General features: G+C 73.8%; 48 protein-coding genes (1 of these 48 only partly in view). 19 read left to right on the forward strand and 29 right to left on the reverse strand.

Going from position 1 to position 56775, the window contains the following annotated elements; genetic code table 11:
* Both C3486_RS18055 and C3486_RS18060 read right to left on the reverse strand, forming a co-directional pair.
* A partial coding sequence (locus tag C3486_RS18055; RefSeq protein ID WP_103833749.1) for a hypothetical protein occupies positions 1 to 2033 on the reverse strand: 2033 nt, incomplete at its 3' end.
* 369 nt (positions 2034 to 2402) lie between these two features.
* Positions 2403 to 3791: a transcriptional regulator gene (locus C3486_RS18060; protein WP_103833750.1), complete on the reverse strand. Its 1389-nt coding sequence runs from the start codon at positions 3789 to 3791 to the stop codon at positions 2403 to 2405.
* Positions 3792 to 4249: 458 nt separating this feature from the next.
* Between C3486_RS18060 and C3486_RS18065 the strand changes: the two genes are divergently transcribed.
* The 3 genes from C3486_RS18065 (at position 4250) to C3486_RS18075 (ending at position 7756) form a co-directional block, all read left to right on the forward strand.
* Complete coding sequence (locus C3486_RS18065) at positions 4250 to 4924, forward strand: bifunctional DNA primase/polymerase (protein WP_103833796.1); 675 nt, start codon at positions 4250 to 4252, stop codon at positions 4922 to 4924.
* 367 nt (positions 4925 to 5291) lie between these two features.
* Complete coding sequence (locus tag C3486_RS18070) at positions 5292 to 6113, forward strand: ABC transporter ATP-binding protein (RefSeq protein ID WP_103833751.1); 822 nt, start codon at positions 5292 to 5294, stop codon at positions 6111 to 6113.
* Positions 6110 to 7756, forward strand: coding sequence for a transporter (locus C3486_RS18075; protein WP_103833752.1), 1647 nt, complete (start codon positions 6110 to 6112; stop codon positions 7754 to 7756). The genes C3486_RS18070 and C3486_RS18075 overlap by 4 nt, the downstream gene beginning before the upstream one ends.
* A gap of 409 nt (positions 7757 to 8165) precedes the next feature.
* Here the strand turns inward: C3486_RS18075 and C3486_RS18080 are convergent, their stop codons facing one another.
* Both C3486_RS18080 and C3486_RS18085 read right to left on the reverse strand, forming a co-directional pair.
* Positions 8166 to 9047, reverse strand: coding sequence for an alpha/beta fold hydrolase (locus tag C3486_RS18080; protein WP_103833753.1), 882 nt, complete (start codon positions 9045 to 9047; stop codon positions 8166 to 8168).
* A gap of 735 nt (positions 9048 to 9782) precedes the next feature.
* Positions 9783 to 10475 (reverse strand): metal-dependent transcriptional regulator, encoded by a 693-nt coding sequence (locus tag C3486_RS18085; RefSeq protein ID WP_103833754.1) that lies wholly within the window; start codon positions 10473 to 10475, stop codon positions 9783 to 9785.
* 366 nt (positions 10476 to 10841) lie between these two features.
* On the opposite strand from C3486_RS18085, the gene C3486_RS18090 reads away from it, so the two are divergent.
* Entirely contained in the window at positions 10842 to 11600 is a 759-nt protein-coding gene (locus tag C3486_RS18090; RefSeq protein WP_103833755.1) for an SIS domain-containing protein, read from the forward strand.
* A gap of 143 nt (positions 11601 to 11743) precedes the next feature.
* Here C3486_RS18090 and C3486_RS18095 read toward each other — a convergent pair whose 3' ends face one another.
* Both C3486_RS18095 and pdxH read right to left on the reverse strand, forming a co-directional pair.
* On the reverse strand, positions 11744 to 13150 hold the full coding sequence (locus C3486_RS18095; protein WP_103833756.1) for a PAS domain-containing protein: 1407 nt from the start codon (positions 13148 to 13150) through the stop codon (positions 11744 to 11746).
* A gap of 471 nt (positions 13151 to 13621) precedes the next feature.
* Positions 13622 to 14305, reverse strand: a complete 684-nt coding sequence (gene pdxH, locus C3486_RS18100; protein ID WP_258052846.1) for a pyridoxamine 5'-phosphate oxidase — start codon at positions 14303 to 14305, stop codon at positions 13622 to 13624.
* Positions 14306 to 14697: 392 nt separating this feature from the next.
* Here pdxH and C3486_RS18105 point away from each other — a divergent pair, with 392 nt between their 5' ends.
* Positions 14698 to 15801 carry a citrate synthase 2 gene (locus C3486_RS18105; protein ID WP_103833757.1) on the forward strand — a complete coding sequence of 368 codons (1104 nt, stop codon included), beginning with the start codon at positions 14698 to 14700 and terminating at the stop codon, positions 15799 to 15801.
* Between the two features lie 57 nt (positions 15802 to 15858).
* On the opposite strand, the gene C3486_RS18110 is transcribed toward C3486_RS18105, so the two are convergent.
* From C3486_RS18110 to C3486_RS18145, 8 genes are all read right to left on the reverse strand, one after another.
* Entirely contained in the window at positions 15859 to 16464 is a 606-nt protein-coding gene (locus C3486_RS18110) for a TetR/AcrR family transcriptional regulator (RefSeq protein WP_103833758.1), read from the reverse strand.
* Positions 16452 to 17222, reverse strand: coding sequence for an enoyl-CoA hydratase family protein (locus C3486_RS18115; protein ID WP_103833759.1), 771 nt, complete (start codon positions 17220 to 17222; stop codon positions 16452 to 16454). The genes C3486_RS18110 and C3486_RS18115 overlap by 13 nt, the downstream gene beginning before the upstream one ends.
* Entirely contained in the window at positions 17219 to 18802 is a 1584-nt protein-coding gene (locus C3486_RS18120; protein ID WP_103833760.1) for an AMP-binding protein, read from the reverse strand. Before C3486_RS18120 ends, C3486_RS18115 begins: the two co-directional genes overlap by 4 nt.
* 90 nt (positions 18803 to 18892) lie before the next feature.
* On the reverse strand, positions 18893 to 20056 hold the full coding sequence (locus C3486_RS18125) for an acyl-CoA dehydrogenase family protein (protein ID WP_103833761.1): 1164 nt from the start codon (positions 20054 to 20056) through the stop codon (positions 18893 to 18895).
* Positions 20057 to 20080: 24 nt separating this feature from the next.
* On the reverse strand, positions 20081 to 21931 hold the full coding sequence (locus C3486_RS18130; RefSeq protein ID WP_103833762.1) for a biotin carboxylase N-terminal domain-containing protein: 1851 nt from the start codon (positions 21929 to 21931) through the stop codon (positions 20081 to 20083).
* Between the two features lie 35 nt (positions 21932 to 21966).
* Positions 21967 to 23565 carry an acyl-CoA carboxylase subunit beta gene (locus tag C3486_RS18135; protein WP_103833763.1) on the reverse strand — a complete coding sequence of 533 codons (1599 nt, stop codon included), beginning with the start codon at positions 23563 to 23565 and terminating at the stop codon, positions 21967 to 21969.
* Positions 23562 to 25283 (reverse strand): acyclic terpene utilization AtuA family protein, encoded by a 1722-nt coding sequence (locus C3486_RS18140; RefSeq protein WP_103833764.1) that lies wholly within the window; start codon positions 25281 to 25283, stop codon positions 23562 to 23564. Before C3486_RS18140 ends, C3486_RS18135 begins: the two co-directional genes overlap by 4 nt.
* On the reverse strand, positions 25280 to 26122 hold the full coding sequence (locus tag C3486_RS18145) for a TIGR03084 family metal-binding protein (protein ID WP_103833765.1): 843 nt from the start codon (positions 26120 to 26122) through the stop codon (positions 25280 to 25282). The genes C3486_RS18140 and C3486_RS18145 overlap by 4 nt, the downstream gene beginning before the upstream one ends.
* Before the next feature lie 316 nt (positions 26123 to 26438).
* Between C3486_RS18145 and C3486_RS18150 the strand changes: the two genes are divergently transcribed.
* The gene (locus C3486_RS18150) at positions 26439 to 26795 is read left to right on the forward strand and encodes a cupin domain-containing protein (protein WP_103833766.1); all 357 of its coding nucleotides are present in this window, start codon (positions 26439 to 26441) and stop codon (positions 26793 to 26795) included.
* An 85-nt stretch (positions 26796 to 26880) separates the two neighbouring features.
* Here C3486_RS18150 and C3486_RS18155 read toward each other — a convergent pair whose 3' ends face one another.
* The 3 genes from C3486_RS18155 to C3486_RS18165 form a co-directional block, all read right to left on the reverse strand.
* Positions 26881 to 27969 (reverse strand): teichoic acid biosynthesis protein C, encoded by a 1089-nt coding sequence (locus C3486_RS18155; RefSeq protein ID WP_103833767.1) that lies wholly within the window; start codon positions 27967 to 27969, stop codon positions 26881 to 26883.
* Positions 27970 to 28384: 415 nt separating this feature from the next.
* Positions 28385 to 29284 carry a DMT family transporter gene (locus C3486_RS18160; protein WP_258052848.1) on the reverse strand — a complete coding sequence of 300 codons (900 nt, stop codon included), beginning with the start codon at positions 29282 to 29284 and terminating at the stop codon, positions 28385 to 28387.
* A 198-nt stretch (positions 29285 to 29482) separates the two neighbouring features.
* Positions 29483 to 32347: an FAD-binding and (Fe-S)-binding domain-containing protein gene (locus C3486_RS18165; protein WP_103833768.1), complete on the reverse strand. Its 2865-nt coding sequence runs from the start codon at positions 32345 to 32347 to the stop codon at positions 29483 to 29485.
* A 141-nt stretch (positions 32348 to 32488) separates the two neighbouring features.
* Here C3486_RS18165 and serC point away from each other — a divergent pair, with 141 nt between their 5' ends.
* Entirely contained in the window at positions 32489 to 33607 is a 1119-nt protein-coding gene (gene serC / locus C3486_RS18170; protein WP_103833769.1) for a phosphoserine transaminase, read from the forward strand.
* A gap of 125 nt (positions 33608 to 33732) precedes the next feature.
* On the opposite strand, the gene C3486_RS18175 is transcribed toward serC, so the two are convergent.
* Positions 33733 to 34794: a hypothetical protein gene (locus C3486_RS18175; RefSeq protein WP_103833770.1), complete on the reverse strand. Its 1062-nt coding sequence runs from the start codon at positions 34792 to 34794 to the stop codon at positions 33733 to 33735.
* A 91-nt stretch (positions 34795 to 34885) separates the two neighbouring features.
* Between C3486_RS18175 and C3486_RS18180 the strand changes: the two genes are divergently transcribed.
* Positions 34886 to 35572, forward strand: coding sequence for a GDSL-type esterase/lipase family protein (locus tag C3486_RS18180; protein WP_103833771.1), 687 nt, complete (start codon positions 34886 to 34888; stop codon positions 35570 to 35572).
* Here C3486_RS18180 and C3486_RS18185 read toward each other — a convergent pair.
* Positions 35569 to 35991: a hypothetical protein gene (locus C3486_RS18185; protein WP_103833772.1), complete on the reverse strand. Its 423-nt coding sequence runs from the start codon at positions 35989 to 35991 to the stop codon at positions 35569 to 35571. The genes C3486_RS18180 and C3486_RS18185 overlap by 4 nt on opposite strands.
* Before the next feature lie 132 nt (positions 35992 to 36123).
* On the opposite strand from C3486_RS18185, the gene C3486_RS18190 reads away from it, so the two are divergent.
* The 3 genes from C3486_RS18190 to C3486_RS18200 are packed head-to-tail and all read left to right on the forward strand — an operon-like array spanning position 36124 to position 38086.
* On the forward strand, positions 36124 to 36888 hold the full coding sequence (locus C3486_RS18190; protein WP_374936890.1) for a helix-turn-helix transcriptional regulator: 765 nt from the start codon (positions 36124 to 36126) through the stop codon (positions 36886 to 36888).
* Entirely contained in the window at positions 36885 to 37106 is a 222-nt protein-coding gene (locus C3486_RS18195; protein WP_103833774.1) for a DUF397 domain-containing protein, read from the forward strand. The genes C3486_RS18190 and C3486_RS18195 overlap by 4 nt, the downstream gene beginning before the upstream one ends.
* Positions 37088 to 38086 (forward strand): aldo/keto reductase, encoded by a 999-nt coding sequence (locus C3486_RS18200; protein WP_103833775.1) that lies wholly within the window; start codon positions 37088 to 37090, stop codon positions 38084 to 38086. Before C3486_RS18195 ends, C3486_RS18200 begins: the two co-directional genes overlap by 19 nt.
* Before the next feature lies 1 nt (position 38087).
* Here the strand turns inward: C3486_RS18200 and C3486_RS18205 are convergent, their stop codons facing one another.
* The 5 genes from C3486_RS18205 to C3486_RS18225 all read right to left on the reverse strand — a co-directional run bounded on the left by C3486_RS18205 (position 38088) and on the right by C3486_RS18225 (position 42933).
* On the reverse strand, positions 38088 to 39020 hold the full coding sequence (locus tag C3486_RS18205) for a GlxA family transcriptional regulator (protein ID WP_103833776.1): 933 nt from the start codon (positions 39018 to 39020) through the stop codon (positions 38088 to 38090).
* Positions 39017 to 39592 (reverse strand): cysteine hydrolase family protein, encoded by a 576-nt coding sequence (locus tag C3486_RS18210; protein WP_103833777.1) that lies wholly within the window; start codon positions 39590 to 39592, stop codon positions 39017 to 39019. Before C3486_RS18210 ends, C3486_RS18205 begins: the two co-directional genes overlap by 4 nt.
* A 391-nt stretch (positions 39593 to 39983) precedes the next feature.
* The gene (gene thpR / locus C3486_RS18215; RefSeq protein ID WP_103833778.1) at positions 39984 to 40556 is read right to left on the reverse strand and encodes an RNA 2',3'-cyclic phosphodiesterase; all 573 of its coding nucleotides are present in this window, start codon (positions 40554 to 40556) and stop codon (positions 39984 to 39986) included.
* A gap of 261 nt (positions 40557 to 40817) precedes the next feature.
* Positions 40818 to 42218: an MFS transporter gene (locus tag C3486_RS18220; protein ID WP_103833779.1), complete on the reverse strand. Its 1401-nt coding sequence runs from the start codon at positions 42216 to 42218 to the stop codon at positions 40818 to 40820.
* A 277-nt stretch (positions 42219 to 42495) separates the two neighbouring features.
* Entirely contained in the window at positions 42496 to 42933 is a 438-nt protein-coding gene (locus C3486_RS18225) for a MarR family winged helix-turn-helix transcriptional regulator (protein ID WP_103833780.1), read from the reverse strand.
* Between the two features lie 166 nt (positions 42934 to 43099).
* Here C3486_RS18225 and C3486_RS18230 point away from each other — a divergent pair, with 166 nt between their 5' ends.
* Entirely contained in the window at positions 43100 to 43288 is a 189-nt protein-coding gene (locus C3486_RS18230; protein ID WP_030609984.1) for a hypothetical protein, read from the forward strand.
* Between the two features lie 166 nt (positions 43289 to 43454).
* Here C3486_RS18230 and C3486_RS18235 read toward each other — a convergent pair whose 3' ends face one another.
* Positions 43455 to 44927, reverse strand: a complete 1473-nt coding sequence (locus C3486_RS18235; protein ID WP_103833781.1) for an NCS2 family permease — start codon at positions 44925 to 44927, stop codon at positions 43455 to 43457.
* A 588-nt stretch (positions 44928 to 45515) separates the two neighbouring features.
* Here C3486_RS18235 and C3486_RS18240 point away from each other — a divergent pair.
* Entirely contained in the window at positions 45516 to 45833 is a 318-nt protein-coding gene (locus C3486_RS18240) for a DUF2530 domain-containing protein (protein ID WP_103833782.1), read from the forward strand.
* 78 nt (positions 45834 to 45911) lie between these two features.
* Here the strand turns inward: C3486_RS18240 and C3486_RS18245 are convergent, their stop codons facing one another.
* The gene (locus C3486_RS18245; protein ID WP_103833783.1) at positions 45912 to 49193 is read right to left on the reverse strand and encodes a sacsin N-terminal ATP-binding-like domain-containing protein; all 3282 of its coding nucleotides are present in this window, start codon (positions 49191 to 49193) and stop codon (positions 45912 to 45914) included.
* Positions 49194 to 49434: 241 nt separating this feature from the next.
* Entirely contained in the window at positions 49435 to 50490 is a 1056-nt protein-coding gene (locus tag C3486_RS18250; protein ID WP_103833784.1) for a DUF3027 domain-containing protein, read from the reverse strand.
* A gap of 405 nt (positions 50491 to 50895) precedes the next feature.
* Here C3486_RS18250 and C3486_RS18255 point away from each other — a divergent pair, with 405 nt between their 5' ends.
* The 4 genes from C3486_RS18255 to C3486_RS18270 all read left to right on the forward strand — a co-directional run bounded on the left by C3486_RS18255 (position 50896) and on the right by C3486_RS18270 (position 54476).
* Positions 50896 to 52281 carry an MFS transporter gene (locus C3486_RS18255; RefSeq protein ID WP_103833799.1) on the forward strand — a complete coding sequence of 462 codons (1386 nt, stop codon included), beginning with the start codon at positions 50896 to 50898 and terminating at the stop codon, positions 52279 to 52281.
* 73 nt (positions 52282 to 52354) lie between these two features.
* Positions 52355 to 52870 (forward strand): hypothetical protein, encoded by a 516-nt coding sequence (locus C3486_RS18260; RefSeq protein ID WP_103833785.1) that lies wholly within the window; start codon positions 52355 to 52357, stop codon positions 52868 to 52870.
* Positions 52871 to 52899: 29 nt separating this feature from the next.
* On the forward strand, positions 52900 to 53628 hold the full coding sequence (locus tag C3486_RS18265; RefSeq protein WP_103833786.1) for a futalosine hydrolase: 729 nt from the start codon (positions 52900 to 52902) through the stop codon (positions 53626 to 53628).
* The gene (locus C3486_RS18270) at positions 53625 to 54476 is read left to right on the forward strand and encodes a 1,4-dihydroxy-6-naphthoate synthase (protein ID WP_103833787.1); all 852 of its coding nucleotides are present in this window, start codon (positions 53625 to 53627) and stop codon (positions 54474 to 54476) included. The genes C3486_RS18265 and C3486_RS18270 overlap by 4 nt, the downstream gene beginning before the upstream one ends.
* A 58-nt stretch (positions 54477 to 54534) precedes the next feature.
* On the opposite strand, the gene C3486_RS38565 is transcribed toward C3486_RS18270, so the two are convergent.
* Positions 54535 to 54918, reverse strand: coding sequence for a cold-shock protein (locus C3486_RS38565; RefSeq protein ID WP_030254499.1), 384 nt, complete (start codon positions 54916 to 54918; stop codon positions 54535 to 54537).
* A gap of 180 nt (positions 54919 to 55098) precedes the next feature.
* Between C3486_RS38565 and C3486_RS18280 the strand changes: the two genes are divergently transcribed.
* Complete coding sequence (locus C3486_RS18280; RefSeq protein WP_103833788.1) at positions 55099 to 55383, forward strand: hypothetical protein; 285 nt, start codon at positions 55099 to 55101, stop codon at positions 55381 to 55383.
* Positions 55384 to 55412: 29 nt separating this feature from the next.
* On the opposite strand, the gene C3486_RS18285 is transcribed toward C3486_RS18280, so the two are convergent.
* Positions 55413 to 56042 (reverse strand): HAD family hydrolase, encoded by a 630-nt coding sequence (locus tag C3486_RS18285; protein WP_181138596.1) that lies wholly within the window; start codon positions 56040 to 56042, stop codon positions 55413 to 55415.
* Positions 56043 to 56184: 142 nt separating this feature from the next.
* Between C3486_RS18285 and C3486_RS18290 the strand changes: the two genes are divergently transcribed.
* On the forward strand, positions 56185 to 56775 hold the 5' portion of the coding sequence (locus tag C3486_RS18290) for an iron ABC transporter permease (RefSeq protein ID WP_103833790.1). 438 nt of this gene lie beyond the right edge of the window; the window shows 591 of its 1029 coding nt (coding positions 1–591); its start codon is at positions 56185 to 56187; its stop codon lies beyond the right edge, outside the window.

A 56775-nucleotide genomic window follows, 5' to 3' on the forward strand; every position in this document is an offset into this window, starting at 1 on the left:
GCCTTGCCCTTGTGGCAGCCCTTCTTGCCCGCGTGCGCGACCTGGTCGGCCCAGGTGGCGTAGTGGTTGTCGGCCGCCGCCGAGGACTTCCAGGCGTTGGTGAGCGCGGTGGTCAGCGCGAGGTGGTCGGGGATGTCGTCGACGGGGAGCTTGCCCAGCCGGGTGACCAGGTCGTTGCGCTGCTTCGCCGCGTCCCGCAGGTCCTTGGCCGCGTCCCCGAGCTTCTTGCAGGACTTGATGCTGCCGACCGCGCCGATCACCGCCGAACGGCTGTTGTTGCTGTCCTTGAGCAGCGCGTCCAGCTCCTTGGCCTGCGCCTCGGCCGGGTCCGCCGTCGGCGACGGCTTCTCCCGCTGCACCGTGCCCGCCGACGCCTTGCCGCCGTCCTTCTTCGCATCGTCGTCGCCGCTGCCGCTGAGCGCGTAGCCGACACCGAGCCCGGCGCCGACGCAGACCACCACGACGGCACCGATGACCGCGGCGGGCGCGAGCTTGCGGCGGCGCTCACCGCCGCCGTGGCCCTGGCGGCCCTCGGCGTTGAACCCGCCCTGCGGCGGGAAGCCGCCCGGCTGCGGCCCGCCCGGTGCGGGCTGCTGCGCCCCGTACGGCTGCTGCCCCGGGAAGCCCTGCGCCGGCGGCTCCTCGAAGCGCGGCATCTGCTGGGTGGACGCCGGGGAGTCGGCCTCCGCGGCGGCACCGGCGCCGGTACCGGCACCGGCGCTGCCCGGACCGTCACGGAAGAGGCCGTCGAACTCGGCGGGCGTCGGCCGGTCGCCCGGCATCCCCGGCCGGATGGCGAACGGCGCGCCCGGCGGGGGCTGCGGCGTACCGCCGCCGACCGGCGGGATGAGCTGGGTCGCCGCCTCGGTGCCGTCGGGCGAACCGGGCGCCTTCGGCATGACCGGGCGGCGCAGCATCGTGGTGGACTCGGCGTCCGACTCGGGCCGCTTGTTCTCGGGCGGCAGCGAGCCGGGCATGGGGCCGGGGCCGCCCTGTGCGGGGGGCATCGGCTGGGCACCGGGGCTTCTGTGTCTGCCGTGCGGGGCGCTCCCGTCCTGCCCCTGCTGCTGGCTCCGCTGCGGGGCCTGCTGCTGGGCGAAAGGCGGTATGAGCTGGGTCGCCTCGCTGTCCCCGGCCATGGGCGGGAGGTACTGCGTGGCCTCGGCGTCCCCGGCCGCGGGCGGCAGCGGACCGGCGCCCGGCGCACCGGCGGGCGGCATCGGGGCGCCCGCACCGCGCTCGTCGGCGGGCGGCAGGGGCGCGGCGGGCTGCCGCTCGGCACGCACGAGCGCGCCACGGGTCCCGTTTCCGGCACCTTCTGCAGCGGGCTCCTCAGGAGCCGCGGGCTGCTGCGGGTAGCCGTAACCGGCGGACTGCCCGTTCCGGCTGTGGTCGTTGTTCTGGCTGCTCTGACCGAACTGGCCGAACTGGCCGTTCTGATCGGCCGCGCCGCCGTACGAAGGCTGGGGGCCCGGCGCACCGTAGGCGTCCTGACCGCCGTACGGGGCCTGGCCGGCGTACGAGGGCTGCGCGCCGTAGGAGGGCTGAGCGCCGTACGCGGGCTGCTGGCCGTACGGAGGCTGCTGGCCCTGCGGGGGCTGCTGGCCCTGCGGGGGCTGCGCCCCGTAGGAAGGCTGGGGTGCGGCCCCGTAAGACGGTTGAGCGCCGTACGAGGGCTGGGCGCCGTACGTGTCCTGCGGCTGCGCGCCGTAGGTCTGCGGACCGCTCGGGTACGCCGTACCGCCCTGCGGCTGCTCCGCGGGCATCGGCGGCACCGGCGGCTGTCCCTGGGGCGGCGGGTAGGCGCCCGGCTGCTGCGGCGCACCGTAGGAATCCTGCTGTCCGGCCCCGTAGGAACCCTGCTGCGGGGCCTGGGACGGCCCCCAGGGCTCGCCCCACGGCTGACCGGCGGCGGGCGCGGACTGCTGGTCGGGCACGTACGGCTCGCCGCCGTTCGCGGGCAGCACCACGCCCTCGCGCGCGGGCCCGCCCGCAGCATTCTGCGAGTCGCCACCCTGTCCGCTCTGCGTCACCGGGACTCCTACTTCTGCTTCTTACGGAATCGTCGGCTCACGCTACCGGGTAGCAGTCACGTTCGACCACGTCCCCTGGTCACCGGCCACTTGACGCACACCGGCCCCGTCCGGCGATTCCGGAGGATCGACGGACAAACGGGACGGCCGGCGGGAGAGGCCGGACAAGGGGCGGGGGGCGAGCGAAAGAGGGGTGCGACGGACAGCACACCGAGGGCCCGGAGGCGCCCCGCACACCGAGGGCCCGGAGACGGTCCGCACGCCGGTGAGGCGGAGGCGGTCCGCACGCCGGTGGGCCCCGTCCCGCCCCGGGACGAGGCCCACCACCCCTCTCCTCCTCTTCTCTTGCGCGTTCGTCCTCTTACGCGGTCACGCCGCCCGCAGCTCCAGTCGTGCGGCGAACTCCCGGACCACCGCCTCCTCCCGGTACGGCTCCAGGCGCGCCTGGAAGTCCTCCAGGTACTCCGTGCCGCGCGAGGAGCGCAGTCCGCTCAGCAACTCGGCCGCCTGCGTGCCCGTATGACACGCCTGCTCGATCTCGCGCTGCTGCACCTGCGCACTCGCGAGCAGCACCAGCCCGATGGCGCGCCGCCGCGCCCGGCTGTCGGGGAGCCCGGCGAGCGCCTGCTCGGCCTGCTGGCCCGCCGCGGTCGCCTGGCCCAAGTCCCGGTGGCAGTGCGCCAGTTCATCGGCGAGGTAGGCGGGGTCGAAGTGCGCGATCCACGCCGGATCGTCGCCCGCGTCCGTGGCGGCACCGGCCCGCTCCATGGCGGCCACCGCGCGCCCGGCCACGGTCTGGAACGCGCGCTCGTCCCCCATCAGCGCGTGCCCGCGCGCCTCCGCGGCGCAGAACATCGCCTCGGCGCGCGGCGTCACGTGCCCCCGCGCACCTTCCTGCGCCGCCCGCGCGAGCTGGGCGATCTCGCGGGGGTTGCCGAGCGAGGCGGCGAGGTGGCTCATGCTCGCGGCGAGCACGTAACCGCCGTACCCGCGGTCGCCCGCCGCCTGGGCAAGCCGCAGCGCCTGGATGTAGTACCGCTGCGCCAGCCCCGGCTGCCCGGTGTCGACGGCCATGTACCCGCCGAGCTCGGTCAACCGGGCGACGGCGGCGAACAGTTCGCGGCCGACCGACTCGCGGTAGGAGCCGGCGAGCAGCCCGGAGACCACGCTGTTCAGGTAGTGCACGACGACCGGGCGGACGTGCCCGCTGCCGTACTGGTGGTCGAGCTCGCTGAGGGCGCTCGTCATCGAGCGCACCGCCTCGACGTCCGACATGCCCACCCGGGCACCGGCGTTGCGCGCGACCTGGGTGTCGGCGCCGGTGATGAGCCAGTCGCGGCTGGGCTCGACGAGCGCGGAGGCGGCGACGGTCGAGCCGCTGAGGAAGTCCCGGCGGCCGACGTCGCTCCGCCACAGCTCGCAGACCTGTTCTATTGCGCCGAGGACAGTGGGTGAGAACTGGAGGCCGACGCCGGAGGCGAGGTTCTTGCCGTCGGCCATGCCGATCTCGTCGATGGTGACCGTGCGCCCCAGCTTGCGGCCCAGCGCCTCGGCGATGATGGCGGGCGCCCGGCCGCGGGGCTGCTGGCCGCGCAGCCAGCGGGCGACGGACGTCTTGTCGTAGCGCAGATCCAGGCCGTGCTCGGCGCCGCACACGTTGACGCGGCGGGCGAGTCCGGCGTTGGAACAGGCAGCTTCCTGGATGAGCGCCTGCAGCCGTTCGTTCGGCTGCCGCGCGACGAGTGGCCTGGCGGCCATGCTGTACCCCCTGTGTACTGCGGCGCGTTCACCGTCGAACGCCGTCCCCGTCCATCATTTCCCGCCCATACCCGCGATATCCGCGATACCGCTGATATCGCCGTTAACCGGCATATCTGCGGTATCAGCGGTATCAGTGCTCTCCGTCATGCCTTCGACCTGCTGCCAATTGCCCGTTGTGCTGTTCGATATGAGCGCATACGGGAAGGCGCACGGCGTCCGCCTTCTGGTCCACGCGGCGTACCGCACCGGGGCGCGCCCTTCGGAACGCCCGCGGGGCACACGGCCCGCCGCCGGGCGGCCTCTCCGCCCTCACGCAAGTGGCTACCCAGCCTCCACCGCACGGCCTCGTACGCGCCCCCGCCCGTGCATCCATGCGCCCCACATGCAAGAACGTTGCGCCGGGCCGTGCCACGGGATGGCCGTAACCCTTGGTGACAGCGGAAGTTGTGCCGTTCGTGGAACAGAGCAGCGGAGTCACAGGAACCCCACAGGTCCCCCAGCAGCGCGGTGAGCGGCTGCTCGACATTGCGGTGCGTTACGCGGCGGAACGCCATTGGGACGTACTCCCCGGCGCATGGCTGGAAGACGACGGTGCGACGACGTACTGCTCGTGCGGCGCGCGTGACTGCCGCACGCCCGGCGCCCACCCCCTCGCGACGGACTGGACCACGGCCGCGACCGGCAGCGCCTCCGTCATCCACACCCTGTGGACGGAACACCCGCGCGCGTCGATCCTCCTCCCGACCGGGCGCACCTTCGACGCGCTGGACGTACCGGAGACCGCGGGCTGCCTGGCACTGGCCCGTCTGGAGCGGCGCGGCCTGCCGCTCGGCCCGGTCATCCGCACCCCGGACCGCCGGATGCTCTTCCTCGTTCTCCCGGGAGCCGCCACCAAGGTCCCCGACCTCGTACGGAAGCTGGGCTGGTCCTCCCCCGCCGGCATCGGCCTCCGCCTCCACGGCGAGGGCACCTACCTCCCCGCCCCGCCCACCCGCACCGGCCGCTACGCCCCCGTCCAGTGGGCCGTACCCCCCACCCCCGCCAACCGCTGGCTCCCCGACACCGAAGACCTCCTCAGCCCCCTCGCCTACGCCTGCGGCCGCGAGGCGGCGATGCTGCGGATGTCCTGAGGGACGGGGCGGGGGGCTGGGGCCGGGGGGCGGGGCTGGGAACGGGGGCGGGGTCCAGGGACGGGGGCCGGAGGCGGGGGGCCGGGGGCCGGGGGCCAGGGACGGGGGGCGCGGGCGGGGGCCGGGGGCCAGGGACGGGGGGCGCGGGCGGGGGCCGGGGGCGCGGGCGGGGGCCGAGGCGCCGCTTTCCGCAAAAGCCCCCTCCGGGGCCCCTCCCCCTCCCCCGGATTTTCCTTGGCGGCCAGTCGTCGGACGCCACCACCCTCGCCCCCAATCGGCCCGTGCCCTGCCCCCGCCCGGCGCATATCGTGGGGCGTGGCGGGGGCGTGACCAGTTCCTGCCATGACGTCTATGGACAGGGGAACCGGTGACGACCGAAGGTTCGGGTGCTGTGGAAGAGACTGGCACAGCTGCCGCTCCGGCGGCTGTGCGTATCCACAGCCTCTGGAAGAAGTATGGAGATCACACCGCCGTCGCGGGCATCGATCTGACGCTGCCCGCCGGGCGGTTCATCGGGCTCGTGGGCCCGAACGGGGCGGGCAAGACGACCACGCTGTCGATGGTCACGGGGCTGCTGCGACCGGACGCGGGACAGGTGGAGATCGGCGGGCACGACGTCTGGCAGGACCCGGTCGCCGTGAAGTCCAGGATCGGCGTACTGCCCGAAGGGCTGCGGCTCTTCGAGCGGCTCTCCGGAGCCGAACTCCTCTCGTACATCGGACGGCTGCGGGGGCTGCCCGGCGACGAGGTGGACAAGCGGGCCGGTCAGCTGCTGGAGGTCCTCGACCTCTCCGGGGCCCGCAACAAGCTGGTCGTCGACTACTCCACCGGCATGCGGAAGAAGATCGGTCTGGCGGCCGCGCTGCTGCACAACCCGGAGATCCTCTTCCTCGACGAGCCCTTCGAAGGGGTGGACCCGGTCTCCGCGCAGACCATCCGCGGCGTGCTGGAGCGTTACACCCGGTCCGGCGCGACCGTCGTCTTCTCCAGCCACGTCATGGAGCTGGTCGAGTCGCTGTGCGACTGGGTGGCCGTGATGGCGGGCGGCAAGATCCGCGCGGACGGGCCGATCGCCGAGGTACGCGGTGACGCGGCCACGCTCCAGGACGCGTTCCTCGAACTGGTCGGCGCGGGCCGCACCCGGGCCGGTCAGAACCTGGACTGGCTGGGCGGGGGCGGCGCCCGATGAGCACGCAGGTCCAGCCGGTGAGCCGGCCGTCGGCCACGAGACCGGCGCCCGCCCTCACCCCCCTCTTCGTACGGCTGAAGCTGTCGCTGCTCAAGAACGGGCTGCGACAGTCGGCCGGCCGCACCGCCGCGTATATCGCCTCCATCGTCATCACCCTGGTGATCGCGGCCGGCCTGCTGCTGGGGCTGATCCTGCTGCGCGGCGTGCCCGGAGCCCCGACGCTGGCCGTGCTGCTCACCGCGCTCCTCACCCTCGGCTGGGCGGCGATGCCGCTGTTCTTCCCCAGCGGTGACGAGACGCTGGACCCGACGCGGCTGGTCATGCTGCCGCTGCGGCCCCGGCCGATGATCGTTTCGCTGCTGGTCGCCTCGCTCATCGGCGTCGGGCCGGTCTTCACCCTCGTGCTGGCGGCCGGTTCCGTGGTCGCCGTGGCGCACGGCGCGGCGGCCGCGGTCGTCGGCGTCGTCGCGACGGTACTGGTCCTGCTGGTGTGCGCGGCGCTCGCCCGCGCCATCGCCACCGCGAACGTCCGGCTGCTCTCCAGCCGCCGCGGCCGTGACCTCGCCGTCCTCAGCGGCCTGTTCGTCGCGCTCGGCGCGCAGGGCATCAACATCGGCGCGACGAAGCTCTCCCAGGCGCACAGCCTGACGGTGCTGGAGCCGGTGTCCGACGTACTGCGCTGGATTCCGCCGGCCTCCGCCGTGGACGCCGTGGCCGCGACGAGCGAGGGGGCGTACGGGCGTGCCGCGCTCGGGCTCGCGCTCTCCGCGCTCGCGCTGGTGCTCCTCCTGTGGTGGTGGGTCCGCACCCTCACCCGGGTCATGACCGCACCCGACTCCTCCACCCTGCAGGCCGCCGAGCAGGACAGCGGCCGCCGGCGCGGTGACCGGGCGGGCGGCGGCTGGTCGCGGCTGCTGCCGGGCGGCCGTACGGGGACGGTCATGCAGCGCACGCTGCGCTACGCCTGGCGGGACCCGAAGACGAAGATGGGCTGGGCGACGGGGCTCGGCGTCGGGCTGCTCGTTCCCGTCGTGTCGGTCGTACAGGGCAACGGCAGTGTCTACACGGCGTGCTGGGCGTCGGGGCTGCTCGGGATGCAGATGTACAACCAGTTCGGCCAGGACACCTCGGCGTTCTGGATGGTGGCCTCGACGATCTCCACGCGGCGCGACGCGTACGTGGAGCTGCGCGCGCGGGCGCTGGCGCTGTGCCTGGTCGCCGTGCCGTACGTGTCGCTGGTGGTGGTCGGTGCCGCGGCGTTCCTCGGTGACTGGGAGGTGTTCCCGGAGGCGTACGGGCTCGCGCTCGCGCTGCTGGGTGCGCTGGTCGCCACCGGCGCGTTCGCGTCCGCGCGCTTCCCGTACTCGGTTCCGTCCGAGGGCAACAAGAACGTCGCGCCGGGGCAGGCCGGGCTGGCCTGGATCAGCATCTTCGGCGGGATGTTGGTGGGCGCGCTGCTCTGCGCGCCGGTGCTCGGGCTGACCATCGGGCTCCATGTGGCGGGGCTGCACGGACTGTTGTGGCTGGTCCTGCCGGTGGGTGTGGCCTACGGGGTGGGCGTGGCCCTTCTGGGGCTGCGGCTCAGCGCCCCACTTGTGCTGCGCCGGCTGCCGGAGATCCTGACGGCGGTGAGCCGGGGGTAGCCGGGGGTAGCCGGGGCGCCCATAAGCGCTGCCCGGTCACCCGCGAGCCGGGACCCGGACGCCCGCGGGCCGGGTCCCGCTCGTCCCGCCGGACGCCCATCGACGCCGCCCCGACCCCCCATCGGCACTGCCCGTTCGCCCGCGAGCCGGGACCCGGTCACCCGCGGGCCGGGGCCCGGACGCCCGCGGGCCGGGACCCGGTCGTCCCCGATGCGGGCCCGGTTATCCGTGACGCTGCCCCGCTCGTCCGCGACGCGGGCCCGGTCGGCCGCCCGCGCCCCGCGGCCCGGCCGCCGTACGGCGTGTGCCCCGGAGCCTCGGCTCCGGGGCACACGCGCGTCCGGATCGTTTCGTCCGCCCGCCGCCCTCACCGCTGACCGCTGCCGAAAGGATCCGCCTGTGCCCGCGGTCAGCTCGGCAGGGCCGCGTGGAGGAACGGCTCGAGGGAGCGGCGCCACTCGTCGGGGCGCTCCCACGGGAGGAGATGGCCGGCGTCGGCGATCTCGGCGTAGGCGCCGCGTGGCAGGACGCGGACCATCTCCTGGGCCTCGGCGCGGCCCAGTTCGCCGTCCAGGCCGCGGACGACGAGCGTCGGGCACTGGACGAGCGCCAGCTCCTCCCAGTGCGCGTCGTACACCCAGGCCTCGCGGACGGCGAGCATCTGGCGGCGGGAGAAGACCGGGCGCCAGCCGTCCGCGCGCTCGGCCATCACCTCGGCGAAGAACTCGCCGCGCACCGGGCGGGGCCGCTCCAGCGTGGGGTCGTCCTCGCCGAACCACTTGCGGACGTCGGCGAGGGTGGCGAACGGGACCGGCCAGGAGCGGAACCACGCCTCCCACTCGCGCTGCGAGGCCGCGCCCAGCGCCGAGGCGCGCATGTCGCAGATGACCAGGGCGCTGACCAGGTCGGGCCGCCGGGCGGCGAGCTGCCAGGCGGTGAGCGCTCCCATGGAGTGACCGATGAGCGCGACCGGGGCGAGCTTGAGCTGTTCGATCGTGGCGATGGCGTCGTCCACGTACGTACCGCGGTCGAACGGCCCGTCGGTGGGCTTCTCGCTGCGGCCGTGGCCGCGCTGGTCGAGACCCACGGGGCGGTAGCGCGCGCCGAGCCAGCGGGCGGTCTCCGCCCAGTGCGCCGCCCGTCCCATGAGGCCGTGCAGGAGCAGTACGCCGTGGCCGCGTCCGTTGTACTGCCGCTCCGCTCCCTCGCCGTCGGCCTTGGGAGGGTCGGTGAACTCCCAGGCCGCGAGCCGTACACCCCCGCTACCTGTCACGTCGATGCGCCGCACCATTGCTTGGCACCCCCATCCGTCCCTTGAGCAGCCCCACACTATCGAACCCGTATTCGAATGTATCGCCGTCGCGCCTCAACACCCCTCGTACGAGTGACCATGCTCAAGGATTGGCCGCCCGCCGCAGGGAAAGAGTGTGAGCGGGAGGCGGGCCCTGACGGGAAGAGGGCCCGCGGGGGAAGACCCTGAGAGCTCGGGGCTCCGGGTCTTCGCGGGGGGACATGGGGAGGCAGGGCCCCGGCTGCTCGCAGCGCCGGGGCCCCTGCTGTCCATGGGCCACCGGCCGGGCGGTTCCGTACGCGGACTCATCCGAGCCCCCTCCCCAAGGGATCGCCGGCGTGCGGCCGGATGCTCCCCGTGCACCCGCCGCCGCCCGGCCCCCGGTCCTCAACGCCTCATGTCCATGCGCCCGCGCGCATGCGACAGCGCCAGCGTGACACGGAGCCGCGGCCACCGCTCGCATTCCGCCAACTCCGTGCCGGGCAGGGCGGAACGGCGCGCCGTGGCGCAGGCCATTGCTCCAGGTCAGGGCCGCAATGACAGGCGGCGAAAAGGTGAAAAATTCCCCCGCGGGACGGCGAAGCGGAATGTGCCGCGGGGAGCGTCAGGGAGAGCGTCGTACCGGGTGGGCGCCTGCGCAGCGAGTACGGAGGCGGCACCACACCGGCGAAGCGGAGCGCCCGTGCCGGGACGCGGCGGCCGGCGGGACGGCGCCGGCGGGTGGGGCGTGCGGGGTCAGCGCTTGGCGACGAAGACGTGCTGGGCGATGTCGGTGGCCAGCTCGGCGGCCTCGCCGCTGCTGCCCACCAGCACACCGGCCGGCGACTCCGTCACGCTCACCACGGCACCCGGCTGCACCCCGGCGCGCCGGAGTGTGTACATCAGCTGGGCGTCTGTCTGGATGGGCTCGCCGATCCGCCGCACGACGACGGTCTTGCCCTCGGCACCCGGGTCGAGGTCCAGCAGGCTCAGCAGGCCGTCGTCCAGGAACGCATCGGCCTCGGCCTTCTCGCCCAGCTCGTCCAGGCCGGGGATGGGATTGCCGTACGGCGACTCGGTCGGGTGCCGCAGCAGCTCCAGGACGCGGCGCTCCACCGCCTCGCTCATCACGTGCTCCCAGCGGCAGGCCTCGGCGTGCACCTGCTCCCACTCCAGGCCGATCACGTCGACGAGCAGGCACTCGGCGAGCCGGTGCTTGCGCATCACGCGGGTCGCCAGGCGGCGGCCCTCCTCGGTCAGCTCCAGGTGGCGGTCGCCCGCGACCTGGACCAGGCCGTCCCGCTCCATCCGCGCCACGGTCTGGCTGACCGTCGGACCGCTCTGGTCGAGCCGCTCGGCAATGCGAGCGCGCATCGGGACCACACCTTCCTCTTCCAGTTCGAGGATGGTGCGGAGATACATCTCCGTGGTGTCGATCAGTCCGGACATGCGTGCCCCTCGGCTGTGTCGTGCGGTGGCCCTGGATTCAATTCTGACGCATCCCACCGACAACGGTGCCGCCCGCGGGCCGGAGGGCGGCTCCGGCGGCGGGCCGGAGCCGGGCACGGGGCCGGTGTACCGCCCGTGACCAGGGACGCACGGTGCCACATGTGCCGCCGGCCGGCACCTTTCGGCCGTACGGCACGGGCGCCGTATTGACAGGGCACTGGTCCAGACCGCAACGTGAGCCGCGCCACGACCGCGGGACCGGTACGACCGGGTACCGCCGCGGCGGCCGTGCACCACTGCGGCGGGAGGCGACCGCCCGGTTCCGACCGGCCGGGCGGGACCGTACGAGGAGAGGGGCGCTCCGCGATGGGCGAGAGCAAGGGCCTGGCCGGGCAGTACTTCGACGCCGCGATCGAGCTGCTGCGGACGGTGCGCGACACCCAGGGGGAACGGATCGCCGAGGCCGGGACGCTGATCGCCGACACCGTGGCGGCCGGCGGCCGGATCTTCGCCTTCGGCGCCGGGCACTCCTCGCTGCCCGCCCAGGACACCGTCTACCGCGCGGGCGGGCTGGCGGTGATGAACCTGCTGGCCGTGCCGGGCGTGGTGGGCGTCGACGTGATGCCGGCGACGCTGGGCAGCGCGCTGGAGCGGGTGGACGGGCTGGCCGCCGCCGTCCTGGACACCAGCCCGGCGCGGGCCGGTGACGTCCTGGTGATCATCTCGCTGTCGGGGCGGAACGCGCTGCCCGTGGAGATGGCGATGAACGCCCGTGCGCTCGGCCTGAAGGTGATCGGGCTGACCTCGGTCGCGTACGCGGACGGCACCAAGTCGCGGCACGTCTCGGGCACGTACCTCAAGGACCACTGCGACATCGTGCTGGACAGCCGCATCCCGGTCGGGGACGCGGAGCTGACGGCGCCGGGCATCGAGGCGCCGTTCGCGCCCGCCTCCACGGTCGTCACCAGCGCGGTCATGCAGGCGGTCGTGGCGACCGCGGCCGGTGCGCTCGCCGAGCGCGGCATCGACCCGCCGCTGCTGCGCTCCGGCAACGTCGACGGCGGCCACGACTGGAACGGCCGGGTCATGCGGGAGTACGCGGACCGGATCTTCTACCGGCACTGAGGCCGCTGCCGGCGCCGAGAGCACGCGGGCCCGGAGCCGGGCGCCCCGTCGGCCCAAAGCGCGGGCGCGGAGCCCGGCGCCCCGTCGGCCGGAAGCGCGGGCGCCCCGTGGGGCGCGCTCCCGGCCTCCGCGCCCCGGCCGCCTCATCTCTTCCCCAGGACGTCCGCCAGGTCCAGGGAGGCGGCGATGCGGGATGCGACGTCCTCGGCGTACGTGGCGTCCGCGCGGTCGAACGGGCGGCGGGAGGCGCCGCGCAGGAACGTGGCCACGCCCACCGTCCGGCCCCGGCTGCGCAGCACCACGCACAGGCCGTGCACCGTGCCCTCGGGCCACTTGCGTGCCGCCGCCCAGCCCTCCGGCGAGGCCGCGAGGCCCGCGCTGGCCCGGACCGAGCCCCGGCGCCGGTACGCCTGGACGGCCGGGTGGCCCGGTACGTACGCCAGCGGAATGCCGGTGACCGCGACCGGCTGCGAGGGGCCGGGCGCGCCCGTGGGCGAGGCGAGGGCCCGGACCAGCCGCGGGACGGGGTCGGCCGCGTCGTCGGACGGCTCGGGGTCCGCGTCCTCGATGGGCGTGGCGGTGTCCATGCCGGCGGGCGGCCGGCCGGCGGGCGCGGGCGGCCCCGCCAGGTCGACCAGGCCGTGGTCGGCGAAGCCGGCCAGCGCGAAGTCCAGCTGGACGGCGGCCGCCTCCATCGGGTCCTCGCACTCGGCGGCGGCACGGCCCGCGCGGTGCAGCTGGTGGGCGCGGAACCGCTGGAGCGAGCTGTCCTGTTCGCCGCGCTTGATGTCGGTGATGTCCTGGAAGAGCCAGCCGACGCCGAGCGGTACGGGCTCCTCGGCGAGCGGGGACGCCAGCCGCAGGAAGCCGCTGCGCCAGCACCGGCGCGGCTCCTCCGCCTCCTCCGAGCGCAGCGTCACCCACAGCTCGGTGGCGGCCGGGGGCGCGCCCTCGGCGAGGACGTGCTGGAGGGCGGCCTCCAGCTCCTCGACGCCCTGCGCGAGCAGGTCACCCAGCGGGCGCCCGAGGACGTGGGTGCGCCCCAGGCCCAGGGCGCGCGCCGCGTGGGTGTTGACGACGGCGGGGCGGAGGTCGGCGTCGACGAGGACCACGCCCCAGGAGGCGTCGTCGAAGAGCGCCTCGCTGAGCGCGATGGAGCGCTCCAGGTCGATCTGGGTGTGCACCTCGCTGAAGGCGCAGTACACCCCGGCGGGCGCGCCGTCGGGGCCGGTGACGGCGGAGGACTGGGTGCGCACGAGGACGCGGCCGCCCTCCTTGGTGAGCAGCGCGAACTCGTGCACCTGGCGGCCCGGTGAGGTCATGGCGGCCATCAGGGCCGTGTGCACCTCGTCGGCGTCCTCGGCGCGCACGGCCCAGCCGGCCAGCCCCGCGCGGCCGACCGCCTCGGCGGCGGTCCAGCCGAGGATGCGTTCGGCCTCACGGTTCCAGTGCGTGACGGTGCCGTCGGCGTCGAAGGCGCACAGGGCGGCGTCCATGCCGTCCAGGAGTGCCGCGAGCAGCCCGGAGTCCTCGCTGTCGGGCGGGCTCATGCCCTGGTCCGCCTCCTGGCCGTGGCTCTGGTCCGGGCGGCCCGGTTCTCCGGGCAGCGCGGCGTTGAAGTGGCGGGACGAAGCAGTCACTGGCACCCCCTGCTGGACGCGGCTGCACGTGCTGCACGTCGGATCATTCAACTGGAACGTGACACAGCCCACACCCCATTCCGGGAAATCCGTGCCCGCCGGAAATTCGGTTGTGGCGGGCCGGGCGGGTTCCTAGTGTGTGGAGCACACGAGAAGGGAGGTGGTTCGGCAGATGTATGCACACCGGACGCGTGAGGTGGCTGCGGGCTAGCGGCCCGTCGCTTCACTCAGTGCAGCGCCGGACCAGCGCACGAGAGCTGTGCGCAGCCGGCCAATCCCAAGCAGTCACCCGACCCGCGGGCCGCCGGTTCGTCCGACCGGCCCCCGGCGCTCCCGGCGCCGGGGAAATGGCCCGCGGGTCGTCTGCGTGTACGGCCCTCCTCAGGGAGCCAGGCGCTCCACGGTCCAGCCGCCGCCCGGCGTGCGGACGTACCGCAGGCGGTCGTGCAGGCGGTTCTCGCGCCCCTGCCAGAACTCCACGCTCTCGGCGGCGACCCGGTAGCCGCCCCAGTGCGGCGGCGCCGGCACCTGCTCGCCCTCGGGGTAGCGGGCCGCGAGCTCGGCATGTGCCCGCTCCAGCTCCTCCCGCGAGCCGACCACCGAGGACTGCTCGCTGGCCCAGGCGCCCAGCTGCGAGCCGTGCGGGCGGGTGCGGAAGTACGCGGCGGTCTCGTCGCGGCCGATGCGCTCCGCCATGCCCCCGACGATGACCTGGCGGGCGAGCGGGTGCCAGGGGAAGAGCAGCGAGACGGCCGGATTCCGCCCCAGTTCACGGCCCTTGCGGCTGGCGTAGTTGGTGAAGAAGACGAAGCCGCGGTCGTCGAACGCCTTCAGCAGGACGGTGCGGGAGCTGGGCCGCCCGTCCTCGCCGACGGTGGAGACGACCATGGCGTTGGGTTCGTGTATGCCGCTCGCGGCCGCTTCCTTGAACCAGCGCGCGAACTGTTCGTACGGAGTGCCCGCCAGATCTTCCTCTGCGAGGCCGTGCGCGCGGTACTGGGCACGCATCGAGGCGGGGTCGGGGTGGGCTGCGTCGGCAGGGTGCACGGGCATATCTTGCAGCATCCGGCGGGCCGCGGGGGCGGTCGGCGGAGTGCTCGTGCGCCACTCGTGGCCGGGCAGTCTGCCCGTCTTCAGCGGCGCGTAACCCTCGCGTCAGCAAATCGCACAGTGTGCCGGATGTCACGCTTCCCCGCACGTGCGGAACCCACCAAAATCATCTGCTGGGACGCTGTGGGCTCCGGACATCCGGAGATATGGTGTCCGCCCCGAAGTGCCGGAACGAACGGGTGACGCATCGTCACCGCCCGCGGTCCGACCGGAATGCGGGGACCGCCGGGCGAGCGCGAGCAGTCCAGGCAAGGAGTACCGAGACCGCATCACACGTGACCGCACGGCCCCGACCGCACGGCAGCGTGGCCACGAGCCGCCTCGCCGTCCTTAGCTTGAGGAGCAGCATGTCCGACTTCGTACCCGGGCTCGAAGGAGTCGTCGCGTTCGAGACGGAGATCGCCGAACCGGACAAGGAAGGCGGCTCGCTGCGGTACCGCGGCGTCGACATCGAAGACCTGGTCGGCCACGTGTCGTTCGGGAACGTATGGGGCCTGCTGGTCGACGGTGCCTTCAACCCCGGCCTGCCGCCCGCCGAGCCGTTCCCCATCCCGGTGCACTCCGGCGACATCCGCGTGGACGTGCAGTCCGCGCTCGCCATGCTCGCCCCGGTGTGGGGCCTGAAACCGCTGCTGGACATCGACGAGGCCGAGGCGCGCGACAACCTGGCGCGCGCCGCCGTCATGGCGCTGTCCTACGTCGCCCAGTCGGCGCGCGGCCAGGGCCTGCCGATGGTGCCGCAGAAGGAGATCGACAAGGCGGACACCATCGTCGAGCGCTTCATGAAGCGCTGGCGGGGCGAGCCCGACCCCAAGCACGTGAAGGCCGTCGACGCGTACTGGACGTCGGCCGCCGAGCACGGCATGAACGCCTCGACCTTCACCGCCCGCGTCATCGCCTCCACGGGTGCCGACGTGGCCGCCGCGCTCTCGGGTGCGGTGGGCGCGATGTCGGGTCCGCTGCACGGCGGCGCGCCGTCCCGCGTGCTGGGCATGATCGAGGAGATCGAGCGCACCGGTGACGCGACCGCGTACGTGAAGAAGGCGCTGGACCGCGGCGAGCGGCTGATGGGCTTCGGGCACCGCGTGTACCGCGCGGAGGACCCGCGCGCCCGCGTGCTGCGGCGGACGGCCAAGGAGCTGGGCGCGCCCCGCTACGAGGTCGCCGAGGCGCTGGAGAAGGCGGCGCTGGAGGAGCTGCACAACCGCCGTCCGGACCGGGTGCTGGCCACCAACGTGGAGTTCTGGGCGGCGATCACGCTGGACTTCGCCGAGGTCCCGGCGCACATGTTCACCTCGATGTTCACCTGCGCCCGCACCGCCGGGTGGAGCGCGCACATCCTGGAGCAGAAGCGCACGGGCCGGCTGGTGCGGCCGTCCGCGCGGTACGTGGGCCCGGGCGCCCGCAGCCCGCGCGACATCTCGGGCTACGAGGACATCGCGGCCCGCTGACGGGCGCGCGGCACAGCGCACGGTTCAGGGACGGGCGCCCCGGCAGGGCGCCCGTCCTCATGCGTCCAGCGCCTCGTCCAGCAGCCGCGCCCACTGCGCGACGACCCGCTCGCGGCGGGCCGTGTCGTCGCTGAGCAGGGTGGCGAGGCCGAGCCCCCGTGCCATGTCCAGCAGGCCCTGTACGGTCTCGCGGACGCCGGGAACGCTCTCGTCGGCGCCGAGCAGTTCCACGGCGATGCGGTGCGACTCGCGGCCGACCCTGGCCTCCAGCTCGGTGACCCGGCCGTGCAGCTGCTCCTCGTTGGCCGCGGCGACCCACAGGTGCAGCGCCGCGCGGAAGAGCGGGCCGGTGTAGAGGTCGACGACGGCCGTGACCACCGCCCGGCGGTCGGCGGGCGCCGAGGCGGGAAAGAGGGCGCGCAGCGCCTGCGAGCGCTCCTCCGCCACGTACTCGACGGCCGCGGTGAACAGGTCCTCGCGGGTGGGGAAGTGGTGCTGTGCCGCGCCTCGCGAGACGCCGGCGCGCTCGGCGACGACGGAGACCGTGGAGCCCGCCCAGCCCAGCTCGGCGAGGCAGGAGACGGCCGCTTCGAGGAGCCGGCGGCGGGTGGCGCGGCTGCGGTCCTGCTGGGGCTCCTTGGGCGCGCGGGTCACCGTGCCCATGACGGCTCCCGGCGCTCCAGGAAGGCGGTCATGCCCTCGCGGGCCTCCTCGGAGGAGAAGAGCCGCACGGACTGCTCGGCGAGCGCGTCGGTGTCCCGGTCGAAGGTGCGCAGCACGGCGGCCGAGGTCAGCTTCTTGGACTCGGCCAGGCCCTGCGGTGAGCCCTTGCGCAGCCCCTCCAGTACCGGTTCCAGCGCCGCGTCCACGTCCTCGGCTGCCAGCGTCACCAGTCCCGTGCGGGCCGCCTCGGCCGCGTCGAAGCGCTCGCCGGTGAGGTAGTAGCGGGCCGCGGCGCGGGCGTCCATGCGCGGCAGTACGGGCAGCGAGATGACGGCCGGGGCGAGGCCGAGCCGGGCCTCGGTGAACGCGAAGGTCGCGCCGGGCCCGGCCACCGAGATGTCGCAGGCGGCGAGCAGGCCGAGGCCGCCGGCCCGTACGTGCCCGGTGACCCGGGCGACGACGGGGACGGGCAGTTCGACGATCTCGCGGAGCAGCCGGGCCAGCCCGAGCGGTCCCTCCTCGGCCGCGCCGGACGTCGCCTCGGACAGGTCGGCGCCCGCGCAGAAGGTGGTGCCGGTGTGGGTGAGGACGACGGCCCGGGTGCCGGGGTCGGCGGCGGCGTCCGCGAGCCCCTGGCGCAGTTCGGCGACCAGGCGGGCGGAGAGCGCGTTGCGGTTGGCCGGCGAGTCCAGGGTGAGCGTGCTGATGCCGCGCGCGTGCGCCCGCGGCACGAGGGGGGTCTCGGGTGCGTCGGTCATGAGTCCTGCGAGCTCCTTTCCCGGGCGCGGAGTTCGCGCCGCAGGATCTTGCCGGTGGCGGCGCGCGGTACGGCGTCCGTGAACTCCACCCGCCGGATCTTCTTGTAGGGGGCCACCCGGTCCGCAACGTACGCGATGATCTCCCGCTCGGTGAGCGGGGCCCCCGGTCGCGGCACGACGTAGGCCTTGGGGATCTCGTTGCCGTCGGCGTCGGTCACGCCGATGACGGCCGCGTCGGCGACGTCCTCGTGCTGGAGGAGGACGGCTTCCAGGTCGGCCGGGGCCACCTGGTAGCCCTTGTACTTGATCAGCTCCTTCACGCGGTCGACGACGTACAGCCAGCCGTCGGCGTCGCAGTACCCGATGTCGCCGGTGTGCAGCCACCCCTCGTCGTCGATCATGGCGTCGGTGTCCTCGGGGCGGCCCAGGTAGCCCTTCATGACCTGCGGGCCGCGGATGAGGATCTCGCCGGTGGCGTCCGGGCCGAGGTCGCCGCCGCCGTCCAGGCCGAGGATGCGCATCTCGGTCCCCGGCAGGAGCTTGCCGACCGTGCCGGGCGGCGCGTCACGGGCGTCCCGCGGGACGACGTGGGTGCCGGGCGACAGCTCGGTCATGCCGTACGCCTGGAGCAGCGGCGGCAGCTTCAGCCGCGCGGCGCAGGCGGCGGCCAGCCGGGCGTCCAGCGGCGCAGCGGCGCTGAGCAGGTACTCCAGCGAGGAGAGGTCTCTGCCCTCGACGGCCGGGTGCTTGGCGAGCGCCAGCACGATCGGCGGGGCCACGTAGACGGCGTTGACCCGGTACGTCTCGATGGCGCCGAGGAAGCTGTCGAGGTCGAAGCGGGGCAGGACGACGACGGTGGCGCCCGTGCGGAGCGGGGCGTTCATCAGGGCCGTGTAGCCGTAGATGTGGAACATCGGGAGGACGGCGAGGACCCGGTCGCCGGGGCCCGCGCTGAGGACGCCGTCGAGCTGGACGAGGTTGGTGGCGATGTTGCGGTGGGTGAGCATCACGCCCTTGGGCGCGCCGGTGGTGCCGGACGAGTACGGCAGGCACGCCAGGTCCTCGGCGGGGTCGAGGGTGACCTGCGGTTCGGGGGCCTCGGTGGCCAGCAGTTCCGGCAGGGAGCGATGGCCGGCGGCGCGGTCGCAGACGAACACCTCCGTGATGCCGCCGCACTTCTCGGCGGCCGTACGGGCGGTGGGCAGCAGCGCGGCGACGGTCACCAGCCAGCGGGCGCCCGAGTCGCGCAGCTGCTTGGCCATCTCGTCGGCGGTGGCGAGCGGATGGACGGGGGTCACGGCGGCGCCGCAGCGGGACACGGCGTAGCAGACGACGGGATAGGCGAGGGAGTTCGGGCTGTGCAGGGCGAGGACGTCGCCCTTGCCGACGCCCGCAGCGGCGAAGGCGGCGGCCAGCCGGCGGGTGCGTGCGTCCAGTTCGGCGTAGCTGAGGGTGGCGCCGGTCAGGCCGTCGATCAGGGCCGTGCGGTCGCCGTGCGCGGGGACCGAGCTGCCCAGTACGGCTTCGTGGACTGGCAGGTCGAGGGGGGCGACACCGGGGTACTCGCTGCGGAAGACCATGGACTCAACTGCCCTTCGCTCGGTGGACGGTGACCGGCGGCCGGCTGCCGCGGCTGCGGAGCCGGCCGGTGCTCCGCAGCATGACGGGCCTCAGTAGGACTTGGGGAGCCCCAGGGACTGGTGGGAGACGAAGTTGAGGATCATCTCGCGGCTGACCGGGGCGATCCGGGCCACCCGCGCCGCCGTGACCATGGAGGCGAGGCCGTACTCGGCGGTGAGGCCGTTGCCGCCGAGGGTGTGCACGGCCTGGTCGACCGTCCTGACCGCGGCCTCCCCCGCCGCGTACTTCGCCATGTTGGCGGCCTCGCCCGCGCCCATGTCGTCGCCGCTGTCGTAGAGGCGGGCCGCCTTGAGCATCATCAGCCGGGCCAGCTCGATGTCGATGTGGCACTGCGCGAGCGGGTGCGCGATGGCCTGGTGGGCGCCGACGGGCACCTTCCAGACCTGCCGGTCGCGGGCGTACTCCACGGCCCGGCCGAGCGCGTAGCGGGCCATGCCGAGCGCGAAGGCGGCGGTCATGATGCGCTCGGGGTTGAGCCCGGCGAAGAGCTGGAGGAGCCCGGCGTCCTCGTCGCCGACCAGCGCGTCGGCGGGCAGCCGTACGTCGTCCAGAACCAGCTCGAACTGCTTTTCCGGGGCTGCGAGTTCCATGGTGATGGGGCTGCGGGAGAAGCCGGGGGTGTCGCGGGGCACGATGAAGAGACAGGGCTTGAGCTTGCCGGTCTTCGCGTCCTCGGTGCGGCCGACGATCAGGGTGGCCTCGGCGATGTCGACGCCGGAGACGAAGACCTTGCGGCCGTTGAGTATCCAGCCGCCGGTCTCCGGGTCGCGGCGGGCCGTGGTGGTGATGCGGTGCGAGTTGGAGCCGGCGTCGGGCTCGGTGATCCCGAACGCCATCTTGTGGGAGCCGTCGGCGAGGCCCGGGAGCCACTGCCGCTTCTGCTCCTCGGTGCCGAAGCGGGCGATGACGGTGCCGCAGATGGCGGGCGAGACGACGAGCATCAGCAGGGGGCAGCCGGCCGCGCCCAGCTCTTCGAGGACGAGGGCCAGCTCGGTGATGCCGCCGCCCCCGCCGCCGTACTCCTCGGGCAGGTTGACGCCCAGGTACCCGAGTTTGGCCGCCTCGGCCCACAGCTCGTCGGTGTGCTTGCCGTCGGCGACGACCTGGGTGAAGTACGCGCGTCCGTAGCGTGAGCCGAGGGCCGCGACGGCCGAGCGGAGGGCCTGCTGCTCTTCGGTTTCGATCAGGCTCATGGGTGCTCCTTCGAGGGGTGTCGGTCAGTCGGAGACGACGGCCAGGAGGGTGCCCACCTCGACCTGCCGGCCCGCTTCGGCGTGCAGGGCCGTGAGCGTCCCGGTCACGGGAGCGGTGATCCTGTGCTCCATCTTCATGGCCTCCAGCCACAGCAGCGGCTGGCCGGCCTCGACGGCGGCCCCCTCGGTGACCCCGTCGGCCACGCGGACCACCGTGCCGGGCATGGGCGCGAGGAGGGAGCCGGGCTCCTGCCGGGCCGTGGGGTCGGGGAAGCGGGGCAGTGCGGTGAGGGCGGTGGCGCCGAGCGGGGAGTCGACGTACACCCGGTCGCCGTGGACGGCCACCTCGTACGTGCGGCGCACCCCGTCGGTCTCCAGGACCACGCGGCCGGGCGCGACGGCCACGACCCGCACGCCGTCGGCCGCGAGGCCGCAGCGGGTGTGCCGGTAGCGCACCTCGTGCTCCGCGCCGTCCGCGGTGCGGTACCGCTTGATCTGCGGCTGCGCGTACACGTTGCGCCAGCCGCCGAAGCGGGAGCGGCCGTGCGCGTCGGCGAGGGCGGCGGCCAGCGGTGCGTACGGATCGGGCGCTGCGGCCGTGAGGCCGGACAGGTGGCGGTCGTAGAAGCCGGTGTCCATCGCGGCGGACGTGAACTCCGGGTGGCGCAGCGACCGCACCAGCAGGTCGCGGTTGGTGACCGGGCCGTGGATGCGGGCCCGGGCCAGGGCGCCCGCCAGCTTGCGCACGGCCGCGTCCCGGGTGGGGGCCCAGGCGACGGCCTTGGCGAGCATGGGGTCGTAGTGGATGCCGATGGTGTCGCCGTCGGCGCAGCCGGAGTCCAGGCGGACGCCGGGGACGTCGAGGCGGTGCAGGGTGCCGGTCTGCGGGGCCCAGCCGGCGGCCGGGTCCTCGGCGTACAGGCGGGCCTCGACGGCGTGGCCGCGCGGCTCCGGGGGCGCCGCGGGCAGCGCCTCGCCCTCGGCGATCCGGAGCTGCAGCGCGACCAGGTCGATGCCGAAGATCTCCTCGGTCACCGGGTGTTCGACCTGGAGCCGGGTGTTCATCTCCAGGAAGTGCGCGGTGTCGCCGACGACGAGGAACTCGACGGTGCCCGCGCCGCGGTAGTCGGTCGCGCGCGCCGCCCGTACGGCCATGTCGTGGAGCTTCTCGGTCAGTTCGGGCGTGAGGCCGGGTGCCGGGGCTTCCTCGATGACCTTCTGGTGGCGGCGCTGGAGGGAGCAGTCGCGGGTGCCGAGGGTCCACACGGTGCCGTGCGCGTCGGCGAGGACCTGCACCTCGACGTGGCGCCCGTTCTCGACGTACGGCTCGACGAAGACCTCGCCGTCCCCGAAGGCGCTCGCGGCCTCGGCCTGCGCCGCCGTCAACTCGCCTTCCAGCTCGGCGATTTCCCGTACGACGCGCATGCCGCGGCCGCCGCCGCCCGCGGCCGCCTTCACCAGGACCGGCAGGTCGTCCTCGGTGACCTCGGCGAGCGGGGCGATGCCCATCAGCTCCTTGGCCCGGGTCTTGGACGCCATCGCCTCGATCGCGGCGGGCGGCGGCCCGACCCAGGTCAGACCCGCGTCGGCGACGGCCGCCGCGAACTCCGCGTTCTCGGAGAGGAAGCCGTACCCGGGGTGGACCGCGTCGGCGCCGGCGTCCAGCGCGGCCTTCACGATGAGGTCGCCGCGCAGGTAGGTGTCGGCGGGCGCGTCGCCCGGGAGGCGGACGGCCGCGTCGGCCTCCTTGACGTGCGGCGCACCGGCGTCCGCGTCGGAGTGCACGGCGACGGTGGCGATGCCCAGTTCCCGGCAGGTGCGGAAGACGCGGCGGGCGATCTCGCCACGGTTGGCGACGAGCAGGGAAGAGATCACGGAAGTGTTCCTCGCAGCATTGGTCACGGGAGCCCTCACATCCGGAAGATGCCGAAGCCGCCGCGTGCGCCCTCGACCGGTGCGGTGTGGATCGCGGACAGGCACAGGCCGAGGACGGTGCGGGTGTCGCGGGGGTCGATGACGCCGTCGTCGTAGAGCCGCCCGGACAGGAACATCGGCAGCGACTCGGACTCGATCTGCTGCTCGACCATCGCGCGCAGCCCGGCGTCCGCCTCGTCGTCGTACGGCCGGCCCTTGGCGGCGGCCGAGGCGCGGGCCACGATCGACAGCACGCCGGCGATCTGCTGCGGGCCCATGACGGCGGACTTGGCGCTCGGCCAGGCGAAGAGGAAGCGCGGGTCGTAGGCGCGTCCGCACATGCCGTAGTGCCCGGCCCCGTACGAGGCCCCCATCAGCACGGACAGATGCGGCACCGTCGAGTTCGACACCGCGTTGATCATCATCGCGCCGTGCTTGATGATGCCGCCCTGCTCGTACTCCTTGCCGACCATGTAGCCGGTGGTGTTGTGCAGGAAGAGCAGCGGAATGTCGCGCTGGTTGGCGAGCTGGATGAACTGGGCCGCCTTCTGCGACTCCTCGCTGAAGAGCACGCCCTGGGCATTGGCGAGGATGCCGACCGGATAGCCGTGCAGCCGCGCCCAGCCGGTCGTGAGCGAGGGCCCGTACAGCGGTTTGAACTCGTCGAAGTCCGAGCCGTCGACGATCCGCGCGATGACCTCGCGCGGGTCGAAGGGGACCTTCAGATCGCCGGGGACGATGCCCAGCAGTTCGTCGGGGTCGTACTTCGGCGGCTCGGCGAGCGGGGGATCGGCCTGCGCCTTGCGCCAGTTGAGGCGGGCGACCACCCGGCGGGCCTGCCGCAGCGCGTCCGGCTCGTCGACCGCGAAGTAGTCCGCGAGGCCCGACGTACGGGCGTGCATCTCGGCGCCGCCGAGCGACTCGTCGTCGCTCTCCTCGCCGGTGGCCATCTTCACCAGCGGCGGTCCGCCGAGGAAGACCTTGGCTCGCTCCTTGACCATGATCACGTGGTCGGACATGCCGGGGACGTACGCGCCGCCGGCCGTGGAGTTCCCGAAGACCACGGCAACGGTCGGGATGCCGGCCGCCGACAGCCGCGTGAGGTCCTTGAAGAGCGCCCCGCCCGGGATGAAGATCTCCTTCTGGCTGGGCAGGTCCGCTCCCCCGGACTCCACGAGCGAGACGACGGGCAGCCGGTTGGCGTACGCGATCTCGTTGGCCCGCAGCGCCTTCTTCAGCGTCCAGGGGTTGGAGGCACCGCCCCGTACGGTCGGGTCATTCGCGGTGATCAGGCACTCCACGCCCTCGATCACGCCGATCCCGGTGACCAGCGAGGCGCCCACCTGGTAGTCGCTCCCCCACGCGGCGAGCGGGGACAGCTCCAGGAACGGGGTGTCCGGGTCGAGCAGCAGCTCGATGCGTTCGCGGGCGAGCAGCTTGCCGCGCTTGCGGTGCCGCTCGACGTACTTCTCCCCGCCGCCGGCGACCGCCTTGGCCTGTTCGGCGTCCAGCTCGTCCAGCTTGGCGAGCAGTGCCGCGCGGTTCTCCGCGTACTCGGGGCTCGCGGTGTCCAGCCCCGTGCCGAGCACGGTCACAGCAGTACCTCCGGTATGTCCAGGTGGCGGGCGCGCAGCCACTCGCCCACGGCCTTGGCCTGCGGGTCGAAGCGGGCCTGCGAGGCCACGCCCGCGCCCAGCAGGCCGTCGATCACGAAGTTCAGGGCCCGCAGGTTCGGCAGCACGTGCCGCTCGACGGGCAGCCCCGCGGCCTCCGGGAGGAGCGTGCGCAGCCGCTCGGTGGTCAGCTCGTGCGCCAGCCAGCGCCACGCCTCCTCCGTACGCGCCCACACCCCGACGTTGGCCGCGCCGCCCTTGTCACCGCTGCGGGCCCCGGCGACGAGGCCGAGCGGGGCGCGGCGGACGGCGCCGTCATGCTCCAGGGGCTCGGGCAACGGGGGATCAACCTTGCGCACCAACTCCCGCGTAGTGCTGGGTGGTTCGACGTTCACCCGGCGGCCGTCCGGCAGGACCGCGGTGTGCGTGACCTCCCCCGCCGGTACGTACGCGGCCTCGAAGACGCCGTACGGCGCGCCCTTGCCGGGCGGGGCCGTCACGTGGAAGCCGGGGTAACTGCCGAGCGCCAGCTCGACCGCCGCGCCGCTGATGACTCGGCCGACCGCGTCCTGGTCCGGATCCCGGACCACCAGCCGCAGCAGCGCGCTGGCCTCCTCCTCGGACGCCGCGTCCGGATGGTCGGTGCGGGCGAGCCGCCAGTCCACCTCGGCGGGACGGCGCCCGGCGGCCTCGAAGGCGGCCTCCATCTGTTCGCGTACGAGCTCCGCCTTGAGGTCGACGTCCAGCCCGGTGAGCACGAAGGTGACCTCGTTGCGCCAACCGCCGAGCCGGGTCAGGCCGGTCTTCAGGGTGGGCGGCGGGGCCTCGCCGCGCACGCCGTCGATCCGCACCCGGTCCGGGCCGTCCTCGGTGAGCCGTACGGTGTCCAGGCGGGCGGTCACGTCCGGTCCCGCGTACCGCGCGCCCGTCGTCTCGTACAGCAGCTGCGCGGTGACCGTGCCGGTCGTGACGGCGCCGCCGGTGCCCGGGTGCTTGGTGATCACCGCGGAGCCGTCGGCGGCGATCTCGGCGAGCGGGAAGCCGGGGCGGCGCACGTCGAGGGCGCCGAAGAAGGCGTAGTTGCCGCCGGTGGCCTGGGTGCCGCACTCCAGTACGTGCCCGGCGACGACGGCACCGGCCAGCCGGTCGAAGTCGTCCGGCCGCCAGCCGAAGTGTGCGGCCGCTGACCCGCTGACCAGCGCCGCGTCGGTGACCCTGCCGGTGACGACCACGTCGGCGCCCGCGCGCAGGCACTCCGCGATGCCGCCACCGCCGAGGTAGGCGTTGGCGGTCAGCGTGCCGTCGGGCCAGCCGCCGCGGGCGAGCAGGTCGTCGCCCTCCACGTGTGCGACGCGCACCGGTACGCCGACCTTCTCCGCCAGCTCCCGTACGGCGTCGGCGAGCCCCGCCGGGTTGAGGCCGCCCGCGTTGGTGACGATCCGCACGCCGCGCTCGGCGGCGAGCCCGAGGCCGGTCTCCAGCTGCCGCAGGAACGTCTTCGCATAGCCGCGGCCCGGGTCCTTCAGCCGGTCACGGCCGAGGATCAGCATGGTCAGCTCGGCGAGGTAGTCGCCGGTGAGGATGTCGAGGGGGCCGCCGGTGAGCATCTCCTCCAGCGCACCGAAGCGGTCGCCGTAGAAGCCGGAGGCGTTGCCTATGCGCAGGGGTGCGGTGGGTGGCTGCGGTTCCGGGCGGGTCACGCGGTGGGCTCCTTCGGGGCTGCGGGCCCGTCCGGGGCGGCGGGCTCCTTCGGGGCGGCCGAGCGGGGGCCGCGGCCCGGGCCCGGCGGCCCGGCGAAGGCCTGCGCGATGCCGAGCCACCGCTCGGCGTCCGCGCCCTCAGCCCGTACGTCCACGTCGTCGCGGTGCGCCCGCTGCGTGACCAGCAGGCAGAAGCCGAGCGCGTCGCCGGTCACCCGCTGCGCCGCGCCCTCGGGTCCCCACGTCCAGAGCCCGCCGTCCGGCGCGCGCAGCTCGACGCGGAACTCCTCGGCCGGCGGCGTCAGCCCATGGACGACGTGGGCGAAGTCCCGGGCCCGTACGCCGATGTGGGCGACGTGCCGCAGCCGCGCGGTGGGCTCCCGTACGACGCCGAGCGCGTCGGCGACGTCCTGGCCGTGCGCCCAGGTCTCCATCAGCCGGGCCGTGGCCATCGAGGTGACGCTCATGGGCGGCCCGAACCAGGGCAGCCGGCCGCCGGTGTACGAGGCGAGCGCGTCGTGCAGCGCCTCGCGGCCCGCGCGCCAGTGGGCCAGCAGGTCGGCGGGCGGGCGGCGGGCGCCCTCCTCGGCCCCCTCGTCGACGAAGGTGTCCGGGGAGGCGAGCGCCGCCTCCGCGGCCCGCCGGAAACCGTCCGGGTCGGTGGCCGCGCGCAGCGCCTGCTGGTCGGTCCAGGCGAGGTGGGCGATCTGGTGGGCGACCGTCCAGCCGGCCGCGGGCGTCGGCACCGCCCAGCGGTCGGCGGCGAGCCCCGCCACCAGGCCGTCCAGCGCCTCGCCCTCCGCACGCAGGTCGGCGAGCACCGGGCTCGGGTCGGACACGCTGCACTCCCCTCGTCGCCCCCTGCACGCAAGCGCACAGGGGGAGTTGATGTGTGTGGGCGGTCGTGCGGTGATGCGGGTCCGAGCGTGGCAGCGCACCGTAAACTAATCAAGCATGCGTGCATGATTTTTTTCACCAGCGATTGCGCGCACTGCGCTTTGCGCGCCTGATCAGGCTGAGCAGGCTCGGTTCAGCTCCGGCATGCGCTTACGCGCACCCCCTGACGCCCTGAGTCTGTGCGCAGCTGGGCGGTCGGGGCTCGGTGGGCGCACGATGGAAGGGAGAGGCAGGTCCTGGCAGGAAAGGGGGCCCCTCATGTTGGAGGTCAAGGCGATCGGTGCGCCGGACGAGCGGCGCGAATTTCCGTACGGCCACCTGGAGACCGTCCACCTTCCGGGGCTGGACTTCGCCAAGGCGACCTTTGAGCCCGGCTGGCGCTGGTCGGAGGCCGTGGCGCCGCTCGCGGGGACCAAGAGCTGCGAGGTGCCGCACAACGGCTATGTCGTGCAGGGCCGGATGCACGTCCGCATGGACGACGGCGCGGAGGGCGAAGCAGGTCCCGGCGACGTCTTCGTGATCTCCCCCGGGCACGACGCCTGGGTCGTGGGTGACGAAGCGGTCGTGGTGCTGGACTTCGCCGGGGTGATGGCGCAGCAGTACGCCAAGTCGTAGGAGGTCGTAGAAGGAGTGCCTGCCGGTGCCGTCCGTTGGTGCCGGCACCGGCGGGCGGCACCGGCCCAAGGAAAGGAGAACGCGCTCAGCCGCCGTGTGCGTACAGCGAGAAGCGGCGGCGGTTGACCTTGCCCGAGGTGAAGCCGGCGACCAGGCGGTCGCCGCCGCGGCGGAGGACCGCCAGGCCCTCGGGCTCGCGGGGGCGGAGCTTGCGGCCGGCGGTGGTGCGGACGTCCTGGACGACGGTGCCGGTGCGCAGGTCGATGGCGGCCACGCGGGCGTTGCCGGGGCCGGAGGCGGGGTTGCCGGGGCCGTACGGGCTGCCGGTGAGCTGGTACGCGTAGCTGCCCGACAGGGCGAGGCCCTGGTAGAAGACGCCCTTGCGCATGGGGGGCTGCCGGATGTCGGTGAGCGGCTCGGGCCTGGCGCGCGCGACGAAGTCGTCCAGGTCGTACAGCGCGTACCGGTAGACGCCCTTGCGGCGGTAGCGGAGGAGGAGGCGGCCGGTGGCCATGTCGATGGCCGGCTGGTTCTTGGTGGTGCCCGGCTGCGGGCGGAAGGTGGCCAGCCCGCGGTCGCCGGCGCTCAGCACACGGTTCGGGGCGTAGACGAAGCGGGCGAGGCCGCGGCCGTATCCGGAGGCGGGGTTGACGTCCCACTCCGTCCACAGCAGCGGTGCCTTGCCCGGCCGTTCCTGCACGCCGAGCGAGCCGCCGTGCCCGAAGCCCTTGAGGAACATCCGGTCCTTCAGCCGTCCGGACATGGTCAGGCGGTTCAGGACCAGGTCGCCGCGGGCGACCCGCTGGGCGTGGGTGTACGTCCGCGACTCGCCCTTGAGGCGGACGCCGCCCTGGACGACCTGGAGGGCGTAGACGTAGCCGTTGTCCTCGTCGAACGCGAAGGACTGCAGGACCGAGCCATGAGTGAGCCGCTTCTTCTGGAAGAGTGCGGTGACCGGCCCGGACACGTCGATCAGGCCGCCGGCCGGCACCCCGGGCACCCCGGCGCCGGGAATGCCGACCTCGGCGGGCACCGGATCGACCGTGGGGACCGGCTTGCCGCCCGGCCCCGGCGGGCCGGGGGCCGCCTCGGCCCGGCCCGCCAGCAGCACCGGGCCGCTGAGAACCGCGGCGCCTCCGAACCTGAGAAGTTCCCTGCGCCCGATCCCCGTCATGCCGCGTCGCCCCTCCGTCGCCGTTCATCGCCGTCCCGTACGCGGACCGTTCCGTACGCCGCCGTGTGTGCTGCTGCGTGCGCCGGCGCTGCCTGCGTCGGCACCGCGTACGCCGTCGGCGCCCGAGCCGGCACCACGTACGCCGCAGTGCGCGAGCCGCTGTCCCGTACGCCGTCGTGCCGTACGCCGCCGCGCAGGCCCTCGCGAGCCATCGCGAGCCGTCGCGTACGCCGTCGCCGCGCGCGCCGTCGTTCCGTCCGCCGGCCACGTCTCGTTCCGTGTACGGGGAGACTCGTGACCGGTGACGGACAGGCGCCACACGCTTTTTCCGGCGGCTTCATCCATCCGCCCCCGGCCGCTCACACCAACGGCGGCAGGGGGCGGTGGTCGGCCGGTCCCCTCGGGGCGCGGAACCTCAGTGGCCGGAGCCCGTGGAGCGGACGGCGCCGACGCTCGCGAGGACGACCATGGCGATGGCGGCGATCTCCGTCCAGCCGAGCGCCTGGTGCAGGACCAGGAAGCCGGCGGTCGCGGCCGCGGCCGGCTCCAGGCTCATCATCACCGCGAAGCCGGAGGCCGGGAGCTTGCGCAGGGCCAGCAGCTCCAGGGTGTACGGCGCGACCGAGGACATCATGGCGACGGCGGCGCCCAGCCCGATCGTGACCGGGTCGAGCAGCGCCGCGCCGGCACTGGAGATGCCCAGCGGCAGGCTGAGCAGGGCGGCGACGGTCATCGCCAGGGCCAGCCCGTCGGCCTGCGGGAAGCGCTGCCCCGCACGGGCCGAGAGCAGGATGTACGCCGCCCAGAGCCCGCCGGCCGCGAGCGCGCAGCCGGCGCCGACCGCGTTCAGCCCGTCGAAGCCCTGGCGGCCCAGCAGCGCGACGCCGCCCAGCGCGAGCGCCGCCCACACCAGGCTCAGCGCGCGCCGCGAGGTCACGATGGAGAGGATCAGCGGACCGAGGAACTCCAGGGTGACCGCAGCGCCCAGCGGGATGCGGTCGATCGCCTGGTAGAAGAGCGAGTTCATGCCGGCCAGCGCGATGCCGAAGCCGACCACGGTGGCCCAGTCGCCGCGCGAGTAGCCGCGCAGCTTCGGGCGGCAGGCGACGAGCAGGACCAGCGCCGCGACGACGAGGCGCAGGGTGACCACGCCGAGCGCGCCGGCCCGCGGGAAGAGGAGTACCGCCACCGACGAGCCGAACTGCAGGCAGACGATGCCGCCCATCACCAGCCCGACGGACACCATGCGCCCGCGGGGGCTGTTGGCCCGCTCGGCGCGCCGCACTTCCTCGGAGGCCGGTACCGCTACGGGCACCGCGCCCGCGTCGGACGCCGCGAGCTGCGGGGGCTCGGCCGCGTCGGTGAGACCTGCTGAGGAACGGGGGCGCGCGCCGGCCTGCGAGCCGGTCTGGGGAGACGAGTGATTCACGTCCTCCACGCTACGGCTCGCGCGGCACTCGAAAAAATGCAATTTCCGCGACTTCGTTGCGATCGCACATTTCCGGCCGTTCCCTCACAAGTGTTCCGCGAGCACCTCCGCGAGATGGCGGCCGGGACGTTCTCCCAGCTGAGCGAGTTGCGTACGACAGGAGAAGCCATCGGCGACGATCTCGGTCGTCGGGTCGGCACCCCGTACCGCAGGCAGGAGCTGTTCTTCCGCACACGCCACGGAGACGTCGTAATGGCCGCGTTCGAAGCCGAAGTTGCCCGCGAGGCCGCAGCAGCCGCCGCTCAGTTCGCCGGTCAGACCCGCGCGCTCGCGCAGCCGGCGCTCGGCCGCGTCGCCGAGGACGGCGTGCTGGTGGCAGTGGGTCTGACCGGCCACGGGGCGGTCGATCCTGGGCGGCTCCCAGTCCGGCGCGAACTCCTCCAGGTACTGCGCGAAGGTCCGCACCGAGCGGGCCAGCTCGGCCGCGCGCGGGTCGTCCGAAAGCAGTTCGGGCAGATCGGTGCGGAGGGTAGCGGCGCAGCTCGGCTCCAGGACGACCAGCGGGCGGCCGAGGGCCGGGCCGATGTGGTCCAGGGTGCGGCGCATGACCTTGCGTGCCTGGTCGAGCTGGCCGGTGGAGACGTAGGTCAGGCCGCAGCAGACGGGCTTGCCGGGAGCGGCGGGGAGGACGACTTCCTTGCCCGCGGCCTCCAGGACCCGCACCGCCGCCTGCCCCACGGAGGGCGAGAGGTAGGTGGTGAAGGTGTCGGGCCAGAGGGTGGCGGCCTTCGCGTGCGGGATGATCCGCGGCCGGGGGCCGGGCGTACGGTCGCGGAAGCGGCGGGCGAACCAGCGCGTGAACGGCTCCGGCGCGATCTCCGGGATCGTGCGCTCCCCCGCGATGCCGCCCGCCCGCTTGGCCAGCGCGGCGAGCGGCCCGACGCCGGCCGCCGCGTTGAGCACCGGGGCCAGCCGGGCGGCGGACGCGGCGCGCAGCCACTGCGGCAGCCGGCCCATGGCGTAGTGCGCGGCGGGCCGCAGCCGCCCCGCGTAGTGGTGGTGCAGGAACTCCGCCTTGTACGTGGCCATGTCCACGCCCACCGGGCAGTCGCTGCGGCAGCCCTTGCAGGACAGGCAGAGGTCGAGCGCATCGTGCACCTCGGCCGAGCGCCAGCCGTCGGTGACCACCTCGCCCGCCAGCATCTCGTGCAGCAGCCGGGCCCGGCCGCGGGTGGAGTGCCGCTCCTCGCCCGTCGCGCGGAAGGACGGGCACATCACGCCCGCGCCGGAGACCGAGGTGTTCCGGCACTTGGCGACGCCGACGCAGCGCCGGACGGCAGCGGAGAAGTCACCCTTGTCGTGCGGATAGCCGAACTCCACGTCGACCGGCTGCTTCGGCAGCACGGCGAAGCGGAGATTGTCGTCCATGCGGTGGGGGCGGACGAGCATGCCGGGGTTGAGCCCGCCCGCCGGGTCCCAGATGTCCTTGAAACGCCCGAAGAGGCCGACGAGTTCCGGACCGTACATCTTCGGCAGCAGCTCGGCGCGCGCCTGCCCGTCGCCGTGCTCGCCGGACAGCGACCCGCCGTGCGCGACCACCAGCTCCCCCAGGTCGTGCGAGAACTCCCGGAAGCGGCGGATGCCCGGCTCGGTGAGCAGGTCGAAGTCGATGCGCACGTGGATGCAGCCGTCGCCGAAGTGGCCGTACGGAGTGCCGCGCAGCCCGTGCTGGGCGAGCAACGCCCGGAAGTCGCGGAGGTAGCCGCCGAGCCGCTCGGGCGGCACCGCGCAGTCCTCCCACCCCGGCCACGCCTCACTGCCGTCGGGCATGCGGGTCGCCGTCCCGGAGGCGTCCTCCCGCACCCGCCACAGGGCGCGCTGCCCCGCCGGGTCGGACACCACCGTGTGGTCCGTCGTCCCGCCGGCCGCCGCGCGGCACAGCTCCTCGGCACGCGCCCGCGCCTCCGCCGGCGAGCCGCCGCCCGTCTCCACGAAGAGCCAGGCGCCGCCCTTGGGCAGCCCGCCCGCGTCCGGCACCAGGTCGGACGCCATGCCCTCGACCGTCAGCGGCCCGAACGGCAGCAGGGTGTGCGCGGCCTCGGCCGCCGCGCCCTCGTCCGGGTAGCCCAGTACGGCCAGGGCACGGGCCGCCGGCGCCTCGACCAGCTTCACCGTCGCCCCGGTGAGCACGCCGAGCGTGCCCTCGCTGCCGGTGAGCGCCCGCGCCAGGTCGACGCCCTTCTCGGGGAGCAGGGTGTCCAGCGCGTACCCGGAGATCCGGCGCGGCAGCTCGGGGAACCCGGTGCGCAGCAGCGCGAGGTTGTCATCGACAAGGGCGCGCACGCCGTCCGCGAGGGCGCCCGGCACCCCGTCGAGCCCCTGTCCGGCCCGGACCCGCTCGCCCCCGTACGTCAGCACGTCCAGCGCGCTCACGTTGTCGGCCGTCGTCCCCCAGGCCACCGAGTGCGAGCCGCAGGAGTTGTTGCCGATCATGCCGCCGATGGTGCAGCGGCTGTGCGTGGACGGATCGGGCCCGAAGGTCAGGCCGTGCGCGGCGGCCGCGGTGCGCAGCTCGTCGCAGATCACGCCCGGCTCGACCACGGCCGTCCGCGCCTCCGGGTCCAGCGACACGATCCGCCGCATGTGGCGGGTGAAGTCCAGCACCACCCCCGCACCCGTGGCCTGCCCCGCGATGGACGTCCCGCCGCCGCGCGGCACCACCGGCACGCCGTGCCCCCGGCAGACCTCCAGCGCGGCCGCGACGTCCGCCGCGTCCCGTGGCGCGACCACCGCCAGCGGCACCCGCCGGTAGTTCGACGCGTCCATCGTCACCAGCGCCCGGTCCGCCGCGGTGCCCGACACCTCGCCCCGTACGGCCGCCGCCAGGGCCCGTACCAGCGCCCGGTCCGCCGCTCCTGTCCCCGTCTCCTCCTGCACACGATCAGCCATACCCCTCAGCCTGCCCCGCGGGGCACCGGGGAATGGCGCACGACTCCCTGACCGGCGCGAACCGCTCCTTCCTCGGACACGCCCGTCTCAACCGCTGGACTCCGGTCAGAGCCGGGCCGCCCGACGGATTAGGCTGCGTACGTGGCTGAGATCCAGATTCCCGCTGACATCAAGCCCGCCGACGGTCGCTTCGGCGCGGGTCCCTCCAAGGTGCGTACGGAGGCTCTCGACGCGCTCGCCGCGACCGGCACCTCCCTCATGGGCACCTCCCACCGCCAGGCCCCGGTGAAGAACCTGGTCGGCAAGGTGCGCGAGGGCGTCCGCGACCTCTTCCAGCTCCCCGAGGGCTACGAGGTCGTGCTCGGCAACGGCGGCTCCACCGCGTTCTGGGACGTCGCGACGCACGGTCTGATCGAGCGCAAGTCCCAGCACCTCACCTTCGGCGAGTTCTCCTCGAAGTTCGCCAAGGCCAGCAAGCTCGCGCCCTGGCTGGAGGAGCCCACCGTCATCTCCTCCGACCCCGGCACGCACCCGGAGCCGCAGGCCGAGGAGGGCGTGGACGTCTACGCCTTCACCCACAACGAGACCTCCACCGGTGTCGCCATGCCCATCAAGCGGGTGGCGGGCGCCGACGAGGGCGCGCTGGTCCTGGTCGACGCCACCTCCGGCGCCGGCGGCCTGCCGGTCGACGTCGCCGAGACGGACGTCTACTACTTCGCTCCGCAGAAGTCCTTCGCCTCCGACGGCGGCCTGTGGATCGGCATCTTCTCCCCGGCCGCCCTGGAGCGCGCCCGCAGCGTCCACGCCTCGGGCCGCCACGTGCCGGAGTTCTTCTCCCTCCCCACGGCGATCGACAACTCGCTCAAGAACCAGACGTACAACACCCCGGCCCTCGCCACCCTCTTCCTGCTCAACGACCAGCTGGAGTGGCTGAACGGCCAGGGCGGCCTGGACTGGGCGGTCCGCCGCACGGCGACCTCCTCGCGCACCCTGTACGGCTGGGCCGAGGACTCCAAGTACGCCACCCCGTTCGTCGCCGACCCGGCCAAGCGCTCGCAGGTCATCGGCACGATCGACTTCAACGACGACGTGGACGCCGCGGCCGTCGCCAAGGCCCTGCGCGCCAACGGCATCGTCGACACCGAGCCGTACCGCAAGCTCGGCCGCAACCAGCTGCGCGTCGCGATGTTCCCGGCCATCGACCCGGCCGACATCGAGGCGCTGACGAAGTGCATCGACTACGTGATCGAGAAGCTCTGACGTTCACTCACGCGCGTCATCCGTACGGGCCCCGGCAGTCGTCCTGCCGGGGCCCGTACGCGTGCGGTCCGTACGCATACCGCCCGTGCGCATGCGGCTCCTGACGCGTGCGGCGCCGCCCTCGCTCAGCGGTGGCCGCGGCCCCGGCGGCGGATCGCCAGGATCGCGGCGATGGCCACGCCGATGACGACGACGCCGGTGACGGCCGGGCTGCCCTTCTCCGAGGAGTCCGAGGAGCCGGACGAGCCGGAGGAGCCGGAGGAGCCGTCCGGGCCCGTCGTGCCGCCCGAGCCGTCCTTGCCGTCGCCGCCCGGTGAGGCGGAATCGCCGTCGGACACCGCGTCCGGGAGCTGCTTTCCGCTCAGCCCCACCGGCTGCACCTGGCTGTCCTTGCCCTCGGAGCCGAACATCAGCGTCCGTCCGTCGGGCGTGAACGTCACCGACTCGCCCTGGCCCTGTATCGGCACGCCCACGCTGCCGATGTCGTCCTTCGGCCGGCCGTCCTGCCAGCGGAACATCCGGCCGCCGAAGTAGCTGCGCAGCATCAGCCGGCTGCCGTCCGGCGAGAAGGCGCCGTCGGTGATCCACATGTCGATGCCGGAGACGCGCCGGAAGACGTTCGGGCCGGACGTGCTCAGCCGCTCGGGACCGGCGTACAGCGCGGCGCCCCCGTCCTCCTTCTTCGACGCGATGTAGACCCGCCCGGTCTTCGGATGGACCATCAGCGCCTCGGCGTCCCGCGGCCCGTCCGCGTACTTCACGACGTACTGGGAGGCCGTGACGGTCTGGTCGCGGAGCTGCTTCGGCTCCGGGAAGCGGTAGATCCAGACGTGGTCCCAGGAGCCGCCGAGGTTGTCGCCGATGTCGCCGACGTACAGATCGCCGTCCGGGCCGAGGGAGATCGCCTCCACGTCCCGCGGGTCGCCGACGCCGCGCATCGTGACGGTGGCGACCGTCCGCCCGGTCCTGGAGTCCACGGCGTAGACGTACGGCCCGTCGTCGCTGTCGTTGTGGGTCCAGTAGATGCCGGGGTGCGCGCGGCTGGCGGCCAGGCCGCTGGACTCGGTGATCCGCGGGTCCTTGACGGTGAACGGCTCCGGCTCAGCGCCGGGCGCGGCCACGGCGCCGGCGGCCGACGCGAAGAGCAGTACCCCCGCGGCACCTGCCGCACACAGAAGCGAACGCATGCCCCCAAGCTTCCCATCAGCGCGGCCGTGTGCGGCGGCGCGTGGTCAGCGTCACGTACCGGGCCGCCCGGTGATCGGCGAAAATGGCCGGATGCGGATCATGCTCGTCGGCGACTCCATGACCATCGGCTCCGCCGGCGACTACACCTGGCGTTACCGCATGTGGCAGCACCTGAACCGGACGTACGGCGGCCCGTACCGCATCGTCGGCCCGCGCGACACGCTCTACGAGGTGGCCGCGGCGGCCCCCGTCTCGCACGACTACGGCGACCCCGCCTTCCCCGAGCGCGCCCGCCGCCACCTCGCCGGCTGGGGCGAGGGCTGGCTGCACATGGCCCCGCTCATCGCCGAGGCGGTGCGCGCCCACAAGGCCGACACGCTGCTCATCTCCCTCGGCCTGATAGACCTCGGCTTCTACACGAACGCGGACGACACCGCAGCGAACGTCCGCCGCTTCTTCGCCGAGGCCCGCGCCGCGCAGCCGCACCTCCGCGCGGTACTCCTCCCCGTCATCCCCAACATCCGGGCCCTGACGGACACCGCCTTCGCCGCCGAGTGCGACCGCTTCAACGAACTCCTGGCCAAGGCCGTGGCCGACCTCTCCACGCCGCAGTCGCCCCTGCTCCTCGCCTCCCCGCCGGTGGACTACGTCCTGGACCGCGACACCTACGACGGCACCCACCCGTCCCCCTCGGGCGAACACCTCCTGGCCGCCGCCTTCGCCGACGCACTCCACCAGGGGTGGGACGTGGGCGGGCCGTACGAACCGGTGGCCTAGCCGGACGCGGCCAGCACCCGCACGATCATCTCCTGCAGCAGCTCCGGCTCCACGAAGGGCGCTTCCGCGCAGGGGAGCGACCGCCAGTCGAGCGGCCAGGTGTCGCCGTAGAGCGCGGGCACGCCGACGAACGCGGTGTGCCGCGCCCCGCCCCGCCCCAGCACCTCCGCCCCCACCGGCCACGCGTATGCCGCGGCGGTGCGCGGCGGCAGCAGGAAGTAGGAGTTCCGGCCCCGCGTCCAGGCCCGGACGATCGGCCCGGCCCGGAAGTCGGTGAACTGCATCAGCTCGTACGCGACTTGCTCGCCGAAGAGATCCCCGATGCGAAGGGCGTCGAAGTGCACGCCGACGAGCCGCAGCGCATGCCCTGAGGCGGGCACCCAGCCCGGTACGAGATCGGGTGAGATTCGCAGGTTCATGACCCGAACCATTCCGCTGCGCGGTTGGGTGTGACCAGTGCCGCAAGGGGGCCGTGGGGCCCCGTGAACGAAGGGGAGGGTGCCGTGCACGGGAGTGGACAAGGCTCCGGGAACACGCGGATGTTCGGCGCCATGCTGCGCTTCTACCGGCAGCAGGCCGGGCTGACACAGGAGGCCCTGGGGAGGCGGATCGAGTTCTCCAAGTCCCAGGTGGCGATGGTGGAACGGGGCGATCGCCCCCCGAAGGGGACGTTCGTCCCGCGGGCCGACGAGGCGGTCGGTGCACGCGGTGCACTGCTGGCGGCGGCCGCCGAGCTGCATGTCAGCCGAATGCCGTACTGGTTCCGGGAGTTCGCCGAGGAAGAGGCGACGTGCCTCACCCTGCACTCGTACCAGAATCACGTCCTGCCGGGGCAACTGCAGACCGAGGCGTACGCCCGCGTGGTCTTCGGCTGCCACTGCCCGCCGTTGAGCGACGACGAGATCGAGGCACGGGTGGCCACCCGCCTGGCCCGGCAGAAGCTGTTCCACCGCAGGCCGGCGGCCGTCATCAGCTTCGTCGTGGAACAGAGCGCCCTCTGCCGCCCTCTCGGCGGCCCGGCGGTCCTCAAGGAGCAGCTGCACCACGTGCTCGACATCAGCCGGCTGCGCAATGTCGAGATCCAGGTGATGCCCTCCAGCCGGCAGACCCACGCGGGGCTCGACGGCCCCATGGTGCTGTTGGAGACCGCCGAGCGACGCCAACTCGCCTACGTCGAAGGGCAGAACGGCAGCTTTTTCATCAGCGAGCAGCCGGGCCTGGGGGACATGTCCGCGCGGTATGGCATTCTGCGAGCCCAGGCCCTCAGTCCCGAGGACTCCGCGCAACTCATCGAGCAGGTGGCCAAGGAGCTATGAACACCAACCTCCAGTGGTTCAAGAGCAGCTACAGCGGCAGTCAGGGCGGGGACTGCGTCGAGGTCGCGATCGCACCCGCCGCCGTCCACATCCGGGACTCCAAAGACATAGCGCGCCCCGGCGTCAGCGCGTCCCCCGAGGCGTGGGACAGCTTCATGTCCTTGATTCGAGTGCGCTCCAAGGCGTTGGCTGTGGAGGCATGGAGTACACGCAGCTAGGACGTACCGGACTCAAGGTCAGCCGACTCGTGCTCGGGACGATGAACTTCGGGCCGCAGACGGACGAGGCCGGCAGTCACACGATCATGGATGCCGCGCTGGGCGCGGGGGTCAACTTCTTCGACACCGCCAACGTCTACGGCTGGGGTGAGAACAAGGGCCGCACCGAGGAGATCATCGGGTCCTGGTTCGCCAAGGGCGGGGGCCGGCGCGACAAGGTGGTCCTCGCGACCAAGGTCTACGGGAACATGGCGCCGGACGGCGCCACCGTCTGGCCCAACCACGACAAGCTGTCGGCCGTGAACATCCGGCGGGCCGTGGACGCCAGCCTCAAGCGGCTGGGGACGGACTACATCGACCTGTACCAGTTCCACCACGTGGACCGGGCGACGCCGTGGGACGAGATCTGGCAGGCGATCGACGTCCTCGTGCAGCAGGGGAAGATCCTGTACGCGGGGTCCTCGAACCACGCGGGCTGGCACATCGCGCAGGCCAATGAGACCGCCGCGCGCCGCGGCTCGTACGGGCTCGTCAGCGAGCAGTGCCTGTACAACCTCGCCGAGCGGCGCGCCGAGATGGAGGTCATCCCGGCCGCGCAGGGCTACGGGCTCGGCGTGATCCCGTGGTCGCCGCTGCACGGCGGGCTGCTGGGCGGCGCCATCCGCAAGGAGCGGGAGGGCGGGGCCGGCCGTACCGCCTCCGGGCGGGCCGCCGACACGCTCGCCGACCCGGCGGCGCGCGCGCAGATCCAGGCGTACGAGGACGTTGTGGACAAGCACGGGCTGGAGCCGGGCGAGGTCGCGCTGGCGTGGCTGCTCACCCGGCCCGGTGTGACGGGCCCGATCGTGGGGCCGCGTACGACGGACCAGCTCGCGTCGGCGCTGCGGGCGGTCGAGCTCACGCTGCCGGACGAGCTGCTGCGGTCGCTGGACGAGATCTTCCCCGGTCCGGGACCGTCGCCCGAGGCGTTCGCCTGGTGAGTCACGTGCCGTCGACAGGCACACGCGTCGCCCGGGCGCGCAGGCGGCGGAGCATCCGGGCGTCCTCGAACCCCACCTCGCGGGCCGCGGCTTCCACCGTCGTGCCGTGGCTGATCAGATGCTCGGCGCGTTCCAGCCGCAGCGTCTGCTGGTAGCGCAGCGGCGTCAGCCCGCCCGTGGCGCGGTGGAACAGCCGCGTCAGCGTGCGTTCGCTGACGCCCGCCGAGGCCGCCACCCGCGCCAGCGGCAGCGGTTCGGCGAAGCGTGCGTCGATGAGGTCCTGGACGCGGTGGACGGTGTCGTCCAGGTGCGAGCGGTGCCGCAGCATGGCGCTGGCCTGCGGCTCGTGGCCGTTGCGGCGGGCGTAGACGACCATGTCCCGCGCCACCTGGGCGGCCAGGGCCGGGCCGTGGCGGGCCGCCAGCAGGTGCAGGGCCAGGTCGATGCCGCTGGCGATGCCCGCCGAGGTCACCACCCGGTCCTCGGCGGTGAACAGTACGTCCCGCACCACGGTCGCCCGGGGATGGCGCGCTGCCAGCTCGTCCTGGAGGTCGTGGTGCGTGGTGCACCGGCGCCCGTCCAGCAGTCCCGCCCGGCCGAGCGCCTCGGCGCCGGCGCACACGCTGGCGACGGTGCCCCCGGCGGCGTGGTGGGCGCGCAGCCGAGCCAGCGTGTCCGGGCTCGGCTCCGGTCCGCCGGCCAGGGTGGGCGCGCGCCAGCCCGGCACCACGACCAAGTCGTCGTCGCCCAGCTCCGGCCAGCGGGTCTGCGCGGTCAGCGGCAGGCCCTGGGCACTGCACACCTGCTCCTGCTCGCCGACGTAACCGATCCGGTACGGCTGCCCGTGGTCCGCCGCCGTGCTGAAGACCTGGGCCGGTCCGGCCAGGTCGAGCAGGTGCACCCCGGGCAGGAGGACGAAGACGACGAGGCTCACGCCGGGACGGTCTCCGGCTCCGCCACCGGCCCGGCCGCCGGCTCCGCCTCCAGTTCGGCCACCGTGGCGATCCGGGCGAAGCGGCCACGCAGTACCGCCTCCGTACGCTCGATGATCGCGTCCGCGCCGAGGTCACCGATCGGGTTGGTGGTCGTGGCGTCGGTGACGAAGACCATCCGGTACCCGAGGTCGCTGCCGACCCGGGTCGTGGTCTCCACGCACTGCTCGGTACGGATGCCGCAGACCCGCAGCTCCCGTACGCCCGCCTCGGTCAGCAGCTGCTGCAGGTTGGTGGTGGTGAAGGCGTTGTGGGAGGTCTTGTACAGGACGGGCTCACCGGGCTCCGGCCGTGCCAGCTCCTCCAGCAGGCGGACGTGGCCCTCGGCCGGGTCGAACACGCCACCGCTGCCGGGCTCGGAGTGCAGTACCCAGACCACCATGTCGCCTTGGGCGCGGGCGAGGCGGACCAGCCGGTTGACCGGCTCCGCGATCTTGGGGTTGGCGATCTGCTCCCACAGCGGGCGGGCCCGGAAGGACTCCTGGACGTCTATCACGATCAGCGCTCGGTTCATGCCCCCATCCTGGTCCGGGCCGGTGCCGGGACGTCAGGCCCGATCCGGGCCGGTGCCGGAACGATCCGGTCAGCACGCCGGGAGTGCCGCCAGTGCGCCGGAAGTCGGACCAGTACGCAGAGGGTGCGGTCAGCATCCCGGGAGTGCGGTCGGCACGCCGGAAGTGCGGTCAGCGCGCCCGGGAGGCTCCGGAAGTACGCCGGTCAGTGCGGGGGCACTGGGGCGTCACTGAAGGGCGGCCGCCACGACGACGACGATCAGCAGCACGGCGAGCAGACCGGACATGATCCGGTTACGGGTCTTGGGATCCACCCTTCGAGCGTAACCGGACGGCCGGACGGGCCCGCAGCCAGTACCGCCGTACCCGGGTGCGCTCAGTGCCCCGGCGCGCTCAGTGTCCCAGCGGCCAGGACGTCACCGTCTCGTAGCGGGGCTGCTCGCCGGGGACGCCGGAGGCGGGGAGGTTGCTGCGGACCAGGGCCAGTTCGGTCACGGACCACTCCTCGCTCTCGTACTCCGCGAGCGCTTCCGAGAAGGGGACGAGGTCCACGCGGGCCTCGCCCCCACGGCTCCGGGCGAGGGTCAGATGGGGCGTGTACCGGCGGTGCTCGCCCATGTCGACGCCGGCCCGGCGCGCGGCGGCGGCTGCCGAGTCGGCCAGGTGCCGCATCGGGTCCAGGCCGCCCGCGGCGCCCGCCCACAGCACCTTGTGGTCGAACCGGCCGCCGCCGCTGACGCGCAGCGGGAACGGGCCGTGCCGGTGGGCGGCGCGGGCCAGCCGGGTGTGCAGCTCGGGCAGCAGGTCGTCGGCCACCTCGCCGTAGAAGGCGAGCGTGAAGTGCCAGCCCGCGTGCCCGGTCCAGCGCAGGCGCTCCGCGCCGGGCAGCCGGCGCAGGGCCGCGGTCTCGGCGGCCAGTTCGTCGATCACCGCCGGCGGCGGCAGGACCGCTGCGAAGAGTCTCATGCGGTCATTCTGGCGTGTGCACCGCCACTGGGGCCGATCACGCAGTTCCCCGCGCCCCTTGAGGGACGCGGGGAACTGGGCGAGCAACCACGACGGATCCGCGGACGGCGACCCACAGGCGCTGGCACCGCCCCGCCACGGGCGGCGAGCGTCACACCACAGCAGCGACCCGCCCCCGCGCGGTGACGCTCACACCCACAGGCAGCGAACCGCTCACCGGCGGCGACGCTCACACCGCACGCAACCCGCCGGCGGCGACCGTCACGCCGCCGCCGCGACCCGTTCGTGGGCCGCGCCCTCGCGGGGGACGAGGGCCACGTGCTGGTGGCCGGGGCGGAGGTCGACCTTGAGGCGGAGGCCGCCGATGCGGGCGAGGACCAGGCCGACGCCCACCGCGGCCAGCGCGGAGACCGCGCCGCCGGTGAGGAAGCCGATCCGGGCGCCGAACTCGTCCGTGATCCAGCCGACGAGCGGTGCGCCCAGCGGCGTACCGCCCATGAAGACCATCATGAACAGGCTCATCACACGGCCGCGCATCGCCGGGTCCGTGGCCAGCTGGACGCTGGAGTTCGCGGTGACGTTGATGGTCAGGCCGCACATGCCGATCGGGACGAGGAGGACCGCGTACAGCCAGAAGGTCGGCGCGAGCGAGGCCGTGATCTCCAGGACGCCGAAGAGGAGCGCGGCGCCCACCAGGAGGCGCAGGCGGGAGGTGACGCGCCGGGCCGCGAGCAGTGCGCCGGCCAGCGAGCCGGCCGCCATCAGGGTGTTGAGCAGGCCGTACGTGCCGGCGCCCGAGTGGTAGACCTTGTCCACGAAGGCGGTCAGCCAGATCGGGAAGTTGAAGCCGAAGGTGCCGATGAAGCCGACCAGCACGATCGGCCAGATCAGGTCGGGGCGGCCCGCCACGTACCGGAGGCCCTCACGGAGCTGGCCCTTGCCGCGCGGTACGACCTTGCCCGGGTACAGCTCGGCGGAGCGCATCATCAGCAGGCCGATGATCGGCGCGATGAAGGACAGGCCGTTGAGCATGAAGGCCCAGCCGCTGCCGACGGCGGTGATCAGTACGCCCGCGACGGCGGGGCCGACCAGCCGGGCCGACTGGAAGTTCGCGGAGTTCAGGCTGACGGCGTTGCGCAGGTCGTCGGGGCCGACCATCTCGGAGACGAACGACTGGCGGGCCGGGTTGTCGACGACGGTGACCAGGCCGAGTACGAAGGCGACGAGGTAGACGTGCCAGACCTGGACCTGCCCCGTCAGGGTCAGTACGGCGAGGGCGAGTCCCGTGAGGCCCATCGCGGACTGGGTCATCAGCAGCAGCTTGCGCTTGGGCAGCCGGTCGGCGATGACGCCGCCGTACAGCCCGAAGAGCAGCATGGGCAGGAACTGGAGCGCGGTGGTGATGCCGACAGCGGCGGAGGAGCCGGTCAGGCTCAGCACCAGCCAGTCCTGGGCGATGCGCTGCATCCAGGTGCCGGTGTTGGAGACGACCTGGCCGGTCGCGAAGAGCCGGTAGTTGCGGTTGCGCAGCGAGCTGAAGGTGCCCTTGCGCGGCTTGACGGCAGCCGCTGCGGCTTCCGCGGGGGCGTGGGCGGCGCCGGTCCCGCGGTCGTTGTCGGGGTTCGGTGCGGGGGCGGAATCTGTTCCGGGTCCCGTACTCAAGTGGGTTCGCCTCCTCGGCGGTCGGTGGTCAGCTGCTCGGTGGCGACATCTCGTGGGGTGGTGCGTCGGCGGTACGTACAGGTGCCGTACGTACAGGTGCGGTGTGTCCAGGTGCGGTTCGCGCAGATGCGGTGTGTGCAGTTGTGGTTCCCGCAGATGCGGTTTGTGCAGTTGTGCAGGTGCGGCTCGTGCAGTTTGTGCAGTCGCGGTTCGTGCAGGTCGTGCGGGCCGGGGGCGGCTGCTGCGGCGCCGTCCTTCCCGGCCCGGCGTGCCGCGCTCAGAGGTGCGCGAGCTTCTCCAGGACGGGTGCGGCGGCACGCAGCGCCGCCCACTCGTCCTCGTCCAGGCCGGAGGCCAGCTCCGCCAGCCAGACGTTGCGCTTGCGGCGGCTCTCCTCCAGCATCTCCTCGGCCTGCTCGGTCTGCGTGACGACCTTCTGGCGGCGGTCGTCGGGGTGCGGCTCCAGCCGGACCAGCCCCTTGGCCTCGAGCATCGCCACGATGCGGGTCATCGACGGCGGCTGGACGTGCTCCTTGCGGGCCAGCTCACCGGGGGTGGCCGAGCCGCAGCGCGCGAGCGTGCCCAGCACCGACATCTCGGTGGAGCTGAGCGATTCGTCGACCCGCTGGTGCTTGATCCGGCGGGACAGGCGCATGACGGCCGACCGCAGTGCGTTCACGGCGGCAGCGTCGTCGCCGAGGGACAGTTCCGGCATGTTTGTTAGCGTAACTCATTACTCTCGCTAAAGAAAGTCGAGGGACGCCGGACTGGATGCAGGTCTGGTGCAGGGCTGGATGCAGAACTCGATGCATCACCCAAACGAGTGAGGTGATGGCGGAAAGTGACGTGCGCCGGACGGCCGGACGGGGAACGTTGTCCGCATGGGATCGAGAGTGCTCAGCCTGCGGGTCGACGGCGAGCTGCTGGAGCGCATCGGACAGCACGCGGCCAAACGCGGCATGAGCGTCCAGGATTATGTGATCCGGACGCTCATGCGCGAGGACTTCGACGAACGCTTCAAGACGTCGGTCGAGGAGACGGAACGGTTCTACGCCGCTCCGCCGATATAGGAGCCGGTGGAGGAGAGGTCACTGGCCCGACACGGGTGACGTCACCGAGGTCATTGGTCCGACACGGATGACGTCACCGAGGTCACTGGTCCGACACGGATGACGTCACCGAGGTCACTGGTACGGGCGCGACACGGCCCGGGGCAGCCGCGCCGCGGGCGGCCGGCTACTTCAGGCCGAGTGCCTGCTCGATCGGGTTGAGCAGGAAGTAGACCAGGAAGCAGAGGCCGACGACGTCCAGCAGCCAGGGCACCTCCTTGAAGCGGCCGGTCGCGGCGCGCAGCAGGATGAAGGCCAGGACGCCGACGCCGATGCCGGTGGTGATGCTGTAGGTGAACGGCATCGACACGATCGTCAGGAACGCCGGGATGCCGACGGTGAAGTCGCTCCAGTCGATCTCGCGGACGTTGGACGCCATGATCAGGAAGCCGACGACGACCAGGGCGGGGGTCGCGGCCTGCGACGGGACGACCGTGGCGAGCGGGTTGAAGATCAGCGTGAGCAGGAAGAGCCCGCCGGTGACGACGTTCGCCAGACCGGTACGGGCACCCTCGCCGACGCCCGCGGTCGATTCAACAAAGCACGTGTTGGCCGAGCAGGAACCGAGCCCTCCGCCCGCGACGCCAATGCCGTCCAGCATCAGGATGCGGCCCATGCGCGGCATCTGGCCGTCCTTGTCGGCCAGCCCGGACTCCTCGCCGACGCCGATGATCGTGCCCATCGCGTCGAAGAAGCCGGAGAGCAGGACGGTGAAGACGAAGAGGCAGCCGGTGAGGATGCCGACCTTCTGGAAGCCGCCGAACAGGCTGATCTGACCGACCAGGCCGAAGTCCGGGGTGCCCACCAGCGCATGCGGGATCTTGGGCACGGCCAGGCCCCACGCGCTGTCCGGCAGGCCCGCGATGGTGTTGATGATGATCGCGACGATGGTCATCGCGACGATGCCGATGAGGATCGCGCCCTTGGTCTTCCGTACGGTCAGCACGAACATCAGCGCCAGGCCGAGCACGAACACCAGCACCGGCCAGCCCTGGAGCTGGCCGCCGGTGCCCAGGCCCAGCGGGACGGTGGTGTGGGCGGAGTCCGGGTTGCGGCTGACGAAGCCGGAGTCGACCAGGCCGATCAGGGTGATGAAGAGGCCGATGCCGATGGCGATGGCGCGGCGCAGCCCGTTGGGGATGGCGTCCATGACGCGCTGCCGCAGACCGGAGGCGACCAGGATCATCAGCACGATGCCGGCCCAGACGACCATGCCCATGGCGTCCGGCCAGGTCATCTTGGGCGCGAGCTGGAGGGAGACCAGCGCGTTGATGCCGAGGCCGGCGGCGAGCGCGATCGGCACGTTGCCGATGACGCCCATCAGGACGGTGGTGAGACCGGCCATCAGCGCGGTGGCGGTGACGAGCTGGGCGTTGTCCAGGTGGTGCCCGTTCATGTCCTGACCGCCGGCCAGGATGATCGGGTTCAGGATCACGATGTAGGCCATCGCGAAGAAGGTGGCCAGACCGCCGCGCACCTCACGGGCGACCGTGGAGCGGCGTTCGGAGATTTGGAAGAACCGGTCGAGACCGTTCTTGGGCTCGGGCGTGGCGCCGGACGGGGAATCGGCGTCGGCCTGGGTGGTGGCCGGGGTGGGCATCGGTGGTGACCTCAGTGGTACGGGCCTGGGGAGGCGCGGCGGCCCGGAGCTACGGACCACACAACGATCGGATCAGGTTTGTTCTATCAGACGACAGAAACCGGTCAGATCCGGAAAGGTTCAGTATGAATAAACAAAACGATGATCGCTATCTCCGCGCGTAGACCCTTGCGGCGCGGGGCCCGAGGGGAGTGATTGCCGGGCGCCTGTCGTCCGCGGGCCGACACAGCGCGGGCGTACCGTCGTCCACCGGCCGGCGCAGCACGGGGGTACCGTCGTCCGCGGGCCGACACAGCGCGGGCGTACCGTCGTCCGCGGGCCGGCGCAGCACGGGGGTACCGTCGTCCGCCGGCCGGCCAGCGCTGGCGTACCGTTTCCCCCGGTTTCTCCCCCATGGGGGGGGTGCGAGGTCCCCTTCTCAGCACAGTAGTCCCAGGGTCCGACAGCGCCCGCCCGCCCAGGGCCCGACAGCGCCCGCCCAGGGCCCGACAGCCCGCCCCGCCTGCGCGGCGGCCCTGTGGGCGGCGGGTACGGCAGGCGGGAGTGCCGGTAACCGGCGGCGCGCCCGGTCGCCGTAAGCTAAGTGGTATGTGGAAGAAGTCCGAACTGCGCGAGGCCCCCGCACCGCTGGAAGGGCCCGTCGTCGCCACCATCACCGGCGGCACCGTCATCTGGTTCGTGCTCTTCCTGGCCCAGCTCCCCTTCTACGGCTGGTTCGACGACCGGGGCACCACCTGGTGGGTCTGGACGTGCCTGGCCGGCGGCGGGCTCGGGCTGCTCGGCGTCTGGTACGTCCGCCGGCGCGACGCCGCGATCAAGCGCGACGCGGCGGCCAAGCGGGACGCGGCAGCCAAGCGGGACGCGGCGGCCCAGCGCGACGGGGGCCGGGCCGCACCCAGCGCCTGACCCCCGCCTGATCCAGGACGCGCCGGGCCCTGACGGCCCCCCACGTCAGACGCTCTCCGCGCCACGAGGCCCGCGGGCTCAGTCGAACCAGCGCGCCCGCGCCAGTTCCTCCGTGCGCGTCGGGTCCTCCAGCAGCGCCGCCACCTCGAAGCGGCGCGGCCACTGCCCCGTGGCCCAGGCCAGGCCGGCCGCCACGCCCTCGAACGTCGCCGCGTGCACCGTGCCGTCGGCGGCGCGCCGCCAGTCCAGCTCGGTCTCCCCGCCGTCCGCCGCCACCAGCAGTTCGTCGTGCTCGACGTACGTCTCCGGCGTGCCGGAGCCGAGCAGCGCGCGTACCGCGTCCGGCACCTCGCGTACGGTGCCCTCGCTGCGTACCTCGGCGGGGCACTCCTCGCTCAGCCGCCGTACCTGGAGCAGCTCGGCCAGTGCGGCGGCGCGCCCCGGCGCGACCGGCAGCAGCGGCCGGTCCCCGGCCAGCGGCAGCAGGTCGGGCGCGTCCGCGATCACCGCGTCGGCGGCGTCCACGACCCGTACCTCGCGGCCGACGACGGCCCGCAGCTCGTCCGGGAGCGTGACCTGCTCGGGGTCCAGGTCAGCCAGCGCGCCGTACAGGGCGTGCAGCTGCGCGGGGGCCACCTCGGCGTCCTCGTCGGCCAGCCGCGCGAGCAGCTCGGCCGCGCCGCCCGGCTCGTCCAGCAGCGCCCCGACCGAGGTGCGGACGCCCAGCGCGCGCAGCACCTGTGCGTCCACCCCGCCAGCGTCCGCCGCCTCGTACAGGCCCGCCAGCAGCGGGTCGCCGCCGGCCGCGCGCAGGCCCGCGGGGCGCCGGCCGTCGAGGACGGGGTGGTCGCGCAGCCACCACGCGGTGTACGGGCGCACGGTCTCCGTCGTGCCGTCCGGGAGCAGGACGCGTACCGGGGCGGTCAGCGCGTCCCGCAGCGGCGGCTGCGACAGCATGGCCAGCACCTGCGGCCAGGCGTCGTCGTCGACCAGGTCCAGGTCGCGTACGGCGATGATCTCGGTGGCGACCGGGGGCACGGGGGTCTCGGGGAGTCCGTCGAGGACGTCCTCGCACCAGACGTCGACCGCGTCCAGCAGGCCGACGTCGTCGGGCTCGGCGAAGTCGCCGTCGCGGGGCTCCAGCTCGTCGGGGTCGAGGACGACGTCCTGGGCGCGTACCAGCGCGAAGTCCGCGAGCACGCCCACGGCGGTCAGCGGCTGCTCGCCCCAGCGGGCCGCCAGCTCCTCGTCCACGCAGGCCAGTTCGCCGTCTCTGATGACCCGTTCGAAGGCGCTGCCCGGGTGGACCAGTTCGCCGGCGGGGGCGGGCTCGCCGTCCTCGTCGGGCAGGGCCAGCGCGCCCAGCCACGGCTCGTCGCCCGGGGCGAGGGCGGCGTCGCGGACCAGCCCGAGCACGGCCTCGGCCAGTTCCTCGCCGGCGAGCGCGCCGCCGGGCCCGCCCACGGCGTCCTCGTCGAAGACGTCGTACTCGTCCTCGGCGGCCTCCAGGGAGTGCGCGACAGCGGCGCGCACCTGAGGGGTCTTCAGGACGGCACGCGGCGTGGCGGGCACCGCGCCGAGCTTCTCCAGCAGCGGGTGCACCGCGTCCGGGTGCGCGACCTTCAGGCCCAGCCGGGCCAGGGTGCGGTGCCGGGACGCGGCGTCCGGTCCCTCGTCGCGGAGGGGCAGCAGCACCTGGCGCGGCCCGATGGTCGTGCGCGCTCCCCCGCCGTCCTCGGCCGGGCCGCCCGCGAGCGGCACCGGGAGGCCGCTCAGCCGGTCCGGGTCGGTGCCGGCCAGCGACTCGTACAGCCGCCGCCACCAGGAGGGCGCGCGCTCCACGCCGGCCAGCCGGTCGACGAGTTCGCCGAGCGGTACCCGGGCCACGCCCAGCGCGCGCAGTTCGGGCCGGCGCTCCAGGCCGGCGGGGAGCAGGCCGGGGAAGAGTTCGGCCAGTACGGCGACGGTCTCGGCGCCGGCTCCTTCGACCAGTTCGGCGTCGACGGGGCACAGCACGTACGGCCCTTCGGGCTCGGTGCCGGCCGGCTCGTCGGCCTCGGGCCAGGTGTCGAGCGCGCGGTCGGCCTCCTTGCGCCGGGCGGCGCCGGTGGCGGCGCTGGGCAGGAACGGCACCCGCGGCAGCCGCTCCAGCACGAGCCGGCGCAGTTCGCCGTCCAGGCCGCCCTTGCCCAGCGGTCCGGGCACGAGGTCGACGGTGCCGAGGGAGGCCGGCTCCCAGTCGCGCAGCAGCGTGGCGTAGGTGTCGGCGGCGCGTTCGGCGAGGAAGTCGGCGAGCGGGCCGGGTGCGACGTGCCGGCGGGTGGGCTCCAGCGGCAACGAGGCGATGAGCAGCGCGGGCAGTCCGAGGGGTTCGTCGGTGGGGGTCGGCGCGTGCACGACGGGTGCGGTGGCGGGGCGTACCGGTTCGCCCTCGGCGTCCACCGGCACGGCCCAGGTCACCGACCAGACGGGCCGCAGGCGTTCCTCGACGGGGCGGTCGGCGAGCAGCGCGGGGTCCAGCGGGCCGCCGTCGTGCGCGACGCGCCAGCGCGCCGTGCCGCGCACGCTGTCCTCGACGACGACGTACGGGCCGTCCTCGCGGCGGCGCAGCTCGCGGACGCCCTCGGGGGTCTCGATGACGACCTCGGCCAGGCCCGGCAGGGTCAGCAGCAGCGCGTCGTCCACGGCGTCGAGCAGACGGACCGTCAGATCCTCGGCGGCGCCGTCCCGGAGGGGCAGCACGACGGAGGTGTCGTATCCCTCGGGGGCCGTGCCCTCGGCGGGCAGCGGCAGCCGCAGCAGGGGTACGTGGCCGTCCCGGCGCCGCAGTTCGTTGCCCAGGCCGGGGCTGTGCGCCGCGACCTCCAGGGCGAGGGACCGGGCCTCGGCCAGCGACCAGCGCACGCCGCCGGTCCGGCCGACCACCGCGGGTTCGTCGGTGACCGCGAGGACGGCGGCGAAGCCCACGCCGAAGCGGCCGACGGCGCCCGCCGCCGCGTCGCTGTCGCGCTTGGCGGAGGCGCGCAGGGTGGACAGGGACTCGACGCCCGCTGCGTCCAGTGGCGCGCCGGTGTTGGAGGCGACCAGGACCGCGTGGCTGCCGTCCTCGCCGGGGTGCAGGGTCAGCAGCAGCCGGCCGGGTACGCCGGCGCGGGCGGCCGCGTCCGAGGCGTTCTGGGCCAGTTCGACCACGAGCCGGTCGCGGTAGCCGCCGAGCGCGAGGTCCTCCTCGGCGTTGGCGTCCTCGCGGAAACGGGCCGGTGAGCCCGCCCAGGCGTCCAGTACGCCCCGCCGCAACCGCGCGGCCCCGAAGGGGTCCGCACCATCGGCGGGATCCTGGACGGTCGCCCTACGGCTCACGACTGCTCCCTCGCACACAGCTTCCCGCCCCGCGGCGGCTTCACGTGTCATTCTTCCGCCTCGGGTGCCCCGGGGACGGCCGGGGTACGACACGCCACGGCAACGGGGCGCAAACGGGCAGCCCGGGACGCGGTCCCGGCATGCGACCGCGGGGGCCGGGGTACCCCTGCGGGCTCGGGAATTGCGGCGCCGAAGGGGCGGCGGGGCGGCGTACCCCACCGGACGCCGCGCGCCGGGCGGCTCAGCTGTGGCCGAGCTCCTCGGCCGGCTCGCCCTCCGAGACGGAGCCGCCGTCGCGGTCCGGGCGGAGCGGCAGCGGCTCGACGACCGTCTCGTCGATGACCGGCGGTGCCGGGCGCGGCGGCTTCGGCATCACGGCGGCCTCGGAGTGCCCGCCGCAGCCGTACGCCAGCGACACGACCCGGCCGTCGGCGGGCGAGAACTCGTTGGCGCAGACGCCGAACGCCTGCCGCAGCGAGCCGGCGAGCGGTACGAGGAAGCCGCAGCTCATGCAGGCGGCGGGGGCGGCCTGCGCCATCGGGGTCTTGGGGCCGTACGCCTCTTCCCAGCGGTCGGCGGCGGTGTGCAGGCCGTACCGGGAGAGCACCCGGGCCCGGCCCATGCCCAGCTCCTCGGCGACCGCGGCGATGCTGCCGCGGGCCGGTGCGGTGGACTGGTGCGCGGGGGTGCCGGCGACCACGTCGGCGTCCTCCGCCTCGGCCAGCTCCGCGAGGGGGCCACGGGCGGCCTCGGCCGCTTCGGCGGCGTGCGCGGCGTCCCCGGAGCCGTTGCCCTGCGCGGCACGGGCGGCGCGTGCCGCGTCGGCGCGGCCGGCGGCCGTGGGGCCCGCCGCTTCCGCGTCCGGCGAGCCGGGCGCGACGGGCGACACGCCCACGCCGCCGTTGTCGCCGAACTCCTCGTCGGCCAGGAAGCCGGGCTCCAGCCGCAGGTCCTCGGCCTCCGTGGGCAGCAGGTCGCCGGGGCCCATGTCGCCCGGGCGCAGCCGCTCGCTCCACGGCACCCACTCGGGTGCCAGCAGCGCGTCGGGGCCGGGCAGCAGCACGGACTCGTCGAGCGTGACGACCTTGGCGCGGGAGGCGCGCGCTACGGTGACGGCCCAGCGCCAGCCCCGGTAGCCCGGCTCCTTGCACTCGAACAAGTGGGTGACGACGCGGTCCCCGTCGGCCACTGCACCGACGTGCTCACCGACCATGCCCGGCAGGGCGGCCTCCTCGGCCGCCGCGCGGGCGAGTTCGACGGCCTCGGCGCAGAGGCGGTCGGGCGTACGGCTTCGCATCGCAGCACTCACAAGAATCGATTCTCTCTTCCACGCCGTCTCACGAGCGCGCCGGCCGGAGCCGTCCCGAACCTGTCCGGACGACCGACGGGCCGGGGCGGGCGGAGCGGACCTGAGGACCGCGTCGACGTCCGCGCCCGATCAGCCCTCCACGAGCAGCGCACCTTCACGAACCATTCTGCGGGATCGTGGCAAGGCGCGCGGCCAAGAGCGACCGCCGGTGGCGCGCTACACACGCTACCCCTTCAATCGTGTACGACCCCCCGGCGGGAGCGGCAAATGTCACCGGCAGCCGCCACGTGCCCCGCCGCCACCCCTGGCCCGCCCGGGCAGGAACCGAGGGAAACTCACGGAAACTGGCATCAGCTGGGCGAGTTGGGGCGGCGTTTCGGGCACTATGACGACGTGGCCGCCGCCAGGGCAACGACCGAGGGCAGCGGCCCGGCCCGTGGGGCGGGCCGGGCCGTGGGGCGCGCGGGCCGGGTCACGGCGGCCGCGGTGCGCCGTCCCTTCGCCGCCACCGGGCGCGCCGTCCGGCGCGCGACACACGCGCACGGCGCGGGCGAGTCGGGCCTCGGCAAGCTGATCGAACTGCACGCGGTGAACTCGGCGGGCGACATGCTGATCACCGTCGCGCTCGCCTCCACCGTCTTCTTCTCCGTCCCCACCGACCAGGCGCGCGGCCGGGTGGCGCTCTACCTCGCGGTGACCATGGCGCCGTTCGCGCTCCTCGCGCCCGTCGTCGGGCCGCTGCTGGACCGGGTGCCGCACGGCCGGCGCGCCGCGATGGCCGGGGCGATGCTGGCCCGCGCGGTGCTGGCGCTCACCATGTCGCGCGCGGTGGCCACCGGCGGCCTGGAGCTGTACCCGGCGGCGCTCGGCGTGCTGGTGTCGTCCAAGGCGTACGGCGTGGTGCGCTCGGCCGTGGTGCCCAGACTGCTGCCGCGCCGCTTCTCCCTGGTGAAGGCCAATTCGCGGGTCACCCTCGCGGGGCTGCTGGCCACCGGCATTGCGGCCCCGCTGGGTGCCGGACTGCATGCGCTGGGCCCGGCGTGGCCGCTGTACGGGGCGTGCGCCGTCTTCACCGCAGGCACGTTTCTCTCTTTTTCGCTGCCGCACGTGGTGGACTCGGCGCGCGGCGAGGCGCGGGTCCCGGCCGGGCGCCGCTCCGGCCGCCCCCGGCCCGGGCTGCGCACGGTCGGCCGGTCCGTCCTGCGCGGCCTCCGGGCGAACACCGCGCTGCGCGCCCTCTCCGGCTTCCTCACCTTCTTCCTGGCGTTTTTGCTGCGCGAGCAGCCGCTGGGCGGGCTGAGCCCCGCGGTGTCGCTGGGCCTGGTGGCGGTCGCTGCGGGCGCCGGGAACGCGCTGGGCACGGCGGTCGGCGCGTGGCTGCGGGCACGCGGCCCCGAGGTGATCATCGCGGTGGTCCTGACGCTCGCGCTCGGCGTCACGGTCGCCGCCTGCCTCCTCTACGCCGTACTCGCGGGCGTGATGGTGACCGCGACCGCCGCCGCTGCCGGGCTGTGCCAGGCGCTGGGGAAGCTGGCGCTGGACGCGCTGATCCAGCGGGACGTGCCGGAGTCCTTCCGCACCTCCGCCTTCGCCCGCTCCGAGACGGTGCTCCAGCTGTCGTGGGTGGTGGGCGGCGCGCTGGGCATCGCGCTGCCGCTGCACGGCGTGCTGGGCCTGGCGGTGGCCTCCGCGGTACTGGCCGCCGCGGCCGCCACGACCGTACGGGGACTGCTCAGCGCGGCGCACCGGCACGGCGCGGCGCGACCCCGCGTGGCGTAATCCGCTGCCCCACGTGAGCGCGCGCACCGTACCCCGCCGTCGTCCGGGCCCGGCGGCCAGATAGCCTGCCCGCATGACCGCGTTCTCCTCCTCGCTCCGGGGCAAGGGCCGCCGTGCCGTCGCCGCCGCGGGCGCCGTGTCCCTGGGACTGCTCGTCCTCTCCGCCTGTGACCAGCCCACGCCGCGGGCGACCGTGACCGCCGGCCAGGACACCGTCACGGCCGAAGCCTCCTGCTACCAGGACGGCAAGGTCCTCGGCGACCTCACCGCCAAGGGCAAGGCGGAGCAGGCCAAGTTCGAGAAGTGCATGACCAAGGAGCCGGAGCAGACGCTCACCGTGCACCCCGGCGACAAGGTGCGCCTCGGTGTCGAGCCGGACATGGCCGAGCAGGGCTGGATCGCGATGTCCAACGGCATGCCGGTCACCAGCCTGAGCAAGCAGACGTACGCCTCCGTCGAGGGCGACCGGGTCTTCTACAACCAGCAGAGCCAGCAGATGTCGGACTCCGCGACGATCTCGATCATGACGTCCAAGGGCGGCAAGTACACCGGCGTCTGGAACATCAAGCTCAAGCGCGCCGACTCCTGAGCGCCGCTCCTGAACCGCCCGGTCACCTGATGCACATCCTGGTCGTCACCGCCGTCCCCGCCGAACGCGACGCGGTCACCGCCGCGACGGCGGGACGGCCCGAGCGCATCCCCGTACCGGGCGGTTCCGCGTTGCACCGCACCGTGCGGTCCGACGCGCCCGGGGGCCCGTACACCCTCGACGTCCTCGCCGCCGGCGTGGGCCCGGCCGCCGCGGCGGCCGGCACCGCCACCGCGCTGACCGCCGCCGCGCTCGGCGAGCACGCCTACGACCTCGTGGTCTCGGCCGGCATCGGCGGCGGCTTCGCGCCCGGCGCGCCCGTCGGCGCGCTGGTCGTCGCCGAGGAGATCGCCGCCGCCGACCTCGGCGCCGAGACCCCCGACGGCTTCCTGCCGGTCACCGCGCTCGGCTTCGGCACGGACGCGCACCGCCCGCCCGAAGAGCTGGTCGCGGCCGTCGCCGCGGCCACCGGCGCGCTGCCCGGCACCGTCCTCACCGGCTCCACCGTCACCGGCAGCACGGCCCGCGCCAAGGAGCTGCTGGCCCGCCACCCGCGTGCGCTCGCCGAGGCCATGGAGGGCTTCGGCGTCGCCGAGGCGGCCGCCGCGCACGGCGTGCCGGTGCTGGAACTCCGTACGATCTCCAACCCCGTCGGCCCGCGCGACCGCGCCGCCTGGCGGATCGGGGAGGCGCTCGCCGCCCTCACCGCCGCCTTCGCCGATCTGCCGCGAGCCCTGTCCGCAAGGAGCACGCCATGAGCCAGGCGCTCAAGATCGCGTTTTCGCCCTGCCCGAACGACACGTTCGTCTTCCACGCGTGGGCACACGGCAAGGTCCCCGGCGCCACCGCGCCGGAGGTCACCTTCGCGGACATCGACCTCACCAACGGCATGGCCGAGCGCGGTGAGCTGGACGTGCTGAAGGTGTCCTACGCCGAACTGCCCTGGGTGCTGGACGAGTACGCGCTGCTGCCCTGCGGCGGCGCGCTCGGCCGCGGCTGCGGCCCGCTGGTGCTGACCAAGGACGCGGCGGCGCCCGCCGACCTCAAGGGCGCCACGGTCGCGGTGCCGAGCGAGCGCTCCACCGCCTACCTGCTCTTCCGGCTGTGGGCCGCGGACCAGGTGCCCGGCGGCGTGGGCGAGATCAAGGTCATGCCGTTCGACCAGATCATGCCCGCCGTGCGGGACGGCGCCGTCGACGCGGGCCTGGTCATCCACGAGGCCCGCTTCACGTACCAGAACTTCGGCCTGACCTGCCTCGCCGACATGGGCGAGCACTGGGAGACCACGACCGGGCTGCCGATCCCGCTCGGCGCGATCATCGCCAAGCGCTCGCTGGGCGAGGAGACGCTGCGCGAGCTGGCCCGGACGATCACCACCTCGGTACGGATGGCGTGGGAGGACCCGGAGGCCTCGCGCGCTTGGGTCCTGGAGCACGCGCAGGAGATGGACCCGGCCGTCGCCGACCAGCACATCGGGCTGTACGTGAACGAGTTCAGCGCCGACCTGGGCGAGGACGGCTACGCGGCGGTGCGCGGACTGCTCACCCGCGCCGCGGCCGAAGGACTCGTACCGCCGCTCGGCCCGGATGCGCTGAAGTTCGTATGACGACCGACCCCCGCGGGGCTTCCCGCGGGGGTGTCTCCGGCCGGCCGGCGCGCGCCGCTCAGACGTCCAGCTGGTCCGCGACCGCGCGCAGCATGCCCGCGATCTTGCCGCCGTGTGCCTTGTCGGGGTAGCGCCCGCGCTCCAGCTGCTGCGCGACGCCTTCCAGGAGCGTGGTGAGGTCCTGCACGATCGACGCCAGCTCGTCGGGCTTGCGCCGCTGGGCCGCCGCGACGGAGGGCGCGGGGTCGAGGAGGGTCACCGAAAGCGCCTGGTCACCGCGCTGGCCCGCGACCACGCCGAACTCGACGCGCTGGCCCGGCTTGAGTGCGTCCACGCCCGCCGGCAGCACCGAAGAGTGCACGAAGACGTCACCGCCGTCGTCGCGGGAGAGAAAGCCGAAGCCCTTCTCGCTGTTGAACCACTTGACCTTGCCGGTAGGCACGTCTGTCCTCGTCCTCGTACTCGTCGGGAAATCTGGGGTAGCTGCGCACACAACAGCTCTGGATAGCAGTGCAGCGGGTCCGCGGACCCGCCGGTACCAAGGCTAATGGTCCGGGGCCTGGTGACAAGACGTCGCCGGGTGGTTCCTCAGCGCTTCCGAGCGGGGACTTACCCTGGTCGTGTGTCTGACAACCCTCCCGTCCGGGGCACGGCTCCGGCGACCACCGAAGGTCCGCGCGCCGGGGACCTGCTCGTCCGGATCGGCGCGATCGTGTTCCTTATTGGCGCCTTCGCCACTCTCGCGACGATGACGCCCCTTTTCCTCGGCTCCGACCCGCTCCCGCCGGTCTTCTACTGGGTCTGCATGCTCATGGGAGCGGGCTTCCTGATCGCCGCCGCCGGCGTGCTGCGCTCCGTCGCGGCCCAGCGCCGCCAGGCCCGCGAGGCGTCGGCCCAGTCCGGCTAGGCACCGGCTCGGCCGGGCGGGACGCGCCCTCAGCCGCGCGAGGTGTCCGCGAGGTAGCCCTCCAGCCAGGCCGGGAAGGCGGCCAGGCCGGGCAGGACGACGTCCGCGCCGGCCTCCCGCAGCTCCTCCTCGGAGCAGGGCCCGGTGGCCACGGCGACCGACAGCGCACCGGCAGCGCGGGCGCCGCGCACGTCGCCGGTGTGGTCGCCCACGTAGACGCTCGCGCCGTACTCGCGCAGCGCCTCGGCCTTGCCCTCCGCCCACAGGGAGCCGACCACGGCGTCCGCGTCGATCTCCAGGTGCTTCAGGTGCAGCTTGGCGTTGGGCTCGTACTTGGCGGTGACGACGACGGCCCGCCCGCCCAGGCGCTGCACGGCGGCGACGGCCTCACGGGCGCCCTCCATGGCGAGCGTCCCGGTGATGGCGTGCTCGGGGTAGAGCGCGCGGTAACGGTCGGCGATCTCGGCGACCCGCTCCTCGGGGAACCAGTTGCGGATCTCCTGCTCCAGCGGCGGCCCGAGCCGGGTCGTCACGAGGTCGGTGTCGATGTACGTCCCGGTGGCGGCGGAGAGCGCCTCGTAGGCGTCCTTGATGCCGGGGCGGGAGTCGATCAGGGTCATGTCGAGGTCGAAGCCGACCGTCACGGTATGCGTGGGCATGACACCCATTGTGCCTCTGGCCCTCACGGCCACGATCCGTAAACTGAGCGTAGCCTCACCTTCATCCTCCGCAGCGACCGCGCCCCCCACCGCGCACCCGCACCATCGGCACACCACCACCTCCCCCGGCGGAACGGAACCGATGTCAGTCGCCCTGGCCGGCAGCCCCGGAACTCCCCTCGCCCGCCGTCGCGCCTGCTGGACCGCCGCGGCGGCGGCCGCCCTGCTGTGCGCGGCGCTCCTCTCCCTCGCGGTGGGCAGCCGCCCGGTGCCGCCCCGCGAGGTGATCGACGCGCTGCTGTACGGCGGCCACGGCGAGGCCGCCCGCATCGTCCTGTACCTGCGGCTGCCGCGCACCCTCGTGGGCCTGCTGGCCGGCGCCGCGCTCGCGCTGGCCGGCACGGCGATGCAGGGCCTCACCCGCAATCCGATCGCCGACCCCGGCGTCCTCGGCATCAGCCAGGGCGCCTCGGCCGCCGTGGTCCTGGCCATCGCCTTCGCGGGCGTCCACACGCTCTCCGGCTACGTCGGCGTCGCCTTCACCGGTGCCGGGCTCGCGGCCGTCCTCGTGTACGCCGTCGCCGCGCGCGGCCGGGGCGGCGCCACCCCCGTCAAGCTCGCGCTGGCCGGCGCCGCGATCAACGCCCTGCTGGTCGCGGTGACCATGGCGGTACTGACGACGCGTGCGGCCGCGCTGGACGAGTTCCGGTTCTGGCAGGTCGGCTCGCTGACC

It is taken from the genome of Streptomyces sp. Ru73 (genome assembly GCF_002920575.1).
GTDB lineage: Bacteria > Actinomycetota > Actinomycetes > Streptomycetales > Streptomycetaceae > Streptomyces.

What these genes read in the sequence shown, in the direction of transcription:
- C3486_RS18060 (WP_103833750.1), bottom strand. Translation starts at nt 3,791, where the DNA reads ATGGCCGCCAGGCCACTCGTCGCGCGGCAGCCGAACGAACGGCTGCAG.
- C3486_RS18075 (WP_103833752.1), top strand. Translation starts at nt 6,110, where the DNA reads ATGAGCACGCAGGTCCAGCCGGTGAGCCGGCCGTCGGCCACGAGACCG.
- C3486_RS18080 (WP_103833753.1), bottom strand. Translation starts at nt 9,047, where the DNA reads ATGGTGCGGCGCATCGACGTGACAGGTAGCGGGGGTGTACGGCTCGCG.
- C3486_RS18085 (WP_103833754.1), bottom strand. Translation starts at nt 10,475, where the DNA reads ATGTCCGGACTGATCGACACCACGGAGATGTATCTCCGCACCATCCTC.
- C3486_RS18090 (WP_103833755.1), top strand. Translation starts at nt 10,842, where the DNA reads ATGGGCGAGAGCAAGGGCCTGGCCGGGCAGTACTTCGACGCCGCGATC.
- C3486_RS18095 (WP_103833756.1), bottom strand. Translation starts at nt 13,150, where the DNA reads ATGAGCCCGCCCGACAGCGAGGACTCCGGGCTGCTCGCGGCACTCCTG.
- pdxH (WP_258052846.1), bottom strand. Translation starts at nt 14,305, where the DNA reads ATGCTGCAAGATATGCCCGTGCACCCTGCCGACGCAGCCCACCCCGAC.
- C3486_RS18105 (WP_103833757.1), top strand. Translation starts at nt 14,698, where the DNA reads ATGTCCGACTTCGTACCCGGGCTCGAAGGAGTCGTCGCGTTCGAGACG.
- C3486_RS18110 (WP_103833758.1), bottom strand. Translation starts at nt 16,464, where the DNA reads ATGGGCACGGTGACCCGCGCGCCCAAGGAGCCCCAGCAGGACCGCAGC.
- C3486_RS18115 (WP_103833759.1), bottom strand. Translation starts at nt 17,222, where the DNA reads ATGACCGACGCACCCGAGACCCCCCTCGTGCCGCGGGCGCACGCGCGC.
- C3486_RS18120 (WP_103833760.1), bottom strand. Translation starts at nt 18,802, where the DNA reads ATGGTCTTCCGCAGCGAGTACCCCGGTGTCGCCCCCCTCGACCTGCCA.
- C3486_RS18125 (WP_103833761.1), bottom strand. Translation starts at nt 20,056, where the DNA reads ATGAGCCTGATCGAAACCGAAGAGCAGCAGGCCCTCCGCTCGGCCGTC.
- C3486_RS18150 (WP_103833766.1), top strand. Translation starts at nt 26,439, where the DNA reads ATGTTGGAGGTCAAGGCGATCGGTGCGCCGGACGAGCGGCGCGAATTT.
- C3486_RS18155 (WP_103833767.1), bottom strand. Translation starts at nt 27,969, where the DNA reads ATGACGGGGATCGGGCGCAGGGAACTTCTCAGGTTCGGAGGCGCCGCG.
- C3486_RS18165 (WP_103833768.1), bottom strand. Translation starts at nt 32,347, where the DNA reads ATGGCTGATCGTGTGCAGGAGGAGACGGGGACAGGAGCGGCGGACCGG.
- C3486_RS18175 (WP_103833770.1), bottom strand. Translation starts at nt 34,794, where the DNA reads ATGCGTTCGCTTCTGTGTGCGGCAGGTGCCGCGGGGGTACTGCTCTTC.
- C3486_RS18180 (WP_103833771.1), top strand. Translation starts at nt 34,886, where the DNA reads ATGCGGATCATGCTCGTCGGCGACTCCATGACCATCGGCTCCGCCGGC.
- C3486_RS18185 (WP_103833772.1), bottom strand. Translation starts at nt 35,991, where the DNA reads ATGAACCTGCGAATCTCACCCGATCTCGTACCGGGCTGGGTGCCCGCC.
- C3486_RS18190 (WP_374936890.1), top strand. Translation starts at nt 36,124, where the DNA reads ATGCTGCGCTTCTACCGGCAGCAGGCCGGGCTGACACAGGAGGCCCTG.
- C3486_RS18195 (WP_103833774.1), top strand. Translation starts at nt 36,885, where the DNA reads ATGAACACCAACCTCCAGTGGTTCAAGAGCAGCTACAGCGGCAGTCAG.
- C3486_RS18200 (WP_103833775.1), top strand. Translation starts at nt 37,088, where the DNA reads ATGGAGTACACGCAGCTAGGACGTACCGGACTCAAGGTCAGCCGACTC.
- C3486_RS18210 (WP_103833777.1), bottom strand. Translation starts at nt 39,592, where the DNA reads ATGAACCGAGCGCTGATCGTGATAGACGTCCAGGAGTCCTTCCGGGCC.
- thpR (WP_103833778.1), bottom strand. Translation starts at nt 40,556, where the DNA reads ATGAGACTCTTCGCAGCGGTCCTGCCGCCGCCGGCGGTGATCGACGAA.
- C3486_RS18225 (WP_103833780.1), bottom strand. Translation starts at nt 42,933, where the DNA reads ATGCCGGAACTGTCCCTCGGCGACGACGCTGCCGCCGTGAACGCACTG.
- C3486_RS18230 (WP_030609984.1), top strand. Translation starts at nt 43,100, where the DNA reads ATGGGATCGAGAGTGCTCAGCCTGCGGGTCGACGGCGAGCTGCTGGAG.
- C3486_RS18235 (WP_103833781.1), bottom strand. Translation starts at nt 44,927, where the DNA reads ATGCCCACCCCGGCCACCACCCAGGCCGACGCCGATTCCCCGTCCGGC.
- C3486_RS18240 (WP_103833782.1), top strand. Translation starts at nt 45,516, where the DNA reads ATGTGGAAGAAGTCCGAACTGCGCGAGGCCCCCGCACCGCTGGAAGGG.
- C3486_RS18250 (WP_103833784.1), bottom strand. Translation starts at nt 50,490, where the DNA reads ATGCGAAGCCGTACGCCCGACCGCCTCTGCGCCGAGGCCGTCGAACTC.
- C3486_RS18260 (WP_103833785.1), top strand. Translation starts at nt 52,355, where the DNA reads ATGACCGCGTTCTCCTCCTCGCTCCGGGGCAAGGGCCGCCGTGCCGTC.
- C3486_RS18265 (WP_103833786.1), top strand. Translation starts at nt 52,900, where the DNA reads ATGCACATCCTGGTCGTCACCGCCGTCCCCGCCGAACGCGACGCGGTC.
- C3486_RS18270 (WP_103833787.1), top strand. Translation starts at nt 53,625, where the DNA reads ATGAGCCAGGCGCTCAAGATCGCGTTTTCGCCCTGCCCGAACGACACG.
- C3486_RS18285 (WP_181138596.1), bottom strand. Translation starts at nt 56,042, where the DNA reads ATGCCCACGCATACCGTGACGGTCGGCTTCGACCTCGACATGACCCTG.